Annotated in this window: 42 protein-coding genes and 3 pseudogenes; 25 read left to right on the forward strand and 20 right to left on the reverse strand. The window is 64.7% G+C overall.

Going from position 1 to position 49,145, the window contains the following annotated elements; genetic code table 11:
• Positions 1 to 107 precede the first annotated feature (107 nt).
• Positions 108 to 1,472 carry an alanine/glycine:cation symporter family protein gene (locus tag G559_RS0127030; protein ID WP_028631224.1) on the forward strand — a complete coding sequence of 455 codons (1,365 nt, stop codon included), beginning with the start codon at positions 108 to 110 and terminating at the stop codon, positions 1,470 to 1,472.
• Between the two features lie 81 nt (positions 1,473 to 1,553).
• Positions 1,554 to 2,051, forward strand: a complete 498-nt coding sequence (gene tpx / locus G559_RS0127035; RefSeq protein WP_028631225.1) for a thiol peroxidase — start codon at positions 1,554 to 1,556, stop codon at positions 2,049 to 2,051.
• Positions 2,052 to 2,209: 158 nt separating this feature from the next.
• On the opposite strand, the gene G559_RS0127040 is transcribed toward tpx, so the two are convergent.
• Both G559_RS0127040 and G559_RS0127045 read right to left on the reverse strand, forming a co-directional pair.
• Positions 2,210 to 3,538, reverse strand: coding sequence for a TldD/PmbA family protein (locus G559_RS0127040; RefSeq protein ID WP_028631226.1), 1,329 nt, complete (start codon positions 3,536 to 3,538; stop codon positions 2,210 to 2,212).
• Positions 3,538 to 4,971, reverse strand: a complete 1,434-nt coding sequence (locus tag G559_RS0127045; protein ID WP_028631227.1) for a TldD/PmbA family protein — start codon at positions 4,969 to 4,971, stop codon at positions 3,538 to 3,540. The genes G559_RS0127040 and G559_RS0127045 overlap by 1 nt, the downstream gene beginning before the upstream one ends.
• Positions 4,972 to 5,142: 171 nt before the next feature.
• Between G559_RS0127045 and G559_RS0127050 the strand changes: the two genes are divergently transcribed.
• The 14 genes from G559_RS0127050 to G559_RS0127115 all read left to right on the forward strand — a co-directional run bounded on the left by G559_RS0127050 (position 5,143) and on the right by G559_RS0127115 (position 23,786).
• On the forward strand, positions 5,143 to 6,411 hold the full coding sequence (locus tag G559_RS0127050) for an MdtA/MuxA family multidrug efflux RND transporter periplasmic adaptor subunit (RefSeq protein ID WP_028631228.1): 1,269 nt from the start codon (positions 5,143 to 5,145) through the stop codon (positions 6,409 to 6,411).
• Positions 6,408 to 9,500, forward strand: a complete 3,093-nt coding sequence (locus tag G559_RS0127055) for an MdtB/MuxB family multidrug efflux RND transporter permease subunit (RefSeq protein ID WP_028631229.1) — start codon at positions 6,408 to 6,410, stop codon at positions 9,498 to 9,500. Before G559_RS0127050 ends, G559_RS0127055 begins: the two co-directional genes overlap by 4 nt.
• A 76-nt stretch (positions 9,501 to 9,576) precedes the next feature.
• The gene (locus G559_RS0127060) at positions 9,577 to 12,684 is read left to right on the forward strand and encodes a multidrug efflux RND transporter permease subunit (protein WP_028631230.1); all 3,108 of its coding nucleotides are present in this window, start codon (positions 9,577 to 9,579) and stop codon (positions 12,682 to 12,684) included.
• Positions 12,681 to 14,180 carry an efflux transporter outer membrane subunit gene (locus G559_RS0127065; protein ID WP_051246930.1) on the forward strand — a complete coding sequence of 500 codons (1,500 nt, stop codon included), beginning with the start codon at positions 12,681 to 12,683 and terminating at the stop codon, positions 14,178 to 14,180. The genes G559_RS0127060 and G559_RS0127065 overlap by 4 nt, the downstream gene beginning before the upstream one ends.
• Positions 14,181 to 14,591: 411 nt before the next feature.
• Positions 14,592 to 15,335, forward strand: coding sequence for an SDR family oxidoreductase (locus G559_RS0127070; RefSeq protein ID WP_028631232.1), 744 nt, complete (start codon positions 14,592 to 14,594; stop codon positions 15,333 to 15,335).
• A gap of 16 nt (positions 15,336 to 15,351) precedes the next feature.
• Entirely contained in the window at positions 15,352 to 15,678 is a 327-nt protein-coding gene (locus tag G559_RS0127075; protein WP_028631233.1) for a DUF190 domain-containing protein, read from the forward strand.
• 48 nt (positions 15,679 to 15,726) lie between these two features.
• Positions 15,727 to 15,942, forward strand: a complete 216-nt coding sequence (locus G559_RS0127080; protein WP_028631234.1) for a DUF3820 family protein — start codon at positions 15,727 to 15,729, stop codon at positions 15,940 to 15,942.
• A 467-nt stretch (positions 15,943 to 16,409) separates the two neighbouring features.
• Entirely contained in the window at positions 16,410 to 17,759 is a 1,350-nt protein-coding gene (locus G559_RS0127085) for an outer membrane beta-barrel protein (protein WP_028631235.1), read from the forward strand.
• Between the two features lie 82 nt (positions 17,760 to 17,841).
• On the forward strand, positions 17,842 to 19,152 hold the full coding sequence (locus tag G559_RS0127090) for an ABC transporter substrate-binding protein (protein WP_028631236.1): 1,311 nt from the start codon (positions 17,842 to 17,844) through the stop codon (positions 19,150 to 19,152).
• Positions 19,153 to 19,259: 107 nt separating this feature from the next.
• Positions 19,260 to 19,982: an ABC transporter ATP-binding protein gene (locus tag G559_RS0127095; RefSeq protein ID WP_028631237.1), complete on the forward strand. Its 723-nt coding sequence runs from the start codon at positions 19,260 to 19,262 to the stop codon at positions 19,980 to 19,982.
• A gap of 4 nt (positions 19,983 to 19,986) precedes the next feature.
• Positions 19,987 to 20,691 carry an ABC transporter ATP-binding protein gene (locus tag G559_RS0127100; RefSeq protein ID WP_028631238.1) on the forward strand — a complete coding sequence of 235 codons (705 nt, stop codon included), beginning with the start codon at positions 19,987 to 19,989 and terminating at the stop codon, positions 20,689 to 20,691.
• Positions 20,691 to 21,554 carry a branched-chain amino acid ABC transporter permease gene (locus G559_RS0127105; RefSeq protein WP_028631239.1) on the forward strand — a complete coding sequence of 288 codons (864 nt, stop codon included), beginning with the start codon at positions 20,691 to 20,693 and terminating at the stop codon, positions 21,552 to 21,554. The genes G559_RS0127100 and G559_RS0127105 overlap by 1 nt, the downstream gene beginning before the upstream one ends.
• Positions 21,554 to 22,576, forward strand: a complete 1,023-nt coding sequence (locus G559_RS0127110; RefSeq protein ID WP_028631240.1) for a branched-chain amino acid ABC transporter permease — start codon at positions 21,554 to 21,556, stop codon at positions 22,574 to 22,576. The genes G559_RS0127105 and G559_RS0127110 overlap by 1 nt, the downstream gene beginning before the upstream one ends.
• A 280-nt stretch (positions 22,577 to 22,856) precedes the next feature.
• Entirely contained in the window at positions 22,857 to 23,786 is a 930-nt protein-coding gene (locus G559_RS0127115) for a LysR family transcriptional regulator (protein WP_028631241.1), read from the forward strand.
• Between the two features lie 37 nt (positions 23,787 to 23,823).
• On the opposite strand, the gene G559_RS29435 is transcribed toward G559_RS0127115, so the two are convergent.
• The 7 genes and pseudogenes from G559_RS29435 to G559_RS0127150 all read right to left on the reverse strand — a co-directional run bounded on the left by G559_RS29435 (position 23,824) and on the right by G559_RS0127150 (position 29,926).
• Positions 23,824 to 24,327 (reverse strand): sterol desaturase family protein, encoded by a 504-nt coding sequence (locus tag G559_RS29435; protein WP_051246934.1) that lies wholly within the window; start codon positions 24,325 to 24,327, stop codon positions 23,824 to 23,826.
• Positions 24,328 to 24,619: 292 nt separating this feature from the next.
• A complete protein-coding gene (locus tag G559_RS0127125) occupies positions 24,620 to 26,197 on the reverse strand; it encodes a malate:quinone oxidoreductase (protein ID WP_028631242.1) in 1,578 nt (525 codons plus the stop codon).
• A gap of 179 nt (positions 26,198 to 26,376) precedes the next feature.
• Complete coding sequence (locus G559_RS0127130) at positions 26,377 to 27,804, reverse strand: mechanosensitive ion channel family protein (RefSeq protein WP_028631243.1); 1,428 nt, start codon at positions 27,802 to 27,804, stop codon at positions 26,377 to 26,379.
• A gap of 176 nt (positions 27,805 to 27,980) precedes the next feature.
• Positions 27,981 to 28,419, reverse strand: a pseudogene (locus G559_RS29440) (N-acetyltransferase family protein); the annotation flags it as partial.
• Positions 28,420 to 28,468: 49 nt separating this feature from the next.
• A pseudogene (locus tag G559_RS29445) lies at positions 28,469 to 29,110 on the reverse strand (LysE family translocator).
• Between the two features lie 38 nt (positions 29,111 to 29,148).
• Positions 29,149 to 29,361 carry a helix-turn-helix domain-containing protein gene (locus G559_RS0127145; RefSeq protein ID WP_009050838.1) on the reverse strand — a complete coding sequence of 71 codons (213 nt, stop codon included), beginning with the start codon at positions 29,359 to 29,361 and terminating at the stop codon, positions 29,149 to 29,151.
• Between the two features lie 7 nt (positions 29,362 to 29,368).
• The gene (locus tag G559_RS0127150) at positions 29,369 to 29,926 is read right to left on the reverse strand and encodes a DUF2975 domain-containing protein (protein WP_028631245.1); all 558 of its coding nucleotides are present in this window, start codon (positions 29,924 to 29,926) and stop codon (positions 29,369 to 29,371) included.
• Positions 29,927 to 30,079: 153 nt separating this feature from the next.
• Here G559_RS0127150 and G559_RS0127155 point away from each other — a divergent pair, with 153 nt between their 5' ends.
• Positions 30,080 to 30,421 carry a DUF190 domain-containing protein gene (locus tag G559_RS0127155; RefSeq protein ID WP_028631246.1) on the forward strand — a complete coding sequence of 114 codons (342 nt, stop codon included), beginning with the start codon at positions 30,080 to 30,082 and terminating at the stop codon, positions 30,419 to 30,421.
• A gap of 140 nt (positions 30,422 to 30,561) precedes the next feature.
• Here the strand turns inward: G559_RS0127155 and G559_RS30170 are convergent.
• The 3 genes and pseudogenes from G559_RS30170 to G559_RS0127165 all read right to left on the reverse strand — a co-directional run.
• Positions 30,562 to 30,874 (reverse strand): annotated as a pseudogene (locus G559_RS30170) (glutathione S-transferase N-terminal domain-containing protein); the annotation flags it as partial.
• A gap of 70 nt (positions 30,875 to 30,944) precedes the next feature.
• The gene (locus G559_RS0127160) at positions 30,945 to 31,604 is read right to left on the reverse strand and encodes a glutathione S-transferase family protein (RefSeq protein WP_028631247.1); all 660 of its coding nucleotides are present in this window, start codon (positions 31,602 to 31,604) and stop codon (positions 30,945 to 30,947) included.
• A 276-nt stretch (positions 31,605 to 31,880) separates the two neighbouring features.
• Positions 31,881 to 32,222: an FKBP-type peptidyl-prolyl cis-trans isomerase gene (locus G559_RS0127165; protein WP_028631248.1), complete on the reverse strand. Its 342-nt coding sequence runs from the start codon at positions 32,220 to 32,222 to the stop codon at positions 31,881 to 31,883.
• A gap of 298 nt (positions 32,223 to 32,520) precedes the next feature.
• Here G559_RS0127165 and G559_RS0127170 point away from each other — a divergent pair, with 298 nt between their 5' ends.
• Positions 32,521 to 32,883 (forward strand): DUF3509 domain-containing protein, encoded by a 363-nt coding sequence (locus G559_RS0127170; protein ID WP_028631249.1) that lies wholly within the window; start codon positions 32,521 to 32,523, stop codon positions 32,881 to 32,883.
• 50 nt (positions 32,884 to 32,933) lie between these two features.
• Here the strand turns inward: G559_RS0127170 and G559_RS0127175 are convergent, their stop codons facing one another.
• The 5 genes from G559_RS0127175 to G559_RS0127195 all read right to left on the reverse strand — a co-directional run bounded on the left by G559_RS0127175 (position 32,934) and on the right by G559_RS0127195 (position 40,466).
• Positions 32,934 to 33,125, reverse strand: a complete 192-nt coding sequence (locus G559_RS0127175) for a hypothetical protein (RefSeq protein ID WP_028631250.1) — start codon at positions 33,123 to 33,125, stop codon at positions 32,934 to 32,936.
• A 217-nt stretch (positions 33,126 to 33,342) separates the two neighbouring features.
• Positions 33,343 to 34,737 (reverse strand): efflux transporter outer membrane subunit, encoded by a 1,395-nt coding sequence (locus tag G559_RS0127180; RefSeq protein WP_028631251.1) that lies wholly within the window; start codon positions 34,735 to 34,737, stop codon positions 33,343 to 33,345.
• On the reverse strand, positions 34,734 to 37,922 hold the full coding sequence (locus G559_RS0127185; protein ID WP_028631252.1) for an efflux RND transporter permease subunit: 3,189 nt from the start codon (positions 37,920 to 37,922) through the stop codon (positions 34,734 to 34,736). Before G559_RS0127185 ends, G559_RS0127180 begins: the two co-directional genes overlap by 4 nt.
• A gap of 11 nt (positions 37,923 to 37,933) precedes the next feature.
• Positions 37,934 to 39,175, reverse strand: coding sequence for a multidrug efflux RND transporter periplasmic adaptor subunit MexE (mexE, locus tag G559_RS0127190; protein WP_028631253.1), 1,242 nt, complete (start codon positions 39,173 to 39,175; stop codon positions 37,934 to 37,936).
• A 373-nt stretch (positions 39,176 to 39,548) separates the two neighbouring features.
• Positions 39,549 to 40,466, reverse strand: a complete 918-nt coding sequence (locus G559_RS0127195) for a LysR substrate-binding domain-containing protein (protein WP_028631254.1) — start codon at positions 40,464 to 40,466, stop codon at positions 39,549 to 39,551.
• A gap of 161 nt (positions 40,467 to 40,627) precedes the next feature.
• On the opposite strand from G559_RS0127195, the gene G559_RS0127200 reads away from it, so the two are divergent.
• The 4 genes from G559_RS0127200 (at position 40,628) to G559_RS0127215 (ending at position 45,594) form a co-directional block, all read left to right on the forward strand.
• Complete coding sequence (locus G559_RS0127200) at positions 40,628 to 41,650, forward strand: zinc-dependent alcohol dehydrogenase family protein (protein ID WP_028631255.1); 1,023 nt, start codon at positions 40,628 to 40,630, stop codon at positions 41,648 to 41,650.
• 197 nt (positions 41,651 to 41,847) lie between these two features.
• Positions 41,848 to 42,777 carry an AraC family transcriptional regulator gene (locus G559_RS0127205; protein WP_028631256.1) on the forward strand — a complete coding sequence of 310 codons (930 nt, stop codon included), beginning with the start codon at positions 41,848 to 41,850 and terminating at the stop codon, positions 42,775 to 42,777.
• A 103-nt stretch (positions 42,778 to 42,880) separates the two neighbouring features.
• Positions 42,881 to 43,339, forward strand: coding sequence for a (2Fe-2S)-binding protein (locus tag G559_RS0127210; protein WP_028631257.1), 459 nt, complete (start codon positions 42,881 to 42,883; stop codon positions 43,337 to 43,339).
• 11 nt (positions 43,340 to 43,350) lie between these two features.
• Positions 43,351 to 45,594, forward strand: a complete 2,244-nt coding sequence (locus G559_RS0127215) for a xanthine dehydrogenase family protein molybdopterin-binding subunit (protein WP_028631258.1) — start codon at positions 43,351 to 43,353, stop codon at positions 45,592 to 45,594.
• Between the two features lies 1 nt (position 45,595).
• On the opposite strand, the gene ptrC is transcribed toward G559_RS0127215, so the two are convergent.
• Together ptrC and G559_RS0127225 are read right to left on the reverse strand one after the other, a co-directional pair.
• Positions 45,596 to 45,790 carry a type III secretion system co-regulatory protein PtrC gene (gene ptrC / locus G559_RS0127220; RefSeq protein ID WP_028631259.1) on the reverse strand — a complete coding sequence of 65 codons (195 nt, stop codon included), beginning with the start codon at positions 45,788 to 45,790 and terminating at the stop codon, positions 45,596 to 45,598.
• A 194-nt stretch (positions 45,791 to 45,984) separates the two neighbouring features.
• Positions 45,985 to 46,896 carry a LysR family transcriptional regulator gene (locus tag G559_RS0127225; RefSeq protein WP_028631260.1) on the reverse strand — a complete coding sequence of 304 codons (912 nt, stop codon included), beginning with the start codon at positions 46,894 to 46,896 and terminating at the stop codon, positions 45,985 to 45,987.
• Between the two features lie 126 nt (positions 46,897 to 47,022).
• On the opposite strand from G559_RS0127225, the gene G559_RS0127230 reads away from it, so the two are divergent.
• Complete coding sequence (locus tag G559_RS0127230) at positions 47,023 to 47,766, forward strand: SDR family oxidoreductase (RefSeq protein ID WP_028631261.1); 744 nt, start codon at positions 47,023 to 47,025, stop codon at positions 47,764 to 47,766.
• Between the two features lie 53 nt (positions 47,767 to 47,819).
• Here G559_RS0127230 and G559_RS0127235 read toward each other — a convergent pair whose 3' ends face one another.
• Entirely contained in the window at positions 47,820 to 48,050 is a 231-nt protein-coding gene (locus G559_RS0127235) for a DUF2789 domain-containing protein (RefSeq protein ID WP_028631262.1), read from the reverse strand.
• Positions 48,051 to 48,239: 189 nt separating this feature from the next.
• Here G559_RS0127235 and G559_RS0127240 point away from each other — a divergent pair, with 189 nt between their 5' ends.
• Together G559_RS0127240 and G559_RS0127245 are read left to right on the forward strand one after the other, a co-directional pair.
• Positions 48,240 to 48,563 carry a hypothetical protein gene (locus G559_RS0127240; protein WP_137822773.1) on the forward strand — a complete coding sequence of 108 codons (324 nt, stop codon included), beginning with the start codon at positions 48,240 to 48,242 and terminating at the stop codon, positions 48,561 to 48,563.
• Positions 48,564 to 48,648: 85 nt separating this feature from the next.
• The gene (locus G559_RS0127245) at positions 48,649 to 48,939 is read left to right on the forward strand and encodes a hypothetical protein (RefSeq protein ID WP_028631264.1); all 291 of its coding nucleotides are present in this window, start codon (positions 48,649 to 48,651) and stop codon (positions 48,937 to 48,939) included.
• Positions 48,940 to 49,145: the final 206 nt, after the last annotated feature.

Genomic DNA, 49,145 nt, shown 5'->3' on the forward strand with positions numbered 1-49,145 from the left:
CCCGTTGCCACTGCGTCATGGAATGATCCCGATGCCTACCGGTAACGGGATTCCGAACCTGGAGCCGGCTACAGCCGCTCCTTCGAACAAGAAGAAAGGAGCCCTCTATGGAATCCATCCACAATCTGGTGAATCAGATCAACGGCCTCGTCTGGGGCCCACCCATGCTGGTGGCCATCCTCGGTACCGGCCTGTTCCTCATGGTTTTCCTGCGTTTCATGCCGCTGTTGCGGATCGGTACCGGTTTCCGCCTGCTGTGGCGGGGACGTGCCAAGGGTGACGACGAAAGCGGTGAGATCAGTCCGTTCCAGGCGCTGATGACCTGCCTGGCCGCCACGGTCGGTACCGGCAACATCGCCGGCGTCGCTACCGCCATCTTCCTCGGCGGGCCGGGTGCGCTGTTCTGGATGTGGTGCACCGCGCTGGTTGGCATGGCCACCAAGTATTCGGAAGTCGTACTGGCGGTGCACTACCGCGAGAAGGACGAGCGCAACGAGCATGTCGGCGGCCCGATGTACGCCATCAAGAATGGCCTGGGCAAGAAGTGGCTCTGGCTGGGCACCGCCTTCGCGATCTTCGGCGGCCTGGCCGGCTTCGGCATCGGCAACATGGTGCAGGTCAACAGCATGGCCCATGCGCTGGAAACCACCTTCGACATCCCGCTCTGGGCGACCGGCGTTGCCACCATGGTGATCACCGGCCTGGTGATCCTGGGCGGCATCCGCCGCATCGGTAAGGTGGCCGAGGCGCTGGTGCCCTTCATGTGCGTCACCTACATCATCGCTTCGCTGGTGGTGCTGGCGATCAATATCGACGCCATTCCCGGCGCCTTCTCGCTGATCTTCACCCATGCCTTCAGCCCGGCCGCAGCCACCGGTGGCTTTGCCGGCGCGGCAGTGATGGCGGCCATTCGCTTCGGTGTCGCCCGGGGCATCTTCTCCAACGAGGCGGGCCTCGGCACCGCCGGTATCGCCCAGGCCGCCGGCACCACCAACAGCCCGGTGCGTTCCGGCCTGATCGGCATGCTCGGTACCTTCATCGACACCCTGATCATCTGCACCATGACCGGCCTGGTGATCATCTGCTCCGGCGTCTGGACCAGCGGGCAGAGCGGTGCGGCCCTGTCCGCGGCGGCCTTCGAATCGGCGCTGCCCGGCTTCGGCGCGATCATCCTGAGCATCGCCCTGGTGATCTTCGCCTATACCACCATCCTGGGCTGGAGTTACTACGGCGAGCGTTGCTGGGAGTTCCTGGTCGGCACCAAGGCGATCCTGCCGTTCCGCATCCTCTGGGTGCTGGCGATTCCCTTCGGCGCCGTGGCGCAGCTGGATTTCGCATGGCTGGTGGCCGATACGCTGAACGGCCTGATGGCCCTGCCGAACCTGCTCTCGCTGCTCCTGCTGAGCCCCGTCGTGGTGAAGCTGACCCGTGAGTACTTCGCCAGGGATCGTCTGGTGGTGAATGCGTCCTGACTTCTGGGTCAGGACTTTTGCCGCGCGCCGTGCTTAACTTGGCGTCTTCGTACAACCACACCTGAAACAAGGATCCATGCAATGGCTCAAGTAACCCTCAAGGGCAATCCGATCACCGTCGACGGCCAGCTGCCGCAACAAGGCCAGCAAGCCCCGGCCTTCAGCCTGGTCGGCGGCGACCTGTCCGACGTGACCCTGGCCAGCCTGAGCGGCAAGCGCAAGGTGCTGAACATCTTCCCGAGCGTCGACACCCCGACCTGCGCCACCTCCGTGCGCAAGTTCAACGTCGAGGCCAGCAAGCTGGCCAACACCGTGGTGCTGTGCATCTCGGCTGACCTGCCGTTCGCCCAGAAGCGTTTCTGCGGTGCCGAAGGCCTGGACAACGTGATCAACCTGTCCACCATGCGCGGCGCCAACTTCCTCAAGGACTACGGCGTGGCCATCGCCAACGGCCCGCTGGCCGGCATCGCCGCCCGTGCTGTCGTGGTACTGGATGAGAACGACAAGGTGCTGCACAGCGAGCTGGTCGGCGAGATCGCCGATGAGCCGAACTACGCGGCTGCTATCGCTGCCCTGTAAGGGACGGTGATAGGAGGAAGGGAGGCCAATGGCCTCCCTTTTTTGTGCCCGGGCACCGAGTTTCTGCAGGTTGCGGCCAAGCGGAGCGCGGCCCAACGTTCGGTGCCGTGCCGGCGCGACGTGACGATGGGTTTCGTGCCTCTACCCATCCTACGGGCTTACAAGGTGAGCTTCAGCCGGTTGACCAACGCCCCCGGCAGCAGCGCCGACCAGGTCTGGCGCTCCCCGTAGGTGCTGCTGGACAGCCGTAGCTGGCGCTCCAGGGTCAGGTCTTCCAGTTGCTCGCCGAGCAGGCTGAACAGGCTGTCGTCGAAGCGCATGGTGTCCACCGGGGCCTGGATCTGGCCGTCTTCCACCCAGAAGGTGGCGAAGCGGGTCATACCGGTCATGCGTGCGGCGGGCAGGTCCGACCAGTTCAGGTACCAGAGATTGCCGATGTAAAGGCCTGTGCCCAGGCGTTCCAGCACGCGGTCCTGCGGCAGGTTGCCGGCGCCCATCACCAGCGACTGGGTGGCTTCGTTGGCGTCGGCGCAGTTCGCTTCCAGGCCGTATTCGCGGGCGCTGCGGGGGTAGACCAGTTGCCCGGGCATCTTCCCGTTGCGGATCAGGGCCACGTCGCTGCGTGGCGCACCTTCCGGGCCGAAAGCCGGGGCGAGGGCGCCGGCTACCTGCTCGTCCAGGTTCAGCAGCGGGCTGAAGCGGGCGCTGCCATCCTGCAGGCGTTGCAGAGGGCTTTCCTTGTTGGCCAGGGCGCGAGCGGAGAAGCCGGTCCAGGACAGCATGCCCAGGACTTCGTCGAGTGCTGCCGGGGCCAGGTAGGCGCGGTAGTCGCCGGGTTGCAGGTGGCGAACCGGCTTGCCCAGGTGCTCCAGTTGCTGGCGTGCATGGGCGAAGCGGCTGGCGAATTCGGCGCCCTCCCAGTGCGAGCCGGCGTAGTCGGCTTTCACCGCCTGGTGGTTGGCGTGGAACAGGCTCCAGTCGAAATTGAAACAGTGCGCAGCGTGCCAGCCGAAGGCGCCAAAGCTGTTGGCGAAGCCCCGGTACAGCGGGCCGGAGGCGTAGATGCCCACCAGGTCGAGGCCGTTGGCGACGGCGTCGATCTCGGCCAGCACGCTGGCGCAGTCGGGGAGGGCGGTTTCGTCTGTTGCACGCCGATGCCAGGCGGCGCGTTCCAGTTGCAGGTAAGGGTCCGGTGGCAACTGTCCGATGACCAGTCGCAGTTGCACCAGCCCCTCGGCCAGGTGCCGGCGGTCGCTTTCCAGGTCACCGCTGAGGGTGACGGCGATCTCCGCGCTGCGGTCGTCACGGATCAGCCGCACGCGCCCGATGGCCTGGGTCACGTGGCCGGCCTGGCGTACCTGGGCCTTGTTGAAACGAATGAACTCGGACTCCTCGGCGCTGTACCAGAGGCTGAAGTCCTCGCCTGCCTGCAGGCTGGCGCCCAGGCTTTCGGCCAGGGCGGTAAAGCGGGATTCTGCGTCGGCCATCACTGGGCTCCTCCAAAGACTTCCACCTGTCTGAAGACGCATGCGGGCGCGGCATGGCCCACGCGCACCACCTGGTTGGGTTCGCCCTTGCCGCAATAGGGCGTGCCATGGACCTCGAAGGTACTGGCGTCACCCACTGCGGCGAGGCTGCGCCAGAAGTGCGCCGACACACCCCGGTAATTGGGATTCTTCACCACGCCCTTGAGCTCGCCATTCTCGATCAGGCGGCCCCATTCGCAGCCGAACTGGAACTTGTTGCGGGCATCGTCGATGGACCAGGAGCGGTTGGTGCTCATCAGCACGCCGCGTTCGATGCCGCCGATCAGTTGCGCCAGGCTCTGGTCGCCAGGCTCCAGGTTGAGGTTCGCCATGCGATCGATGGGGGCACGGTTCCAGTTGCTCGCCCGGCTGTTGGCGACCCCGGGCAGGCCGCTGCGTTGCTGGGAAAGCGCACCGCCCAGGGGGCGCAGCAGGCGTCCGTCCTTGATGAGCATTTCCTTGCGGGCCGGCTGGCCGTCGTCATCAAAGCTGTAGCTGGCCAACTCTTCGGGAATGCCTGGGTCGAAACTGATGTTCAGCAACGCCGAGCCGTACTGGTAGCGGCCGAAATCGTCCAGGCCGATGAAGCTGGTGCCAGCATAGTTGCGCTCGTCACCGAGGATGCGGTCCAGCTCCAGCGGGTGGCCGATGGATTCGTGTATCTGCAGCATCATCTGGTCCGGCATCAGCAGCAGGTCGGTGATTGCGCCGGGGGTGTTGGGCGCCAGCAGGAGTTGCAGGGCTTCGTCCGCTACCCGTGCCGCGGCGCCACCGAAGCCCAGGCGCTGGAGCACTTCGCCACCGCCTTGCTGGCCGCTGCCATAGCCGCCGAAGCTGCGGGTCTGGCTGTCGCCGCCGTCGAAGGCGGTAACGCTGATACCGGGGTAGGTGAAGCGCAGGTCCTGCCATTGTTCGGCGCCGGCGCTGTTGAGGTAGAGCTGCTCGTGCCGCTGGCTGTCCAGATAGAGGTTCCAGTTGACCAGTCGCGGATCGTCGGGAATGCGCGCGGACTCCTCGGCCAGCAGCTCGAAGCGTTCGGCGAGGCTCGGGAAGGGCTGGTCCAGTCCCGGGGACTGATAACGGGCACTGGCTTGTGGAGGCTCCAGACGGCTCTGGTCGACCAGGGCGTAGCGGGCAATTTGCCTGGCGAGCGCCTCGGCCTTGTTCAGCGCCCGTTGCAGGCCGGCGGGACTGAGGTCGGCGGTGGCCGCATAAGCCTCTACGCCAGCCAGGCGCACGCTGAGCATGGCGCCCAGGTCCTGGCTCAGTGACGGTGGCTCGGCCACGCCACGGCGCAGCATGGCCTGTTCGGCGGTCTGCCGGACAATGCGCAGGGAATGGAACTCGGCGCGGGTGGTAAGGGCGGCGAAATGCTGCCTGAGATTTTCGAACACGGAACACTCCCTGGCCCGGTGAAGTCGATTCTGGCGCGGCCATCGCGTTGCGGTGGCAGGTCAGTAAGCATAGTAAGTGGCGTAAGCACTAGGTAAATAGCCGGTAAATAGACTTTGCCTTCTGCTTTCAACTGCTTATCGTTCACGCTCTCGCAGACTTCGACCTGAATCATGTCCCCGATTACTGACAAGACCCCGAAATCCCGTTCCCTTCGTCACTGGCTGACCATCGCCTTCGCGTTGCTCGCGCTTCTGATGCTGATCTGGTGGCTCTGGCCGGAAACCGCCGCCAAGCCCAGCGGCGAGGGCGGCCGGGGAGGGCCGGGCCGTCCGGGCTTTGGTGCCTTCTCAGGACCGGTACCGGTGCGCGTGGCGACCATCACCCAGGGCGACTTCCCGGTTTACCTCAAGGCGCTGGGCACGGTGACTGCGCTGAACACGGTGAACGTGCGTGGCCGTGTCGACGGCGAGCTGGTCAAGCTGCCGTTCGAGGAAGGCCAGCAAGTCAAGGCCGGTGACCTGCTGGCGGTGATCGATCCGCGTCCTTACCAGGTCGCCTTGCAACAAGCCGAAGGCACCCTGGCGCAGAACCGCGCGCAAATGAAGAACGCCGAGATCGACCTGGCCCGCTACAAGGGCCTCTACGCCGAAGACAGCATCGCCAAGCAGACCCTGGATACACAGGAAGCCCTGGTGGCGCAGTATCGCGGCACCATCAAGACCAACGAGGCCGCGGTGGCCGAGGCCAAGCTCAACCTTGGCTTCACACAGGTGCGCGCGCCCATCGCTGGCCGCCTTGGCCTGCGCCAGGTGGACCTGGGCAACCTGGTCAGCAGCGGTGACACCACGCCGCTGGTGGTCATTACCCAGACCAAACCCATCAGCGTCGCCTTCACCCTGCCCGAGGGGCAACTGCCGGCCGTGGTCGGCCCGTTCCGCGCCGGTCGATCCCTGGTGGTCGAAGCCTGGGATCGTGGTGACAAGGTCAAGCAGGCCGAAGGCGTGCTGCAGAGCCTGGACAACCAGATCGACACCACCACCGGCACCCTCAAGCTCAAGGCCCGTTTCGCCAACGAGGACGAAGCCCTCTTCCCCAACCAGTTCGTCAACATTCGCCTGCGTGCCGAGCTGTTGCCGCAGGCGGTGCTCATCCCCTCGGCTGCCGTGCAGTTCGGCAGCCAGGGCACCTTTGCCTACGTGATGGACGGCGAGAAGAAGGTCAAGGTCCGCAAGCTGGAAATCGGCCCGGACGACGGCGAACGCACGGTGGTCAAAAGCGGCCTGCAACCGGGCGAGCGCGTGGTGCTGGAAGGCACCGACCGCCTGCGCGACGGCAGCGACGTGGAAGTGGTGCATGACGCGGACGAGGTTCCCGTTCAGCCCTCCGAGCAACTCCAGGGCGCCAAGCCTGAAGGCCAGGACGCGAAAGGCGGCGTATGAACCTCTCTCGCCTGTTCATCCTGCGACCGGTCGCCACCACCCTGAGCATGCTGGCGATCCTGCTCGCCGGCCTGATCGCCTACCGCCTGCTGCCGGTTTCCGCGCTGCCGGAAGTGGACTACCCGACCATCCGCGTCCTCACGCTCTATCCGGGTGCCAGCCCGGACGTGATGACCAGTGCGGTCACCGCGCCGCTGGAGCGCCAGTTCGGGCAGATGCCCGGGCTGACCCAGATGTCCTCCACCAGCTCCGGCGGGGCGTCTGTCATCACCCTGCGCTTCAGCCTGGAAGTAAAGTTGGACGTCGCCGAGCAGGAGGTGCAGGCGGCCATCAATGCGGCCACCAACCTGTTGCCCAGCGACCTGCCGGCGCCGCCGGTCTACAACAAGGTCAACCCGGCGGATACCCCGGTGCTCACGCTGGCCATCAGCTCGAAGACCATGCCGCTGCCCAAGCTGCATACGCTGGTGGACACGCGCATGGCGCAGAAGCTGGCGCAGATCAACGGCGTCGGAATGGTCAGCATCGCCGGGGGCCAGCGCCAGGCCGTACGAATTCGCGTCAACCCTGAAGCCCTGGCGGCCAATGGCCTGAATCTGTCGGATGTACGCAGCCTGGTCGGCGCCTCCAACGTCAACCAGCCCAAGGGCAACTTCGACGGCCCGACCCGCGTGTCCATGCTGGACGCCAACGACCAGCTGAAGTCCGCCGAGGAGTACGCCAATCTCATCCTCGCCTACAACAACGGCGCGGCCCTGCGCCTGAAGGATGTGGCCGAGATCGTCGACGGCGCCGAGAACGAGCGCCTTGCTGCCTGGGCCAACCAGAATGAAGCGGTGCTGCTGAACATCCAGCGCCAGCCGGGCGCCAACGTCATTGACGTGGTGGACCGCATCCAGGCGCTGCTGCCAGCGATCAATGCCAACCTGCCGGCGGGCATCAGCGTCGTGGTGCTCACCGACCGCACCCAGACCATCCGCGCCGCCATCACCGACGTGCGCCACGAACTGTTCCTCGCCATCGCCCTGGTGGTGATGGTGACCTTCCTGTTCCTGCGCCGCATGAGTGCCACCATCATTCCGTCCATCGCCGTGCCACTGTCCCTGGTGGGCACCTTCGCGGTGATGTACCTGGCCGGCTTCTCCATCAACAACCTGACGCTGATGGCCCTGACCATCGCCACCGGATTCGTGGTGGACGATGCCATCGTCATGCTGGAGAACATCGCCCGCCACCTGGAAGAGGGCGAGACACCGCTCAATGCCGCGCTCAAGGGCGCCAGGCAGATCGGCTTCACCCTGATTTCCCTGACCTTCTCGCTGATCGCGGTGCTGATCCCGCTGCTGTTCATGGCCGATGTGGTGGGGCGGCTGTTCCGCGAGTTCGCCATCACCCTGGCGGTGGCCATCCTGATCTCGCTGGTGGTCTCCCTGACCCTGACGCCGATGATGTGCGCGCGCCTGCTCAAGCGCGAAAGCAAGGAAGAGGGGGGGGGCTTCTACAAGGCCAGCGGCGACTTCATCGACGGCATGATCAATTACTACGGCCGGGGCCTGACCTGGGTGCTCAAGCACCAGGGCCTGACCCTGCTGGTGGCCGTCGGCACCCTGGCGCTGACCGTGGTGCTCTACCTTGCCGTGCCCAAGGGCTTCTTCCCGGTGCAGGACACCGGCGTGATCCAGGGCATCACCGAAGCGCCGCAGTCGGTTTCGTTCCGCTCCATGAGCGAGCGCCAGCAGAAGGTCGCCGCGCTGATCCTCAAGGACCCGGCGGTAGCCAGCCTGACCTCCTACATCGGCGTCGATGGCGACAACGTCACCCTCAACAGCGGCCGCATGCTGATCAACCTCAAGCCCCACGGCGAGCGTGACGTGACCGCCAGTGAGGTGATCCAGCGCCTGCAGCCGGAACTGGACAAGCAGAGCGACATTCGCCTTTACCTGCAGCCGGTGCAGGACCTGACCATCGAGGACCGGGTCAGCCGTACCCAGTTCCAGTTCAGCATGGAATCCCCCGACGCCGACCTGCTCAACGAGTGGACCGGCAAGTTGGTGGACGCGCTGCGCCAGCAACCGGAGCTGTCCGATGTGGCCAGCGACCTGCAGGACAAGGGCCTGCAGGTCTACCTGAACATCGACCGCGACATGGCCGGTCGCCTGGGCGTGGAAATCTCCGCCATCACCGACGCCCTCTACGACGCGTTCGGCCAGCGGCAGATCTCCACCATCTTCACCCAGGCCAGCCAGTACCGCGTGGTGCTGGAGTCCGCCGCAGGCGAGGTGATCGGCCCGCAGGCACTGCAACAGATCCATGTGGTCACCAGTGGCGGCACCCAGGTACCGCTCTCCGCCCTGGCCAGGGTGGAAGAGCGCCAGGCGCAACTGGCGATCAACCATATCGGCCAGTTCCCGGCGGTGACCCTGTCCTTCAACCTGGCACCGGGCGTTGCCCTGGGCGAGGCGGTGGCGGTGATCGAGCGGGTACAGCACGACATCGGCCTGCCCGAAGGCATCCAGACCCGTTTCCAGGGCGCGGCGGCGGCCTTCCAGGCGTCGCTGTCGAGCACGCTGCTGCTGATCCTGGCGGCGGTGGTGACCATGTACATCGTGCTGGGCGTGCTCTACGAGAGCTACATCCACCCGGTGACCATTCTCTCCACGCTGCCGTCGGCGGGCGTCGGCGCCTTGCTGGCGCTGTTGCTGACCGGCAATGACCTCGGCCTGATTGCCATCATCGGCATCATCCTGCTGATCGGCATCGTGAAGAAGAACGCCATCATGATGATCGACTTCGCCCTGGAGGCGGAGCGGAACCAGGGCATGTCGCCCAAGGCCGCGATCTACCAGGCGGCGCTGCTGCGCTTCCGGCCGATCCTGATGACCACCCTGGCGGCCCTGTTCGGCGCCATCCCGCTGATGCTCGCCACCGGCTCCGGCGCCGAACTGCGCCAGCCGCTGGGCCTGGTGATGGTCGGCGGTCTGCTGCTCTCCCAGGTGCTGACCCTGTTCACCACGCCGGTGATCTACCTGGCCTTCGACCGCCTGGCCCGCCGCTTCACCGGCCGCAGCGCGGCGGGGGTGGCGGTATGAGTCGCTTCTGCTCCTTCTCCCGCTTGCGGGAGAGGGCTGGGGTGAGGGCAGTCGCGCGCCGCGCGGAGGTCAGTCGTTGAACCTCTCCGCCCCCTTCATCCACCGCCCGGTCGCCACCATGCTGCTGAGCCTGGCCATCCTGCTCCTGGGCAGCGTCAGCTTCGGCCTGCTGCCGGTGTCGCCGTTGCCGCAGATGGACTTTCCGGTGATCACGGTGCAGGCCAGCCTGCCCGGTGCCAGCCCGGAAATCATGGCGTCCAGCGTCACCACGCCGCTGGAGCGTTCGCTGGGTACCATCTCCGGCATCAACCAGATGACCAGCCGCACCAGCCAGGGCTCGACGCGGATCATCGTGCAGTTCGAGCTGGACCGGGACATCAACGGCGCCGCCCGCGATGTGCAGGCGGCCATCAACGCCTCGCGCAACCTGCTGCCCAGCGGCATGCGCAGCATGCCCACGTACAAGAAGGTCAACCCGTCCCAGGCGCCGATCATGGTGCTGTCGCTGACGTCCGACGTGCTGGAAAAGGGCCAGCTCTATGACCTGGCGTCCACCATCCTGGCCCAGAGCCTGTCCCAGGTTAAGGGCGTGGGCGAAGTGCAGATCGGTGGCAGTTCCTTGCCCGCCGTGCGGGTGGAACTGGAACCGCAACTGCTGAACCAGTACGGCATCGCCCTGGACGACGTGCGCACCACCATCGCTGCCGCCAACCAGCGTCGTCCGAAGGGCGCGGTGGAAGACGCCGGCCGCCACTGGCAGGTGGGTGCCAACGACCAGTTGGAGAAAGCTGCCGACTACGCGCCGCTCATCCTCCGCTACCAGGATGGCGCCGCCCTGCGCCTGGGCGACGTGGCCACCGTCCGCGACGCGGTGGAAGACCGCTACAACAGCGGCTTCTTCAATGACGACTCGGCTGTGCTGCTGGTGATCAACCGCCAGGCCGGCGCCAACATCATCGAGACCATCGAAAGCATCAAGCAGCAGTTGCCGGCGCTACAGGCGGTGCTGCCGGCCAGCGTCAAGTTGGACCTGGCCATGGACCGCTCGCCGGTGATTCGCGCCACCCTGCACGAAGCCGAGCGCACCCTGCTGATCGCCGTGGCCCTGGTAATCCTCGTCGTCTACCTGTTCCTGGGTAATCTGCGCGCTTCGTTGATCCCTGCACTGGCGGTGCCAGTCTCGCTGGTGGGCACCTTCGCCGTGATGTACCTGATGGGCTTCTCGCTCAACGTACTGTCGCTGATGGCGCTGATCCTCGCCGCCGGGCTGGTGGTGGACGACGCCATCGTGGTGCTGGAAAACATCTCGCGGCACATCAACAACGGCATGGCGCCCTTCAAGGCGGCGCTGCAGGGCACCCGTGAAGTGGGCTTCACCCTGCTGTCGATGAACCTCTCGCTGGTGGCGGTGTTCGTCTCCATCCTCTTCATGGGCGGCATCATCGACCGGTTGTTCCGCGAGTTCTCCCTGACCCTGGCGGTGGCCATCCTGGTCTCGCTGCTGGTGTCCCTGACGCTGACACCGATGCTTTGCGCACGCTGGCTGAAGCCCCACGTGCCCGACCAGGACAGCCGTCTGCAGCGCTGGAGCGAGGCACTGCACACGCGCATGGTCGGCGCCTACGACCGCACCCTGGGCATTGCCCTGCGTCACCCGCGCCTGACCCTGGTCAGCCTGTTGCTGACCATCGGCTGCAACATCGCCCTGTACGTGCTGGTGCCCAAGACCTTCCTGCCGCAGCAGGACACCGGCCAGTTGATCGGTTTCATCCGTGGCGACGACGGTCTGTCGTTCACTGTGATGCAGCCGAAGATGGAAATCTTCCGTCGCGCCGTGCTGGAAGACCCGGCCGTGGAGAGTGTCGCCGGCTTCATCGGCGGTGGTGGCGGCATCAACAATGCCTTCATGATCGTGCGCCTCAAGCCCATCGCCGAGCGCAAGGTGTCGGCGCAGAAAGTCATCGAACGGCTGCGCGCGAACCTGCCCAAGGTGCCCGGTGGCCGGCTGATGCTGATGGCCGACCAGGACCTGCAATTCGGTGGTGGTCGCGAGCAGCGCAGCTCGCAGTACGAGTACGTGCTACAGACCGGCGAGCTGTCGGACCTGCGCACCTGGCTGCCGAAGGTCACCGCCGCGCTCAAGTCGCTGCCTGAACTCACCGCCATCGACGCCAACGAAGGGGAGGGCGCCCAGCAGATCACCCTGCAGGTGGATCGCGACACGGCCAAGCGCCTTGGCATCGACATGGCCATGGTCAGCTCGGCGCTGAACAACGCCTACAGCCAGCGGCAGATCTCCACCATCTACGACAGCCTCAACCAGTACCAGGTGGTGATGGAGGTCAACCCGAAGTACGCCCAGGACCCGGAAACCCTCAAGCAGGTCCAGTTGATCACCGCCGACGGCCAGCGTGTGCCGCTGTCCAGCTTCGCCCGCTACGAGCGCAGCCTGGAAGAAGACCGGGTCAACCACGAGGGCCAGTTCGCCTCGGAGAGCATCTCCTTCGACCTGGCGCCTGGCATCAGCCTCGACCAGGCCACCGTGGCGATCGAGAAAGCGGTGGCCGCCATCGGCCTGCCCAGCTCAGTGATCGCGCGCATGGGCGGCAGCGCCGACGCCTTCCAGAGCACCCAGCAAAACCAGCCGTGGATGATCCTCGCCGCCCTGGTGTTGGTGTACCTGGTGCTGGGCATCCTCTACGAGAGCTACATCCATCCGCTGACCATTCTCTCCACACTGCCGTCGGCCGGTGTCGGCGCGCTGCTGGCGATCCTGCTCACCGGCGGGGAGTTCAGCCTGATTTCCCTGCTGGGGCTGTTCCTGCTGATCGGCGTGGTGAAGAAGAACGCCATCATGATGATCGACCTCGCCCTGCAGCTGGAGCGCCAGGAGGGCATGTCCCCGGACGAGTCCATCCGGCAGGCCTGCCTGCTGCGCCTGCGGCCGATCCTGATGACCACCATCGCCGCCATCCTCGGCGCCGTCCCGCTGCTGATTGGCGGCACCGAGGGCGCGGAGATGCGCCAGCCACTCGGCGTGGCCATCATCGGCGGCCTGGTGCTGAGCCAGTTGCTGACCCTCTATACGACCCCCGTGGTCTACCTCTACCTCGACCGTCTACGCCATCGCTTCAACCGCTGGCGTGGCGTGCGCACTGACGCCGCTCTGGAAACACCCCTATGAACACCGCCGCCACTTCCCTGAAACCCCTGCGTCGCGCCATGGCCCTGGCCCTTGCCGGCCTGCTGCTCGGCGGTTGCGCCATCGGCCCGGACTACAAGCGTCCGGAGCAGAGCGTGCCCGTGCAGTTCAAGCATGCCGAGGGCTGGTCCCTGGCCACCCCGGCCGACCTGGAGCACCGTGGCCGCTGGTGGGAGCTGTACGGCGATGCCACCCTCAACGACCTGCAGCAGCGTCTGGAAACCTCCAACCAGACCCTGGCGCAGTCCGTCGCCCAGTACCGCCAGGCCCAGGCGCTGGCCCGTGGTGCCCGCGCGTCCTTCTTCCCGTCGGTGACCGGCAATGCCGGCAAGACCCGCTCGGGCCAGGGTGGCGGCGACAGCACAGTGCGCCTGTCCGACGGCTCCACGGTCACCAGTTCCGGTGGCGGTGGCGTTTCCAAGAGCTATGACGCCAGCCTTGGCGTGAACTGGGAAATCGACCTCTGGGGCAAGCTGCGCCGCCAGCTGGAGTCCGACACCGCCAGCATGCAGGCCAGCGCCGCCGACCTCGCCGCTGCGCGCCTCAGCCTGCAATCGGAGCTGGCGCAGAACTACCTGCAACTGCGCGTACTGGATGCCCAGAAGCGCCTGCTGGATGCCACCGTCGCCGGCTACCAGCGTGCCCTGACCCTGACCCAGAACCAGTACAAGGCCGGCATCGTCACCCGTGTCGACGTGGCCCAGGCCACCACCCAGCTGAAGAGCACCCAGGCCCAGGCCATCGACCTCAAGTACCAGCGCGCGCAACTGGAAAACGCCATTGCTGTGCTGGTGGGCCTGACGCCCGCCGAATTCAGCCTGGCCGAAGTGGACAGCGTGCCGGCGCTGCCGACGGTACCGACGCTGCTGCCCTCGCAACTGTTGGAGCGCCGCCCGGACGTGGCCTCCGCCGAACGCAACGTGATGTCCGCGAACGCCCAGATCGGCGTGGCCAAGTCGGCTTACTTTCCCAGCCTCAGCCTGAGCGCCGCCGGTGGCTATCGCAGCGGCAGCCTGCACGACTGGATCACCACGCCGAACCGTTTCTGGTCCATCGGCCCGGAATTCGCCATGACCCTGTTCGACGGCGGCCTGATCCGCTCCCAGGTGGCGCAGGCCGAAGCCAGCTACGACCAGACCGTGGCCGTCTATCGGCAGACCGTGCTCGACAGCTTCCGTGAAGCCGAGGACTACATGGTCCAACTCGACGTGCTGGAAGAGGAGAGTGAGGTGCAGCAGGAAGCCCTCGACGCCGCCCGCGAAGCCCTGCGCCTGATCACCAACCAGTACAAGGCTGGCACCGTGGACTACAACAGCGTCGTCACCAACCAGGCCACGGCGCTGAGCAACGAACGCACGGTGCTGACCCTGATGGGCACCCGCCTGACCACCAGCGTCCGGCTCATCGCCGCCCTGGGCGGTGGCTGGGAGCAGGGGCAGCTGGAACAGGTGGACCCGGACTCCGAAGCGACGCCCTGACCTCTGCATCTCCCAGGGAGAAGGATTGCTGTGGGGGCGAATTCATTGGCTATGTCTGCGTTGGCTGTTGCTAGACGGCAACCGGTGAGCGTGGGCGCCTGTAGGAGCCAGCTTGCTGGCGAAAATGTCCGCGTTCGCTAGCAAGCTAGCTCCTACAAGGGATTCCAGGGCCTTCAACGTTTTACGCAGACAAAGCCAATTCATTCGCCAAGCGGGCCGAAGGTCCGCTCTACAGGCATCCTTTGGGGGCAGCTGCGCTGCCCTTGGCGAATGAATTCGCCCCTACAGGGGACGGCCTTCGTGCCTCGCTGATAGCCGGTTCCGCACGCGGCTCCAACTCCGGCTATACCACTGGAAAGGCCCCGCACGCGGCACCAGCCGCGGCCTCGAGAGCCTGGCGAGGAGAACTACATGCCTCAACCTGCCAGAACCGCCATTGTCACCGGGGCTTCCCGGGGAATCGGCGCCGCCATTGCGCGGCGCCTTGCCGCCGAAGGCATCCAGGTAGTGGTCAATTACGCCTCACGGCCGGAAGCTGCGGAGCAAGTGGTGCAAGACATCAGGCTGGCCGGTGGCCAGGCCTATCCGATACTGGCCGACATCAGCGACCCGGTGGCGGTGGCGGTGCTCTTCGACCAGACGGAGATGGAATTCGGCGGAATCGACATCCTGATCAACAATGCCGGTGTCATCCAGCCGGGGCTGGTATCCCTGGCCGATACCGACATGGCGCTCTACGACCGTCTGTTCGCCATCAATACCCGCGGCACGTTCAACACCCTCAAGCTGGCGGCGACGCGCCTGAACAGTGGCGGGCGAATCGTCAACCTGTCCAGCAGCGTAGTGAGCCTGAGCCTGCCGGGCTACGCCATCTACGCTGCTTCAAAGGCCGCGGTGGAAACCATGAGCGCGATCTTCGCCCGTGAGCTGCGCGGACGTAACATTTCGGTCAACTGCGTGGCACCGGGGCCGACGGCGACCAACCTGTTCCTTGACGGCAAGCCCCCTGAATTGGTGGAGCGCCTGACCAAACAGGCCCCGTTGGAGCGCCTTGGCAACCCGGAGGACATCGCCAACCTGGTGGCCTTCCTGGTCGGACCGGAAGGCGCCTGGGTCAATGGCCAGACGCTCAGGGTCAATGGCGGCATCGTGTAATCGGATGGAGGTTGACATGAAGGGTTACCAGCTCACGCTCTACACCCAGCAGAACCGGCGTCACCAAGGCAAGATGCTGGCCGACTGGGTTGTTGGCCTGGCCATGGACATGGGCCTGCGCGGTGCCACCCTGGTCTCCGGAATCGAAGGGTTTGGTCATACCAAACACCTCCATTCCCAGCACTTCTTCGAGATGGCCGACCAGCCGATGCTGATCGTCATGGCACTCAGCGATGCCGAATGCGACGCCTTGCTGCGGCGGTTGGAGGAGGAGGGCCTGACGCTGTTCTACGTCAAGGTGCCGGCCGAGTTCGGCCTGCTGGGCGCGCCGGTGGATGCCTGAGCCCGGGCTCTGCGACAATCGCCGCTTTCTTCCCCGCAAGGCCGCCCGATGAAGCCCGAAGACCTGTTGCTCCTGGTCACCCGCGAAATGCCCTATGGCAAGTACAAGGGCCGCCTGATCGCCGACCTGCCCGGGCACTACCTCAACTGGTTCGCCCGCGAGGGCTTCCCCAAGGGTGAGATCGGGCGGCTGCTGATGCTGATGCAGGAGATCGACCACAACGGCTTGAAGCCGTTGCTGGAGCCGCTGCGCAGGAAGCGTTGAACGCTTTCCCTGTGGGGCCTGCTCGGCGGATGAATTGGCCATGTCTGCGTTACGTGTTGCAGGTAGCTGCATTGCCCGTAGGAGCTGGCTTGCCAGCGAATGGCCCCGTTTCGCTGGCAAGCCAGCTCCTACAGGGCTCCTGGCCCGATGGTAAATCTCTCGCAACCGCTAACGCAGTCATAGCCAATGAATTCCCCCTACAAGGGAAAGGCGAATGCCGTCGCGCAGCGCTATCCCGCCAATTCCGTCCGATAACCGCCCACCCCGCGTGACCCCTTTTCCGCCCCGGCCGCTCTAGCTCAGGAGCGCGCGTCATTGTTCTCGATTCGCAAACACTCAAATCGCCGAAACCGGAATTGTTGGTGAGGAGGGCCGCTTGTAGCTTGCGACCCAACCGGACAGCCAGGCCCGCACTGCCAGCGGGGCGTGTCCGCATCAGGCTGACTAATAACAACAAGGTAGCTGCCATGATTCCTCGCAAGCATATTTCCGCGTCCACTCTGTTCGCCCCGGTCCTGGCGGCCGCAGCGCTGTTCCCCGTTCACACCCAGGCCGCCGAGCCGGGCCCGTCCGGTTCGCTGTTCCGCAGCGCCTTCGGCGACGGGCTGGAAAAGGACTACGGCATCAAGGTCCATGGCTGGGGCCAGGCCGGCTGGATCTACAACGACAACGGCAGTGACGACGTGAGCAAGCAGGCCTTCTTCAACAACGATGAAGGCTTCAACCTCAACCAGTTCGCCCTGGCCATCGAGAAAACCCCCAAGGGCAATGTGGTCGGTCGTGTCGGCCCGTTCCCTGGCCCTATGCCGCAGGAAGCCGACTGGGGCTTCAACGTCACCGCGCTGTACGGCAAGGATGCGCGCTTCTTCAAGACCTACGGCTTCGACGAAGACCTTGGCGTCAACCGTTCGGCCGACGCCAATGACGAGAACTTCAACATCGCCCAGGCCTACCTGGACTTCTACATCCCGGTGCTCGGCGGCTCCAACCTGATGCTCGGTGTGTTCCACACCCCACTGGAGAACGAGATCGGCTTCGCTCTGCCGAGCCCGGCGCCGACGGACTTCTACAGCCACACCTATTCCTTCATGCATGGCCCGGCCAAGCACACGGGCGCGCTCTACTCCTTCAAGCTGCCGCAGGAAGAGGGCGGCAGCATGCTCGGCTTCGAGCTGGGCGTGGTGCAGGGCTGGAACAACATGCAGGACCCCAACGGCGACCCGGATGTCATCGCCAACCTGCGCTGGCGTTCGGCGGACTTCCGCACCTGGGTCGACTGGGAAAACATCTACGGCAACGGCGCTGGCGACAGCTTCGCCGAGTGTGCCTGCGGCTCGCCCATTCCGGCGGGCAGCGACGACGACAACCTGACCCGATACGCCTCCTACCTGACCGTTTCCCATGTGCTCGATGAGCGCAACCGGGTGGCGGTGGAGTTCAACTACGGGCAGCAGGAAGACGCCGCCTTCGCCGCATTCGCCAACAAGGGCAACGCCCAGTGGTACGGCACCGACGTCAACTGGTACCACCGCCTGGGCGACAACCTGATGTGGAACAGCCGCGCCGAGTGGTTCTACACCGACGCGCCGGTGCATGTGGTGATGGCCAACATCGATCCGCACACCGGCATCCCCGATCCGAGCTGGGGCAGCTTCTACGGCTTCACCACCAACCTGGCCTGGACGCCGGTGCCCAACGTCCGCCTGCGCCCCGAACTGCGCTACGACATCCACAGTGGCAATGGTCGCGATGCCTTTGGCGGCGGCCGCGAAGACAGCCAACTGGTGGGCTCCTTCGACGTCACCGTCTTCTTCTGATCCGGCGCCAACCTACTGCCATCCCGGCCGGGCCCCTTTGCGCGCCCGCGCCGGGCCTCATCTTCCTGTCGAGGTATCCGTCATGGACAACAACAAGAAACTCCTCGGTGCCGGGCTGTCCCGGCGTGATTTCCTGCGGGCCAGCGGCGTCGTGGCTGGCGGCTCGCTGCTCGCAGGCTTTTCTTCCGGCCCCTTGTTCGCGGCTGAGAAGGTCATCCGTATCGGCTATGTCAGCCCCCAGACCGGGCCGCTGGCGCCTTTCGCCGCAGCGGATGCCTACATCATCGAAAGCCTCGCTTCGGTGTTGAAAAACAGCATCACCGTGGGCGGCCAGCGCTGCCGCCTGGAGGTGATCGTCAAAGACAGCCAGTCCAACCCTAACCGCGCCGCCGAAGTGGCCAACGAGTTGATCCTTTCCGACGGCGTCGACCTGATGCTGGTGTCGTCCACGCCCGAGACCACCAACCCGGTTTCGGACCAGTGCGAGATCAACGAAATCCCCTGCATCTCCACCGTCGCGCCCTGGCAGCCCTGGTTCTTCACCCGTGGCGGCAAGCCGGACGAAGGCTTTGAGTGGACCTACCACTTCTTCTGGGGCCTGGAAGACGTGATCGCCACCTACACCGCCATGTGGGGCGGCATGGGCAGCAACAAGGTGATCGGCGGGCTGTTCCCCAACGACGGTGACGGCAATGCCTGGGGCGACAGCAAGCTGGGCTTCCCGCCGGTGCTCTCGCAGAAGGGCTTCCAACTGGTGGACCCGGGCCGCTTCCAGAGCCTGACCGACGACTTCTCCGCGCAGATTTCCGCGTTCAAGAAGGCCGAGGCGGAGATCGTCACAGGCGTGGTCATCCCGCCGGACCTCACCACCTTCTGGACCCAAGCGCGCCAACAGGGCTTCCAGCCCAAGGCCATGTCGGTGGGCAAGGCGCTGCTGTTCCCCTCGGCTGTGGAAACCCTGGGCAAGGCCGGACACAACCTCTCCACGGAGATCTGGTGGAGCCCGAGCCACCCGTTCAGTTCCTCCCTCAACGGACTGACCGCCGGGCAACTGGCCGAGCGCTACACCAAGGCCACCGGCAAGCAGTGGACCCAGCCGCTGGGCTTCGTCCATGCGTTGTTCGAGCTGGCGGTGGACATCCTCCAGCGCACCGAGGAGGTCGGTAACCCCGAGGCGACCCGCGATGCGCTGCGCAAGACCGAGCTGAACACCGTGGTTGGCCCGGTGAGCTGGAAGCACGGCCCGGTGAAGAACGTCGCCAAGACCCCGCTGGTGTCCGGCCAGTGGCGCCTGGGTGGGCCCTTCACTTACGACCTGGTGATCACCAGCAACCAGACCGCGCCGCAGATTCCCCTGGGCGGGGAGATGCAGGCGATCACGTACGGCGGTTGAGTCCGAGCGCGGGCAGGTTCCCTCACCCCAACCCTCTCCCAGAGGGAGAGGGGGCTTTCCGTAGCCCGGATGAAATCCGGGCTACAGCTTCATACAGGTAACGACACATGCAACAACTCCTCGTACTGGAGCAGGTGCACAAGCACTACGGCTCGGTGAAAGTGACCGACGACTTCAGCCTGGCTCTGGCGCCGGGCGAGGCGCTGGGCATCATCGGGCCCAACGGCGCCGGCAAGAGCACGCTGTTCAACCTGATCGCCGGGGGCGTGGCGCCTGACAGCGGGCGCATCCACTTCCAGGGTGATGACGTCACCCGCGAGCCGGTGTTCAAACGCTGCCAGCGTGGCATCGGCCGCTCTCACCAGATCCCGCACCCCTTCGTGAAGATGACGGTGTTCGAGAACCTGCTGGTGGGTGCCACCTTCGGCGCCGGCCAGACGGAAAAGGACAGCTACGCCTGGTGCGCGCACATCCTCGAACTCACCGGCCTGATGAAGAAAGCCAACGCCTTGGCCGGGTCCCTGACCCTGCTGGAGCGCAAGCGCCTGGAAATGGCCCGCGCCCTGGCCACCCGGCCGCAACTGCTGCTGCTCGACGAGATCGCCGGCGGCCTCACCGAACCGGAGTGCCTGGAGCTGGTCGGCACCATCCAGGGCATCCACCGTTCCGGCACCGCGATCATCTGGATCGAGCACATCGTCCACGCGCTGCTGGCCGTGGTCGGTCGCCTGGCGGTGATCAACTTCGGCCGCAAGCTGGACGAAGGCGAGCCCAGCGCGGTGATGGCCAACCCCAAGGTTCAGGAAATCTACATGGGCATCGGGAGCTGAAGTCATGCTGACGATCCGCAAACTGCGCGCCGGCTACGGCGACTTCCAGGCGTTGTTCGGCATCGACCTGGACCTGGCCGAAGGGGAAACCCTGGCCATCATCGGCTCCAATGGCGCCGGCAAATCCACCTTCATGCGTTCGCTCGCCGGGCTGATCCGCAACGACCCCGGCGCCATTCGCTTCAAGGGCGAGTACATCGGCAGCCTGCCGGCCAACCAGGTGCTGGAGCGTGGCATCGCCCTGGTGCCGGAAGGCCGCAAGCTGTTCCCCTCGCTCAGCGTCGAGGAGAACCTGCTGATCGGGGGTTACAGCAAGCGCCAGGGCGCCTGGAACCTGGAGCGCATCTACAGCCTGTTCCCGGTACTGGCCAACCTGCGCAAGCGCCCCGGCACCGCGCTCTCCGGTGGCCAGCAGCAAATGGTCGCCATCGGCCGCGCGCTGATGTCCAGCCCAGGCCTGTTGCTTTGCGACGAGATCAGCCTCGGTCTGGCGCCGACCACCATCAAGGACATCTACGCCGCACTGCCGTCGATCAAGGCCGATGGCACCGCGGTGATCCTGGTGGAGCAGGACATCAATCAGGCCCTCAGCGTCGCCGACCGCTTCTATTGCTTCCAGGAAGGGCGCATCTCCCTTTCCGGCAAGCCGGGGGAGGTGAGCAAGGAACAGATCAAGGCGGCCTATTTCGGCCTGGCGGAGGCACGATGATGGAATGGCTCAATACCCTGGTGCAGGGCGTGCTGCTCGGCGGCCTCTACGCCATGTTCGCGGTCGGCCTGTCGCTGATGTTCGGCATCATGCGCCTGGTCAACATCGCCCATGGCGACTTCATCGTGCTGGCCTCCTACCTGGCCCTGGTGGTGGTCGAGGCACTCGGCCTGTCGCCGCTGGCGAGCCTGGTGCTGGTGGTGCCGGTGATGTTCGTGGTCGGTTACGGCCTGCAACGGCAACTGCTCAATCGCACCCTCGGCAATGACATCCTGCCGCCGCTGCTGGTGACCTTCGGCTTGTCGATCATCCTGCAGAACGTGCTGCTGGAGTTCTTCAGCGCCGACAGCCAGAAACTCTCCCAGGGCGATCTGGAAGTGGCCAGCGTGGCCGTGGGCGGCCTCAGCCTCGGCGTGATGCCGCTGATGGTGTTCGGCAGCGCGCTGCTGGTGATCGGCGGTTTGCAGCTGCTGTTCTACAAGACCAGCCTGGGTCGCGCTTTCCGCGCCACCTCTGACGACCAGCACACGGCCCAACTGATGGGCATCGACAACCGCCACATCTTCGGCCTGGCCATGGCGTTGGCGATGGCGGTGGTGTCCATCGCCGGCGTGTTCCTCGCGGTACGCACCAGCTTCGACCCCAGCGTCGGCCCGGCGCGCCTGCTCTACGGCTTCGAGGCGGTGATCATCGGCGGCCTCGGCAGCCTCTGGGGCACCCTGGCCGGTGGCGTGATCCTCGGCGTTGCCCAGGCGGTGGGGGCGCGTATCGATCCGGGCTGGCAGATCCTCGCCGGCCACCTGGTGTTCCTGCTGATCCTGGTTTTTCGCCCGCGTGGCCTGTTTCCCCGGAGTGTCGACTGATGAATGCGATGAACAATGCCTACCTCGTCCAGCGCGCCACCCGCAGCAGCCAGGTGGGCCTGGCGCTGCTGGGCGTGCTGGTGCTGGTGCTGGCGTCCCTGCCGTTCTGGGCCGACCGCGCGGTGCTGCGGTTGGTGGTGGAGTTCGCTTACTACCTGGCCCTGGCGCAGATGTGGAACCTGCTGGCGGGCTACGCCGGCATGGTTTCGGTGGGCCAGCAGGCCTTCGTCGGCCTGGGTGGCTACCTGCTGTTCGTGCTGGCGTCGCAGTTGGGTGTGCCGCCGCTGGCCGCGGTATTCCTCTCCGGCCTGGTGGTGGCGCTGCTCGCAGTACCCACGGCGCTGGTGCTGTTCCGCCTGCGCGGAGCCTATTTCGCCATTGGCACCTGGGTGGTGGCCGAGGTGTTCCGGCTCGGCCTGGCCCAGGTGGGCAGCCTGGGCGGTGGCTCCGGACAGAGCCTGCCGGCCTCCATCGTTCGGCAGATCGGCAGCAGCCGTGACAGCCGCGAGATGCTGCTGTACTTCAGCGCCCTGGGCATTGCCGTGGCGGCGGTGCTGGTGGTCTACCTGCTGCTGCGCTCGCGCCAGGGCCTGGCGCTGACGGCCATCCGCGACTCCGAGCCGGCATCCGGGAGCCTGGGCATCAACGTGTTCCGCACCAAGCTGCTGGTCTATGTGCTGGCTGCCGGCTGCACGGGCGTCGTCGGTGCGCTGATCTTCCTGCAGAAGCTGCGCATCTCCCCGGATGCCGCCTTCAGCGTGCAGGACTGGACGGCAGCAGTGATCTTCATCGTCATCATCGGCGGCATCGGCACCCTGGAAGGGCCGCTGATCGGCACCCTGATCTACTTCGCGCTGCGCAGTTGCTTCGCCGAATTCGGCGCGCTGTACATGATCATCCTCGGCAGCGTGGCGGTGGTGATGATGCTGAAGGCACCGCAGGGTGTCTGGGGGCTGGTGAGCGAACGCTTCGGCTGGCAGCTGTTCCCGATGCAGCGCAAGTTGGTGGGAGCTGGTCTGTAGGGGCGAAGTCATTGGCTATGTCTGCGTTGGCTGTTGCGAGAGATTTACCATCCGGCCAAGAGTCTTGTAGGAGCTGGCTTGCCAGCGAAACGGGGCCATTCGCTGGCAAGCCAGCTCCTACGGGCAATGCAGCTGCCTGCAACACGTAATGCAGACATAGCCAATTCATTCGCCAAGGGCGGCGCAGCAGCCCCGCTCGAATACGAAGGGCAGACCTTCGGCCTGCTTGGCGATTGAAATCGCCCCTACAGTTAGATCATCGCTGGAACTGGAAAACACCATGGACCGCCTGCTCAGCATCGAAGCCTTCGTCCGCGTCGCGGAAACCGGCAACTTCGCCAAGGCCGCCCAGCAACTGGGCGTGACCCGCTCGGTCATCAGCCATCGCATCCAGCAATTGGAGGAGTACATCAGCGCGCCGCTGTTCCACCGCAGCACCCGCCATGTGCGTTTGTCGGAGGTCGGGGAGACCTACTACAAGGAATGCGCCGACATGGTAGCGACCTTCAACAGCCTGACCGAGCAGATGCGCGACCTGCGTGCCAAACCCACCGGCAAGCTGCGCATCCAGATGCTGCCGGGCTTTGCCATCGGCCACTTCGGCAGCCTGCTGGCGGAATTCACCGAGCTCTACCCGGACATCGAGGTCGACGTGATCGTCAACGACCGGGTGGTGGACCCGATCGAGGAAGGCTTCGACGTGGCCTTCCAGATGTTCCCGCCGTTGGCCGAGAGCCTGATCGAGCGCAAGCTGTTTTCCGTCCGCCGGCTGTTCTGCGCCTCCCCCGACTACCTGGAGCGCCACGGCGCGCCCGCCGTGCCCGCAGACCTCCAGGCACACAAGGTGGCGCTCTACGAGGGCTACCCGTCGCGCAACAAATGGGTGTTCAACGGCAATGAACAAGTGGAACTCAACCTCACCGGTCAGGTGCGCTCCAACTCCGTCCACCTGCTGCGCGATTACGCCATCACCGGTACCTGCGTAGTCTGCCTGCCGACCCTGGTGGCCAGCGACGACCTGCTGGCCGGGCGGCTGGTCCCCGTGCTCACCGACTATTCGCTGACGGCCTTCAACTTTTCCGCCGTCTACCCGGCCACCCAACGCCGGGCGCTGAAGGTGCGCACCCTGATCGAGTTCCTGGTGGAGCGAATCAGCGATGAACCGGCGTGGGACCGGGCACTGTTGGAGCAGGGTTGGATCAAGGCATAAAGCCACAGGCACGGCAGGTGTCTGTCCCCGACTCCGGTCAGGCCCGCGCCTCTCGTTCGGTCCCCACGAAATGTTCGCGCGTACCGAACACCCAATCAAACCACGGCTTGGTTACGCACCAGTTGGCCTGCGGGTTGGGACCCATATGGTGGTCGTAGTGCCAGGGCAGGTGCCGGCGGGCCCAGTCGGGGTTGTCGTGGGCCTTCTTGTGAGTGAAGTAGTAGTTGCCGGCGCAGTACCAGAGCGTCAGGCACAGCCAGGGCGCCCAGAGGATCAGGGGCGCCACCAGGGCGCTGGCAGCGATCAGTGCCCAGGCTTCCTTGCCCTGCGCATGCCAGCCCAGCGGAGGGCGGCGGTAGCAGGGGTCGTAGAAGTCGTGCTGGCGGGCATTGCGGTGGTGTTCGTGGAAATGGAAGCTCCAGAAAGTACCGCGCTTGCGGCCCATGCCGTGCAGCACGATGCGGTGGAACCACCATTCGGTGAAATTGCCGAGCAGCAGGCCGGCGGAGATGCTGATCAGCGCTTCGAGGTGCCAGGGCATTTTCTTCTCCTTGTTGTTGTCCCATGGAACCCGGAACAGGACAGCTCTCCGGGCTACGGAACCAAGGTTCGCGCGGGTGTACGAAGGGAACAGCCTGACTTTCGATTAGCGTCGACGCAGGGCAAGCAGGACCCGCGTCGACACTATCGTTCAGAGCAAAGGAACGCGTCCCGACAGCCATGCTGAGGGACAAGCCTCGCAGGTGGGTGCTGAGCCTGCGAAGCCCAAGATTTCCCGGTACCGTGGCCAGTGCTGTCGGGTTTCGTCGAACTCGCTCCAACCTATGATTCGTTTACTGCGCAGCCACCTCGGGCAGTACCGGTACGTAGTCCAGCTGCAGGCGCTCGCTGCTCCAGGCGCGGACCTGGTTGGTCAGCTCCAGGTCGTTGTTCAGCTTGCGGCCGTAGGAGGGGATGATTTCCTTCAGGCGAGCCTGCCATTCCGGCGTCTGCACCTTGTCCTTGAAGGTCTTCTCCAGCACGGTGAGCATGATCGGCGCCGCGGTGGAGGCGCCCGGCGAGGCGCCCAGCAGGGCGGCGATGCTGCCGTCGGCGGAGCTGACGACTTCGGTACCGAACTGCAGGACGCCGCCTTTCTCGGCGTCCTTCTTGATCACCTGCACGCGCTGGCCGGCGGTCAGCAGTTCCCAGTCTTCGTCCTTCGCCTGCGGGAAGTATTCACGCAGCTCGTGCATGCGGTCGGCCTGGCTGAGCATCAGCTGGCCCATGAGGTAGGTGCTGAGCGGTAGGTTGTCCAGGCCGGCATTGGTCATCGGGCCGATGTTGTCGGTGGTCAGGGCGCTGAACATGTCCAGCAGCGAGCCGTTCTTCAGGAACTTGGTGGAGAAGGTGGCGAAGGGCCCGAACAGCAGCACCTTCTGGCCATCGATCACGCGGGTGTCCAGGTGCGGCACGGACATCGGTGGCGAGCCGACCGAGGCCTTGCCATAGAGCTTGGCCTGGTGCTGGGCGACGACCTCGGGGTTGCGGGTAACCAGGAACTGGCCGCCCACCGGGAAGCCGGCATAGCCTTCGGCTTCCGGGATGCCGGACTTCTGCAGCAGCTTGAGGGCGCCACCGCCAGCGCCGATGAAGACGAATCTGGCCTTGACGCTGGTTTGCGCCTCGTTGTTGCCGAGGTCGGCCGCGGTAACGGTCCAGGTGCCGTCATCGTTGCGCTTGATGTCGCGTACTTCGTGCTTGAGGTTCAGCTTGACCTTGTCGCTTTGGGTCAGGGAGCCGATCAGCTGGCGGGTGATCTCACCGAAGTTCACGTCGGTGCCGATGGCCATGCGGGTGGCGGCGACCTTCTGGTCGGCTGGGCGGCCTTCCATCGCCAGGGGTACCCACTGTTTGATCTGATCGAAGTCTTCGGAGTACTCCATGCCACGGAACAGCGAGCTGTGCTGCAGGGCGGCGTGGCGCTTCTTGAGGAAGGCGATGTTGTCATCACCCCAGACGAAGCTCATGTGCGGCACGCCGTTGATGAAGGACTTCGGGTTGCTCAGCACGTTGCGTTCGACCTGGTAGGCCCAGAACTGCTTGGAGATCTCGAAGGATTCGTTGATCGCCACGGCCTTGCTGATGTCGATGCCGCCGTCTGCGGTTTCCGGCGTGTAGTTCAGCTCGCAGAAGGCGGAGTGGCCGGTGCCTGCGTTGTTCCAGGGGTTGGAGCTTTCCGCCGCGACCTGGTCCAGGCGCTCGTAGATGTCGATGGTCCAGCCCGGCTCCAGTTCGTGGAGATAGGTGCCGAGGCTGGCACTCATGATGCCGGCGCCGATCAGCAGCACGTCGACGGACTTCTCCGGCTCGGGTTGCTTGGCACAGCCGAGCACCGTGAGGCACAGGAGTCCTAGGAGGAGTTTTTTCATGGGACTGTCCCTTTCTGTTTCTCGAAAGGGGCGGTGCGCAGGCAAATGTCGTGCCGGAATCGGGGGATGGCCCTGAATCGTTTCACTTGGCGGGATTCAAGGGCCTGGAAGCACGCGAGTGTGGCGGGAATCCGCCCTTTTGGGGGCGGTGAGGGTGCCGGGCGGGCGGTTTTCCGCCCTCAGCCCTTCTTGTGCAGCCAACTGAGAAAGCCGCCTTTCCTGATTGCCTGGGGCTTCTGCAACAGCAGGTTGCGACTGGCCTGCTCACGGAAGGAGCGTAGACGGGTGAGGGCGGCACGGACTTCGATGCGCTCCTCCAGGCAGCTACGGATTGCGTCCCGCTCGACGCGGTAGAGCACGCAGGAGGTGAGCGCGGTGAATCGCGCCTGGGACGGTGCATCGTTGGCGATGCCTTCTTCGCCGAGAATTTCGCCCGGCCCCATGCGGCCGGCCTCGATCATGCCGGCGCCGTCGGGTACCGCCGCCGAGATGACGCCGGTGCCGATCACCAGCAGGCCATCGGAAACCTCGCCGACATCCAGCACCACCTGGCCGGCGGAGAAGGCCAGGGGCGCCATGACCTGGCTGAGTTCGTCTTTCTCCTCGCTGCTCAGGGCACGGAAAATCTTCACGTCCTCCAGCAGTAGACGCGGCCGCGACCAGGGCTGGGGCACGCTATCGCTGCTGAAGGCTATGCCGGCGGCTTCGAGATGGCGGTGCGCCAGGTCGTACATCAGGTTGCGGACTTCGGTCTTGTTCTCGCCGGTACGGATGAAGCCGCTGGCTTCGTACTCCACGGACTCCAGGTCCGAGCCCTTGATCGCGACCTTGGGCTTGGGGCTGGTGAGCAGCACGCTGATGCCCTGCACCGTCTTTTCCAGGGCATCCAGCACCCGGCGCGGTCGCACCTGGGTGGGGACCCTGAGGCTGATGGACACGCCCGTCAGCTCATAGGGGCGGCTGAAGTTGTGGACCTTGGTCTTGGCCGCAACCGAGTTCGGAATCACCACCGTGCTGCCCTGGCTGGTGAGCAGGTGGGTGGCGCGCCAGTCGATTTCCACCACCTTGCCTTCGGTACCGTCGATGGAAATCCAGTCATCCAGTTGGTAAGGCTTGGTGGTGTTCAGGACGATGCCGGAGAACACATCGCTCAGGGTGCTCTGCAGGGCCAGGCCGATGACGATGGCCATGACCCCGGAGGTGGCCAGCAGGCCTTTCACCGGCAACTGCATCACATAGGCCGCCGCCGCCACCACCGCCACCAGGAAGATCACCGCGCCCAGCAGGTCCTGCAGCAGTCGCCCGGCATGGCCGATACGCGGCATCAGCAGGCCCAGCACCACGGTCAAGGTGCGAGCGCAGAACAGCCACCAGACGATTTCCAGGGCAGTGGCCACCAGGTTGAGTGTGGTGTCCGTCCAGGGCGGCGGCTGCAGTGGGTTCAACCCGGCATCGATGATCAGGGCGCTGAACAGCAGGAAGAGCACGACGCGGCAGAGCACCCGCCAGGTGCGTTGCTCGACGGGAATGCTGCGCCAGACCAGCAGGTCGAGCAGCAACAGGGCGACGCCGAAAACCAGCGGGTGGTTCTGAATGAATGCGAGCATGAAATCCCTTCCGCGAGTGAGTGCGCATCACGTTAGCAGAGCTCACCATCAGGCTGAATTGTCCTGTGGGGACGATTCAATTGGCTGGGGCTGCATTCCGTGCTGTAGGCAGCTGCATTGCCCGTAGGAGCTGGCTGGCCAGCGAATGGCGGCGTTTCGCTGGCCAGCCAGCTCCTACTCTGTTTGTTCCGGCGCTCTTCGATGGCGAACGGCACGAACCCGAGCTTCGGATACAGCAGCAGGCCCGCCACGTTGTCATTGAAGCAGGACAGGGTCACCTGTGCGGCCTGGTGTTTGTCCCGGGCGATGCGCAGCATCTCGCCGATCGACTGCCCGGCGACGCCCGCGCCGCGGGCCCTCGGGATCGACGATGAGATTGCCGAGGGTGCAGGTGCCGTGGGCTTCCCACCGGTAGAAGTTGGCGAAACCCAGTACCTGGCCGTCTCGCTCGATCACTGTCGAATCGCAGCGTTGGGCAATGGAGTCGCGCAGTTGCTCATGAGTCAGCGGCCAGCTGGCCGCCGGGAAAAAGAAAAACAGCTCCTCGGGATTACCGGCAAAACCGCAGATCCGTGGAATATCCCGATCCTGCACGGGGCGAAAAGTGAAGCTCATGTCCTGTCTCCTGACCCTGAAAATCCATGGCGTGCGCCCGGCCCCGGTTTCAGCGATTGGCCACCAGATGGGCGCCGAACAGCAGGTAGCAACTGCCGGCAAAGCGGTCCAGCCATTTGCGCGAACGACTATAGACGGCAGTCATGCGGTTGCTGGCGAAGAACAGCGCGACGCAGCAGTACCAGGTGAACGACAGCGAGGCCATGGTGAGCACGGCCAGGCCCAGCAGCAACGGCGGTGGTGACGCCGGCATCGAGGTGGCGAAGATGGTGGCGACGAACAGCGCCGACTTGGGGTTGGTCATGTTGCCGAGAAAGCCCAGGCGATAGGCCGAGAACAGGCTGCGGCCCGACTCACCAGGCAAACCGTTGCCCGCCCCGGTCGGCGCCGGCTTGCGCCTGAACTGCTTCAGGCCCAGGTAGATCAGGTAGCAGCCACCGGCGATCTTGAAGGCCAGTTACAGGGCCGGGGCGGCGCTGAACAGCGACTTGATCCCCAGGCCGCCGGCCAGCCCCCAGAGCACCGTGCCGGTGGCGACACCCAGCGCGGCGATCATGCCATGGCGACGCGAACAGCTGGCGGCCAATTGCGCCGTGGTAAAGAAGTTCGGCCCCGGCGTGACCACGACCACGGTCCAGAGCAGCGCCAGCGACAGCAGCGGGCCGGCATACAGCAAATGTTCGAGCGCTATGACACAGACCGCCTTTATCGCGTTAAGGGAGGCCGACGCTACTCCACCTCGGGCTCATGGATCAACAGGTCGCCCGGCTGACACTCCAGGTATTGGCAGATCGCGTCCAGGGTCGCGAGCCGCAGGCCCTTGACCTTGCCCTGCTTGAGCAGGGACAGGTTGGCCTCGGTGATGCCGATCGCCGCCGCGAGGTCCTTGGATTTGACCTTGCGTCGGGCCAGCATCACGTCCAGTTGAATGACAATTGACATACTGATCTCACACGAAGGCGCGGTTTTCCGAAGCCACTTCACTGGCCTGCCAGAGGATACGCGCGATGATGGAAATACACGCAGCCAAAAACAGCGCGACAAAGGTCGGGGCGGTGATGCTGAGACTGATCAGGCGCTCGCCCACCGGCGCGTTCAGGGTGACCCAGATGCTGAGTAGCGGCTCGCAGAGAAAGTCCAGCAACACCCACAACGCCACGCCCCGCCCGACCTTGCCCAAATGCACCGCCGCCGCGCTGGAAAAGTACTCGCCGCGGGCATAGCTCTGGAACAACTGGCGCAGATGGCTCAAGCCAAAGGCCAGCGCCAGCAGGGGGATGCTCGACAGCAGAATGCCGCCCAGGGTTTGCCACCAGGGAAAGACAGCACCGGCAGCCAGATGGCTCGACAGGCTATTGCTCAGGCCAAAACCGAACCCGTAGCCACTTTCCGCGCTCAACTGCGGAAACAGCCACAGCGCCGCGTTGAGCAGCAACATGGCAATGATCAATAACAGGGTGACAGCCGACATGCGCTGGCTGAACCGGGCAATATCTTGGGACGTCATGGGAAGGCTCCAGAGGAAGGAATGTGGAGAAATCATAAAGAACTAATTATCGTAAAACAATAATTAATTTCTGCGTTTCGATCATTTAATTCATAAGCCCAGCAATACCCCCGGGGCTATGCTGAAAGCAATGGAGGCCATTGGAGAACGCTCATGAACGGTTTCCTGGTGATTTTCTTCACCCAGCAAAATCGCCGCTATCACGGCAAGATGGTCGGTGACTGGCTCGTCGACCTGGCCAACGAGCTGGGCCTGCGCGGCGCGACCATGAGCACCGCCATCGAAGGTTTCGGCCACACCGGCCGGCTGCACTCCGCACACTTTTTCGAACTCGCCGACCAACCCATCGAGGTCCGCCTGGCACTCACCGAAGAGGAGTCAGCCCGGCTGTTCGAACGCCTGGAGGACGAGGACATTGCGCTGTTCTATATCAAGACGCAGATCGAGTTCGGCACCCTTGGCAAAGAGGCCAAGAAAGCGGACGCGGGCGGATGACGCGCTGAAGACAGTCGCACGCGCCTGGGTTACCGTACGGGCCTGACGTTGTGTCGAGGACAGCTCCATGGGCAAGCCCGCCCCCCGTAAAGACTGGGTCCACCGCGCGCCTCCCACGCGGCCGGCAGCGTCCTCTGGAATCAACTGGTCGGTCTTGTCGGCCAGGTAGATGAGGATGGCGCCAGACTCGAACAGTGGCAGCGGACGACCATCCGGGCCGTTGGGGTCGATGATGGCGGGAATCTTGTTGTTCGGATTGAGGGAGAGGAACTCCGGCGACATCTGGTCGTTGCGCTCGAAGCTCACCAGGTGCGGCTCGTAGGGCAGGCCGGTCTCCTCCAGCATGATCGAGACCTTGACGCCATTGGGCGTCGGCAGGGACTAAAGCTGCAGCCGGTCCGGCTGGGTCGCGGGCCACTTGCGAGCGATGGGGAAAGCCGACAGTTCACGCATGGGGACTTCCTGTTCGAGATTGAAGGGCGAATGGGCAACCTTACCTGTCGACTGCCGAAGAGTGGAAGGCTCAGTCGCGATCCGGCGCCCCCAGCGGGAACAGCGGTCGATACATGCGCGCTTCGTCCACCGCGCGGGCGAACGAGGGACGAGCCAGCAAGCGCTGCCGATAGGCCCGGACGTTGCCGAACGACCCGGCAATCGGGTGTACCCAGTCGGCATAGAACAGCGCCGGCGCGGCTGCGCAGTCGGCCAGGCTGAAGGTTTCGCCGGCCGCCCAGGCTCGGCCCGCGAGCTTCTCTTCGAGCCAGGCGTAACTGCGCTCCAGCAGGCCTTTCGCTTCCGCCACGCCAAGCGCGTCGCGCTGCTCTGCCGGGCGCAGGCTATCGAACACCGGCTTCTGCATCGGCGTCATCACATACAGGTCGAAGAAGCGATCCAGCATGCGCACCTCAAGCGCGGCTTCCGGCCCCTCGGGGATCAGCGTTACCGGCCCGGCATGATGTTGCTGCAGGTATTCGATGATGATGCTCGACTCCATCACCGGCCGCTCGCCGTCCAGCAGCAACGGAAACCGCTGGAGCGGCCAGAGGGTCTGGAACTCGTCGGCGGTGGTCGGGTCATCCGGTGACAGCAAGCGCATGCGGAAGGGTGTGTCGTTCTCGTAGAGCGCGATCAGCACCTTCTGGCAGTAAGACGAGAAGGGATGGGCGAACAGTTGCAGGGACATGGGCGACTCCTGTTGAAGTTGGGATTCGCTAGCTGGTCGATTGCCATTCGGGGAAATCGACAGGTTTTGGCTGTTGTAGGAAGACGACTTTGTCCCTGCAAAGGGTAGGCGCCTATGGCGCTGAGGGACCGCTGTCAGCGTGCTGAAAGAGTCGTCCGGTATCCTGCCTGTCGCCGGCGACACGATTGCCTGGTGTTATCTCCCCTCTATTGCGCGGTTCCAGCGGCAGCCCAGGCCACAAGCCTGCGGCCTGTCGCTGTGCAGCACCGGGGTGAATCAATCGTCCCGCGTCAGCACTTCCAGCAATTCGATCTCGAACAGCAGGTTGGAGTTGGGCTTGATATGGGCGCCGACCTGGCGTTCGCCGTAGGCCAGGTGCGCCGGGACGAAGAGCTTGCGCTTGCCGCCCACTTTCATGCCCATCAGGCCGATGTCCCAGCCCTTGATGACACGCCCGGTGCCGATCACGCACTGGAAGGGCTTGCCACGGCTGTAGGACGAATCGAACTCGGTGCCGTCTTCCAGGGTGCCGCGGTACTGGGTGGTGATCAGGGCGCCCTTGACCACTTCCTTGCCGTTGCCCAGCTGGATATCGGTTATCTGCAGTTCGTCACTCATGGGATGTGCTCCTTGGTTCGTCGGTCGGGTCCGGCCATTTGCGCGCAGCCTTTTCGCAGGATCGCGCGCGCCGGTCAAGCCACGACGTAATTCGTCGACGACAGGAACGCCCGGCTTCATCGGGGCTTCGTGCAATTTGCATGAGAGCTGGACGGGGAATCGTGCAAGTCACCCACAGGTTGCAGGGCGCTCCCGCTCCATATGGCTGATTTGCAAGGAAATTACCTGAAGCAGCAAACGGGCACGACGACTGCAGGGAACAAGGTTCGAAAACCCAGGACCCGACAGGAGTTTCCGAATGAAGCTGCCATTTACTGCCTTCTATGATGCCTTTGCGCAGTACCAGGTAGTCGTGAAGCCCCGGCCCGATGGGTCATTGTTGCTCACGCTGACCGGACAAGACGGCGAATCGCTCTGCAAGGCCGTCGACAACGAAGCCTTCTACAGCGACGCGCGCGTGCGCCAGGTGATCCGGGAACTGCAGCGGGACATGAAGCTGGACGCGGGCGAAGTGCACTGGCACGACAAGGGCATCGACTGGGTATCGCGCGATCTGCCTACCTATCAGGGTGGGCCCATTCACATGACGGCGGCCAAGACGCTTGTGGCGCGGCGCAAGCTGGAGCCCAGGCAACAGGCTCGTCGAACCCCCGTAGCCTGAACACCGCTGACGGATGAAAGGAGCGGGGCGACCCGCTCCTTTTTTGTGGCTTAGCCACGCTTCGCTTTTTCGGCGAGTTCCTTCTGGGCGACCGCTTCGTTTGCCTCGTGTTGCTGTTTTTCGATCTGCGCAAGGCGCTTCTCGTAGCGGGAGATGGTGCGGTCGCCGCCGCCGGATGCCATCGCCGAACCAGCGGAAAGGGCGACGGCCAGCAAGGTTGCGGAAGTGATGAGCTTTTTCATGGAATGTCTCCTATCGAGATCAAGGGGTGGGGTATCCAGAGCAATCTCCGAATTCGTTACAGCCGTCCTTGACGCAGGCAGTGGGCTTCCCGGTGGCCGGTCGCGCCGGTCGTTCGCGGGAATCCATCGCGACTTGAATAAAAGGCCCCGCGGCGAGGAGCTCGTACCCGCGGGGTGAAAATGCCGGCCGGGGCAGGCCGGGCAAGGGAAGAGAGGGTCACGCCTGGGGTTGCCAGCCGCCGCCAAGGGCCTTGTAGATGGCGACGATGCCGCGATAGACCTCGACTTCGGCCTGGGCCTGGGCGTCTTCGGCGGCCAGTCGCTCGCGTTCGGCGTCCAGCAGCACGAGGAAGTCCACAGTGCCTTCGCGATAGCGGGTTGCGGCCTGTTCGGCGGCGGCACGGGTGGCTTCCGACTGGCGTACCAGGGAAACCAGGCGCTGCTGGCGCTTGCCGTAGTCGCTGAAGGCGTTCTCGGACTCCTCCAGGGCCAGCAGCACCTGTTGCTCGTAGCTGGCCAGGGCACCTTCGGCGTCCGCTTCGGCACCCCGCAGGCGGGCGCGGACGCTGCCCAGGTCGAAGGCCGCCCAGGAGATGGTCGGGGCCACGGCCCAGGCTCGTGCAGCGGAGGAACCGATCTGCGAACCGCGCCCAGCGGTGAAACCGAGGAAGCCGGAAAGGCTCACACGGGGGAACAGATCAGCCGTGGCCACGCCCACGCCGGCGGTGGCGGCGGCCAGTTGGCGTTCGGCGGATCGCACGTCCGGGCGGCGGCGCAGCAGTTCGGCGGGATCGCCAATGGGCAGGGCCTTGGCGATCACCGGCAACGGTTTGGGCGACAGGTCCACGGTCAGCTGTTCCGGGCGCTGGCCGAGCAGCGTGGCGATGCGGTTGCGGGCACGCGCTTCTTCGGCCTGCAGTTGCGGCAGGCTGGCTTCGGTGGCGGCCAGACGCCCGTCAGCGCGCAGCACATCCAGCTCGCTGCCGACGCCCGCGTCGCGCAGTTGTTCGGTCAGGCCACGGGACTCCTGCTGGTTCTCCAGGTTTTCGCGGGCAATCCGCTCCCTGAGCTGCGCGCCACGCAGGTTGCCGTAGGCGTCCACGAGTTCGGCGATCAGGCTGACCTGCAATTGCTGCAGGTCAGCCTGGGCCGCGTCGGTTTCCGCTTCGCTGGCTTCGATCTGGCGTTGGATGCGGCCGAACAGGTCCAGCTCCCAGGCCATGTTCAGGCCGAGGTCGTAACGCTCGCTGTTGGCGCGCTCTTCGGTGACGCCGGGCTGCTGGCCCTTGCCGATTTCGGCGCTGGCGCCAGCGGTGACCACCGGAAACTGGTCGTTGCCGACATCGTCGCGGAAGGCACGGGCCGCCTTGAGGCGGGCGAAGGCGATGCGCAACTCACGGTTTTCCTTGAGCGACTGCTGCACCAGCTGATTCAGGGTCGGGTCGTCGAACTGTTGCCACCAGACGCTCTCGAAACGGCCGCGATCGGCCTTCACGGCGTCCGCCGAGGCGAGCCGCGCGGGCTCGGTGTCGGGGGCTTTGTAGTCCGGGCCCACGGCACAGGCGGAAAGGGCCAGTGCCAGCAGGGCGGGGGCGAAAGCCTTGTGCATCATGCGTGTGCTTCCTTCAGTTGCGGGGCGCGGGCGGCCTTGCGCGCTTCGCGCTTTTCGACGAATCCGCGGATCAGGACGTAGAACACCGGGGTCAGCAGCAGGCCGAAGAAGGTCACGCCGATCATCCCGCTGAACACCGCGACACCCATGGCGTGGCGCATTTCGGCGCCGGCACCGGAGGACAGCACCAGGGGCACCACGCCCATGATGAAGGCGATGGAGGTCATCAGGATCGGGCGCAGACGCAGGCGGCAGGCTTCCAGGACGGCGGCGACGCGGTCCAGGCCTTCTTCCTGTTTCTCCTTGGCGAACTCGACGATGAGGATGGCGTTCTTGCACGCCAGGCCCACCAGTACGATCAAGCCGATCTGGGTGAAGATGTTGTTGTCGCTACCAGCCAGGATCACCCCGGTGATGGCGGAGAACAGCACGGTCGGCACGATCAGGATCACCGCCAGCGGCAGGCTCCAGCTCTCGTATTGGGCGGCCAGCACCAGGAAGGCCAGGAGTACGCAGAGCGGGAAGATGAAGATCGCGGTATTGCCGGCGAGGATCTGCTGGTAGGTCAGGTCCGTCCATTCGTAGGTCATGCCGTTGGGCAGCTCTTCGTCCAGCAGCTTGGCGATGGCCGCCTCGGCCTGGCCGGAGCTGTAGCCGGGCGCGGCTGCGCCGTTGATCTCGGCGGTGATGAAGCCGTTGTAGTGCATGACGCGATCGGGGCCAGCGCTGTTTTCCACCTTGACGAAGGTGGACAGCGGGATCATCTCGCCACGGTTGTTGCGCACCTTCAACTGGCCGATCTGCTCGGGCTCCAGGCGGAATTGCTGGTCGGCCTGGACGTTGACCTGGTAGGTGCGGCCAAAGCGGTTGAAGTCGTTGGCGTACAGCGAACCCAGGTACACCTGCATGGTGTCGAAGATGTCGCTGATGGCCACGCCGTGGGTCTTGGCCTTTTCGCGGTCGATGGCGGCATCCACCTGCGGCACGTTGACCTGGTAGCTGGTGAACACCGACATGGGGTTCAGCTCCGGCAGCTGGCGCGCCTTGGCGATGATGTTCTGGGTCTGCTTGTACAGCTCCTCGTAGCCCAGGTTGCCGCGGTCCTCGACCTGCAGGCGGAAGCCGCCGATGGTGCCGAGGCCCTGAACCGGGGGCGGCGGGAAGATCGCGATGTAGGCATCCTGGATATCCGCGAACTGCTTGTTCAGCTCGGCGGCGATGGCGCCAGCCGACATGGACGGGTCCTTGCGCTCATCGAAGGGCTTGAGCGGGGTGAACACGATGCCGCTGTTCGGGCTGTTGGTGAAACCGTTGATGGACAGGCCCGGGAAGGCCACGGTGTTTTCCACACCCGGGTGCTTGGAGGCGATCTCGGACATGCGCTTGATCACCGCTTCGGTGCGGTCGAGGGTGGCGGCATCCGGCAGTTGCGCGAAGGCCACCAGGTACTGCTTGTCCTGTTGCGGCACGAAGCCGGCCGGGGTGCTGGAGAAGCCCAGGTAGCCGAGTCCCAGCAGGCCGGCATAGATGAACATGGCGATGCTGCTGCCCCGCAGGACGCGGCGCACGGTACGGACGTAGCCGCCGCCAGCGCGTTCGAACATGCGGTTGAACGGGTTGAACAACCAGCGGCCGAACAGCGTGTCGAGCACGCGGGAGAAGCGGTCCTTCGGTGCGTGGTGGTCCCTCAGCAGCACAGCGGCCAGGGCCGGCGACAGGGTCAGCGAGTTGAAGGCCGAGATCACCGTGGAAATGGCGATGGTCAGGGCGAACTGCTGGTAGAACTGCCCGGTGAGGCCAGAGATGAAGGCGGTGGGCACGAATACGGCGCATAGCACGAGGGCAGTGGCGATGATCGGGCCGGTCACTTCCTTCATGGCCTGGCGGGTGGCTTCCACCGGCGACTTGCCGAGTCCGATGTTCCGTTCGACGTTTTCCACGACGACGATCGCATCGTCCACCACGATGCCGATGGCCAGCACCAGGCCGAACAGCGACAGGGCATTGAGCGAGAAGCCGAACAGGTGCATCACCGCGAAGGTGCCGATCAGCGACACCGGCACGGCGGCCAGCGGGATGATCGAGGCGCGCCAGGTCTGCAGGAACAGGATCACCACCAGGACCACGAGCACGATGGCTTCGAGCAGGGTGTGAACCACCGCCTCGATGGAACCGCGCACGAAGATGGTCGGGTCATAGACGATTTCGTAGTCCATGCCCTGGGGGAAGCTCTGCTTCAGTTCGGCCATGCGCTCACGAACGGCGTCGGAGATTTCGATGGCGTTGGAGCCGGGACGCTGGAACACCGGAATCGCCACGGCCGGCTGATTGTTCAGCAGCGAGCGCAGGGCGTACTGGTTGGACCCCAGCTCGACGCGGGCGATGTCCTTCAGGCGAGTGATCTCGCCGTCGTCACCGGCCCGGATGATGATGTTCTCGAACTCTTCCTCGGTGACCAGGCGGCCCTGGGTGTTGATCGACAGCTGGAAGCTGTTGCCGGCATCGGACGGCGGCGCGCCGAGGGCACCTGCGGCGACCTGGCGGTTCTGCTCGCGAATGGCGTTGACCACATCGGTGGCGGTCAGGTTGCGCGAAGCCACCTTGTTCGGGTCGAGCCAGACACGCAGGGAGTAGTTGCCCATGCCGAACAGCTGTACGTCGCCCACGCCATCCAGCCGCGCCAGCTCGTCCTTGACGTTGAGCGCCGCGTAGTTGGACAGGTAGAGCATGTCGTAGCGGTTATCCGGTGAGGTCAGGTGCACCACCATGGTCAGGTCCGGAGAGGCCTTGTCCACGGTTACGCCAAGCCGCTGCACCTCAGTGGGCAGGGTGGGCATGGTGCGGGTCACGCGGTTCTGCACCTGCACCTGGGCGTTATCCAGGTCGGTGCCCAGGGCAAAGGTGATGGTCAGGGTCAGCTTGCCGTCGTTGGTCGCCTGGGAGGACATGTAGAGCATGCCTTCCACGCCGACGATGGCTTGCTCCAGCGGCGAGGCGACGGTTTCACCGATCACCTTGGGGTTGGCGCCGGGGAAGTTGGCGCGCACCACCACCGTCGGCGGTACCACTTCCGGGTATTCGCTGATAGGTAGCTGGAACAGCGAGATGGCGCCGCCGATCAGGATCAGCAGCGACAGCACGGCGGCGAAGATCGGCCGCAGGATGAAGAACTGGGAAAAATTCATGGCGTGCTACCTCAGCCGCGCGGGCCGACGGACGTTTTGGCGTTCTGCTCGGCCACTCGCGGAGCGTTGCTGCTATCCACGGATTGGCGCAGGCGGGCCAACTGTTCGAGGGTGGATTCGTCGGCCATGGGCACGGCTTGCGGTTCCACAGGTGCGCCGGGCATGGCGCGCTGCAGGCCGTTGACCACAATGGTCTCGCCCTTGACCAGGCCGTTGCGCACGATGCGCAGGCCTTCCAGCTTTGGCCCCAGTTCGATGGAGCGGTAGTTCACCTTGTTGTCTTCACCCAGCACCAGGACGAACTTCTTGCCCAGGTCGGTGCCGATGGCCTCGTCCTTGATCAGCGCGGCCGGGTAGGTCTCGCTGCCCACCAGCTTGATGCGGGCGTAAAGACCGGGGGTGAAGCGGCCGTCCTTGTTGTCGAACACGGCGCGGCCACGGATGGTGCCGGTGCGCGGATTGACCTGGTTGTCGAGGAAGTCCAACTGGCCCAGGTGCGGGTTGCCGGTTTCGCTGGACAGGCCCATGTACACGGGGCTGGCGGCGCGGGTGTCGGAGCCGGTCTTGCGGGCCAGTTCCACGTACTTGAGGAAGGCGCGCTCGTCGGCGTCGAAGTAGGCGTAGACCTTGTCGGTGGAGACCACCGAGGTCAGCAGCGACTGGCTGGCGTTGACCAGGTTGCCTTCGGTGATTTCGGCACGGCTGACGCGACCGTCGATGGGGGCGGTCACGCGGGTGAAGCTGAGGTTGAGCTTGGCGTTGTCCAGTTCGGCCTGGGTGGCGGCGACCGCGGCTTGGGCCTCGGTGGCAGCGCTGGCGCGAGCGTCGGCCAATTCGGCGGAGATGGCATTGCTCTGGCGCAGGCGCTCACCACGGCGGGCTTCGTTGGCGGCACGGTTCTGGTTGGCGCGGGCTTGCTGCAGCTGGGCCTCCAGGCGCTTGACCTCGGCCTCGAAGGGGCGCGGGTCGATCTGGAACAGCAGGTCGCCTTTCTTCACCAGGCTGCCTTCATCGAAAGCCACCCGGTCGATGTAGCCGGAGACGCGCGGGCGGATTTCCACGGACTCCGGAGCTTCCAGGCGACCGGTGAATTCGTCCCATTCGTTGAGGGGCTGTTCGATCACTTCGGCGACGCTGACCTTGGGGGCCGCTTGGTTGAGCGTGGCTTCCGGTGCCTTGCCGCAGGCTACCAGTACCACCGCCGCCGCGAGGGTAAGAGGGTAACGCCAGAGATTCTTCTGTATTGCTTCCATGGGACAGCTCCGCCAATTGGTTTTATGAATGGGCGGAGTCTGCGTGCGGATATTCGACCAGACGAATCGAACACCCTGAAGATGACTATTACTGGAAGTGATTGATCAGGGCGGGGTTATGGCGTTGTTGATGGTTTGGAATCTGTAGGGGCGATTTCAATCGCCAAGGGATGCGCAGCGTCCCCTGAGAGTCTGGTGGGCAGACCTTCGGCCTGCTTGGCGAATGAATTGGCGATGCCTGCATTGCGTGTTGCAGGCAGCTGCATTGCCCGTAGGAGCTGGCTCTTGGCCCGTTGGTAAATCTCTCGCAACAACAAACGCAGACATAGCGAATGAATTCGCCCCCCACATAAGAAGGGGCGTCGCCTGGCCGCTATTCCAGGCTGTCCGGGTCCCCGCAATACATTTGAATGCGTGAACGCAGCCAGCGCTCGGCGGGGTCGTTGTCCTGGGCGCCGCGCCAGGCCATGGACAGCTCGAACGACTGGACCGGCAGGGGTGGGTCTTCGGCACGCAGGCCACCGGCGGCGGTGAGGGCGGCGGCGGTGTAGTCCGGCACCATGGCCACCAGGTCGGTGCCCGCGAGCAGGGTGCCGAGGCCGTTGAACTGCGGCACCGCCAGCACGACCTTGCGCGTTTTGCCGACCTTGGCCAGCTCCTCATCCACGAAGCCTCCCAGGTCGCCGGCGAAGGACACCAGGGCATGGGGCCTGGCGGAGTAATCATCCAGGCTCAGCGCGCCGGGCACCGAGTCGGCGCGCAGGAGCTTGGGCCTGGAGCGCCGCAGGGTCTTGCGCTTGGCGTTGGCCGGCAGTTCCTCGGTGTAGGCGACGCCCACGGAGATTTCGCCGGAGGCCAGCAGGTTGGGCATCAATAGATAGTTGGTGCGTCGCACCACCAGCACCACGCCGGGGGCTTCGGCGCGCAGGCGGCGGAGCAGGGCGGGGAGCAGGGCGAACTCCACGTCGTCCGACAGGCCGATGCGGAACACGGCGCTGCTGGTGGCCGGATCGAAGTCGGCAGCACGGCTGACGGCCGTGGAGATGGAGTCCAGCGCCGGGGAGAGCAGGGCGAAGATCTCCATGGCCCGGGCCGAGGGTTCCATGCTGCGGCCAGTACGCACGAACAGCGGATCGTCGAACAGGGTCCGCAGGCGGGCCAGTGCCGCACTGATGGCCGGCTGACCGAGGAACAGCTTTTCTGCCGCGCGCGTCACGCTACGCTCGTGCATGAGCGTCTCGAACACGATAAGAAGGTTGAGGTCAACTCTTCGCAGGTCGTTCCGGTTCATGGAATCATCCGTAATTAATGTGTGAAAGGTGCAGTTCCCACGGCCGGTCGTCAAGGCTCACATCATCGCCGTTTATGACAACTATCAATGGCCGCGGGTGGTTTTGTAGATAAAGCCCGGATAGAGTCCGTGGCTATGAAGAGTCACAGGCGAGGTATGTGATGTCCCGCATGATCCGTTTTCACCAGTTCGGGGGCCCCGAGGTCCTTACGCTCGAAGAGTTGCCGACACCCGTTCCGGGCCCGGGCGAAGTCCTGGTGCGCACCCAGGCTCTGGGTGTGGGCTGGAGGGACGTGCTCTGGCGGCAGAACCTGGCGGCTGAGCAACCGGCCCAGTTACCTTCCGGTCTCGGTTCCGAGATGGCCGGTATCGTGGAAGCCGTGGGCGAAGGCGTCGATGACCTGAAGCCCGGCACCCCCGTGGCCAGCTTCCCGGCCAGTACGCCGAGCCAACATCCGGCCTGGGGTGACCTGGTGCTGATGCCGCGCAATGGCCTGGTGGCCTATCCCGACGTCCTGACGCCGGAGGAAGCCTGCATCCATTACACGCCGCTGCTGATGGCCTATTTCGCCCTGGTTGACCTGGGCGGCCTGAAGCCGGGTCAGCATGTGCTGGTCACCGAGGCCGGGCATTGCCTGGCGCCGCAGACGGTGCAGTTGGCCAAGGCGTTGGGTGCCAAGGTCATCGCATCGACCAGCTACCCGGAAAGCCGTGCCTTTATCAAAGGACTGGGTGCCGACAAGATCATCGTCACCGAAGAGCAGGACCTGGTCCTGGAGGCCGAGCGCTTCACCCAGGGCAAGGGCGTCGAGGTGGTTCTGGATCAGTGCGCCGGTCAGCAGATGAAGCTCCTGGGCGACGTGGCCGCGCAGCGCGGCAAGCTGGTTGTCTATGGCTGCAACGGCGGCAACGACACTGCGTTCCCGGCTTGCGCCGCGTTCAAGAAACATCTGCAGTTCTATCGGCATTGTGTACTCGACTTCACCGGTTCTCCGGAGCTGGGCATCGAGGCCAATGAGGCTTCGGTTCAGCGTGCGCTGGACCATATCAACCAGATGACCCGTGATCATCTGCTGAAGCCTCCGGTTGATCGCGTCTTCGCGTTCGAGGACTTCGTCGAGGCGAACCGTCACATGGAAACCTGCCCGGCAGGTGGGCGTGTCGTGATCAAGGTTGCCGACTGAGGAAGGCGGGGCGGGCCGTTGGGTCCGCCCCGAATCTGTCTTGTTGTGGAATGTTGGGCAGTGTGCCGCGCGAGGCGGCCGGGCTGATAGCCGAATCCTGCTGGATTATTGCCTGATCCTCCTGAACCGCTTCCGGGTGCGAGACTAGCCTGCACGCCATGGGTAGAGTTGGCCCATCTTCTCCGAGGGTCCAAACCATGAATGCACATACGCTCCTTGCCGCGCAGGAATCCGGGGCGGCTGCGCGCCAGCAGCAGGAGCTGGTGCAGTTCATTGAACGATTCACCGAACAGGACGGTGCGCAGGTTACGGCCATTCCCGGCCTGACCCTGTTCCGCACTGCGCAGCCCAGCGAACCCCTGCACTGCCTCTATGAGCCGGCTCTCGGCCTGGTGGTGCAAGGGCGCAAGAAGGTGCTGCTGGGCGAAGAAACCTACTACTACGGGCCGTCGCAGTTCCTGGTGGTGTCGGTGGACCTACCGGTGATCGGCCAGGTCATCGATGCCAGTCCTGAAGTGCCTTTTCTCAGTCTGCGCCTGGACCTCGATCCCAAGGAAATCAGTGCCCTGCTGATGGAGCTGCCATCTCCCGCTCCCTCTCCACAAGCCTGTCCACGCTGCCTGTCGGTGAGCGGCCTGGGTGATTCGCTGCAGGATGCGGTGCTGCGCCTGCTGCGTCTGCTGGATACCCCCGAAGACATTCCCGTGCTGGCGCCTCTGGTGCGCCGGGAAATCCTCTATCGCCTGCTGCGCGGCGAGCAATGCGCTCAACTGCGCCAGATTGCCAGCAGCGGCACCCAGGGCCATCGCATCGGCCGCGCCGTGAACTGGCTGCGGCAGAACTTCCATCAGCCATTGCAGATCGAACGCCTGGCCAGCGAGGTGAACATGAGCACCTCGGCCCTGCATCATCACTTCAAGGCGATGACGGCCATGAGCCCGCTGCAGTTCCAGAAGCAACTGCGCCTCCAGGAAGCCCGCCGGCTGATGCTGGTGGAGGCCCTGGACGCCGCCAGTGCCGGAGGCCGGGTGGGCTACGAGAGCCCGTCGCAATTCAGCCGCGAGTACAGCCGGCTGTTCGGTGCTCCGCCATTGCGGGACATCGCGCGCCTGCGCCAGTCGGCGTGAAGGTGCCCCGCAAGGGGCCCCCTGAACCATCATTACCCTGAATGCCCGTTCGGCGTTGCCGATCGGTTTCTCCCGAACCATCCAGACAGAGGTGGTAAGCCTGATGATTACCCTGAACCTGAACGGCAACGACGTTGAACTCGATGTGCCTGCGGACATGCCCTTGCTCTGGGCATTGCGCGACGTTGTAAACCTGACTGGCACCAAGTACGGCTGCGGCATGGCCCTGTGCGGTGCCTGTACCGTGCATATCGATGGCCAGGCGACCCGGTCCTGCGTCACCCCGGTTTCCGCGGTGGTGGGCAAGAAGGTCACCACCGTCGAAGCGGTCGCCGAAGACCCGGTAGGCAAGGCCGTGCAGACGGCCTGGCGCAAGCTCGACGTGGTGCAGTGCGGCTACTGCCAGTCTGGGCAGATCATGTCCGCCACGGCGCTGCTGCGCGGCAACCCGAAACCGAGCGATGCCGATATCGATGCGGCCATGAGCGGCAACATCTGCCGCTGCGCCACCTACGTGCGCATTCGCGCCGCCATCCATGAAGCGGCCGGCACCCTGGCCTGAGGAGAGTCGACATGGGCACGTTCGAAACCAATACCCGGGCCTCCAGCGGCATCCTCAATGTCAGCCGGCGTACCTTCCTCAAGGGCAGTGGCGGTCTCGCGCTGGGCATCGCCTTCGCGCCGCTGCTGCGAAGTGGCGAAGCCCTGGCTGCTGCAGCCGGGCCTTTCATGCCTAATGCCTTCGTCCGAATCGCGGATGACGGCAGCGTGACCGTCCTGGCCAAGCACGTGGAAATGGGGCAGGGCAGCTATACCGGCCTGGCTACCTTGCTGGCCGAGGAACTGGATGCCGATTGGAGCCAGGTGAGGGTCGAGGGCGCACCGGCCAACGCCACGCTCTACAACAATCTGGCGTTTGGTCCGATGCAGGGCACCGGTGGCAGCTCCGCCATCGCCAACTCCTACGAGCAGATGCGCAAGGCCGGTGCCAGCGCCCGCGCCATGCTGGTGGCGGCCGCCGCCGAACAGTGGAAGGTACCGGCGGCGGAAATTACCGTGAGCAAGGGGGTGGTCAGCCACGCCGCTTCGGGCAAGCAGGCGGGCTTCGGCGAACTGGCCGCGGCAGCGGCGCGCCAGCCAGTGCCGGCCGAGGTACAGCTCAAGTCGCCGAAGGATTTCACCCTGATCGGTCAGGAGCGTCTTTCCCGCAAGGACAGCGCCGACAAGACCGACGGCAGCGCCACCTTCACCCAGGACTTCAAGCTGCCCGGCATGCTGGTGGCGGTAGTCGCCTACCCGCCGCGCTTTGGCGGTGTGCCGAAATCGGTGGATGCGAGCAAGGCCAAGGCCGTGCCCGGTGTGGTGGAGGTCGTGGAGTTCACCGACACGCCCCATGGTCGCGCCGGCGTCGCGGTTCTGGCGAAGAACACCTGGGCGGCGCGCCAGGGCCGAGACGCCCTGGTGGTGGAGTGGGACGAAACAAAGGCATTCAAACTCGGCAGCGAGGCGATCTTCGCCCGCTATCGTGAGGCCGCCGGCAAGGAAGGCCGGATCGCCGGCAAGCAGGGCGATATCGCCACGGCCATGGCCCAGCCCGCCAGGCTGATCGAGGCCGACTTCGAGTTCCCCTATCTGGCCCATGCCGCCATGGAGCCGATGAACTGCCTGGTGAAGATATCCGCCGGCCAGTGCGATGTCTGGAACGGTGAGCAGTTCCAGACGGTGGATCAGTTGGCTATCGCCAAGTACCTGGGCATCCCGGTGGAGAAGGTCAGCCTGACCCAGCTCTACGCGGGTGGCAGTTTCGGTCGTCGTGCCAACCCGCAGTCGGACTACCTGCTGGAGGCGGTGGCCATCGCCAAGGCGGCCCGGGCCAAAGGTCAGGACGTACCGGTGAAACTGGTCTGGACCCGCGAGGATGATACCCACGGCGGCTACTTCCGCCCGGCCTACCTGCATCGCGCGCGCCTGGCGCTGGATGACGAGGGCAAGCTGCAGGGCTGGCACCAGCGCGTGGTGGGGCAGTCCATCCTCAAGGGCACGGCCTTCGAGGGGGCGATGGTGAAGGAAGGCATTGATCACACCTCGGTGGAGGGCGCGTCCAACCTGGCCTACGCGGTGCCCAACCTGCAGGTGGAATTGCATACGCCGGACGACATTGGCGTACCGGTGCAGTGGTGGCGCTCGGTGGGGCACACCCATACCGCCTATGCGGTTGAATCCCTGATCGACCAGGCCGCCACTACTGCCGGCAAGGACCCTTATGCATATCGCCACGAGCTGCTCGGCAAGAAACCACGCCATCTTGGGGCGCTGGAGCTGGTCGCGCAGAAAGCGGGCTGGAACCAGCCAATGCAGCCGGGCGCGGAAGGCGAGAAGCGCGGGCGTGGCATTGCCGTGCATGAGTCCTTCGGCTCCTTCGTCGCCCAGGTGGCGGAAGTGACGGTAAAGGCCGATGGCAGCTACAAGGTGGATCGTGTGGTCTGCGCTGTGGATTGTGGCGTGGCGATCAATCCGGACGTGATCAGGGCGCAGATGGAAGGCGGCATCGGCTACGGCCTGGCCGCCGCGCTGCATGGTGCGATCACCCTGAAGGATGGGGCGGTGGAGCAGTCGAACTTCCACGACTTCCAGGTGTTGCGGATCAACGAGATGCCGGTGGTGGAGGTGCACATCGTGCCGTCGGCGCAAGCGCCTACCGGTGTTGGCGAGCCCGGCGTTCCACCTATTGCCCCGGCCGTGGCCAATGCGCTTTACGCGGCAGTGGGGCAGCGCTTCTACAAGCTGCCGTTGCCAAGACAGGTGAAGCCGGCCTGATTCAGGCCGCCTGGGCGGCGCAGATCAGCTCACGCAGGGCTTTGCGCTCGGCCACCGGAGTGGGGGCCTTGCGCACGGCCAGGCTGCCGTCTTCCAGGCTCACCACGACTTCGGTCTCGAAGTGCAGGCGCAGGTCATCCAGGGTCACGTGGGTGACTTGATAGAGGTTGTCGCTGATACGAGGGTCGGCTGACATGGCATTGGTCTCGTTCCGGTTGGCCGCAGGGCCGATGGAGCGATAGTGACGCCCGGGCATCCAGCGCGGAATTGAAAGGAGGTGATGGTGAACATCATTCCTGTCGATGGCATGGCGTGGCCCCTATAGGGGCACCTTGAGTCAGGCTACGTAGCTGCAGAACCCTACAGAGGCTTCGACTTCGTGCTGTCCAGTCAGCCCTGCGGAACGAAGGCGGGGTCGGAAAGGTGCTCGACCAGCAAATCGTGGACCAGCCTTACCCGCGGCGATACGGGGCCTTGCTGGGGGCGGTAGATGAACATTTCCCAGGGCGCTGGCGCCTGGTCCTGAAGCACTGCCAGCAAGCGGCCGGCACGGATGTGCGAGTCGACCAGGTAGCTGGGTAGCTGGCCGAAGCCGATTCCGGCCAGTACAGCGTCCAGTTCGTTCTCCGGGTCGTCGGTGCAGAACGCTGCATTTGCCGGCTGGATCTGCCGACCCTCGGCGAACATCCAGGGCCAGACGCGTCCGGTGTTGCTGTCGATCAATGCGGTGGTTGGGGTCTGGTGCAGGGCGTCCACCGTCCCGGGTGTGCCCTGGCGTTGCAGCAGCTCCGGGGTCCCGACCACCCGCATGGGGATCTGCGCCACGGCCCGGGCGATATAGCGACGGTCACGAATGAAGCCGATGCGTACGCCGAGGTCGATCTGTTGTTCCACGGAGTCAGTGAGCTGGTCGGAGAGGCGCATGTCGAAGTGGATGCCTGGGTGTTCCCGGGCAATGTCCGCGAGTACGGGAAGCAGAAAACGTCGCCCGACCGAGCGCGGTGCGGCAATGCCTACGCGCCCGGCCAACGCCTCTTCGCGCTTGCCGCCATGCTCCTGGAACAACTGGTCCAGTCCGGCCAGGGCCTCGCGGGCCTGGCTGGCGAGGCGCTCGCCGAAGGCGGTGATCTGCACGTGACGGGTGCTGCGATGGAACAGCGGTTCACCGAACTGATCTTCCAGGTCCTTGATGGCGCGGGTCACGGTTTGCGGCGAAGCGCCGAGGCGGGTTGCGGCTTCGCGGAAGCTTGGGGTTTCGGCGGCAACACAGAGGATGCGTAGCAGTTCGATGCGATTGAACATGGTCAGTGTTCCATTAATTGGAATTGCTAAATCCTAACTATTCCATTTATTGACGGTAAAACCTTTCCGATACTGGCGCTCAGTCACCGGATTCATCCCGATTCCGGGCTTCCTGGGAGTGCCTTCATGAGCAACAACATCTCCAACAAGGTCGTGGTCATTACCGGTGCCAGCAGTGGGCTGGGCGAAGCTACCGCCCGGCACCTGGCGTCCCTGGGCGCCAAGGTCGTGCTCGGCGCGCGTCGGGTCGAGCGCCTGCAAAGCCTGGTGGCGGAGATCGAGGCGGCTGGCGGTGAGGCCTTGGCCATCGCCACCGATGTCACCTCTGCCAGCCAGGTGGCCGCCCTGATCGACGGCGCGGTGCAGCGCTTCGGCCGTGTCGATGTGCTGCTGAACAACGCCGGGCTGATGGCCATCGCGCCCATGGATGAAGTCAAGGTCGACGAGTGGTCGCGCATGTTCGACATCAATGTCATGGGTGTCCTCCACGGCGTAGCAGCAGCGCTGCCGCTGTTCCGCAAGCAGGGCAGCGGGCATTTCATCAATGTCGCGTCAGTCGCCGGCATCAAGGTGTTCAGCCCAGGTGGCACCGTCTATAGCGCCACCAAGTTCGCGGTGCGTGCCATCAGCGAGGGTCTGCGCCATGAGGTCGGTGGCGCCATCCGCACCACGGTGATTTCCCCCGGCGCAGTCGATTCCGAACTGAAGCACGGGAGCTCCCACCAGGAAAGCACCCAGACCCTGGGCGAGTTCTACAAGATGGCCATACCCGCCGACTCGGTGGCGCGGGCCATTGCCTATGCCATCGAACAACCGGCTGATGTGGACATCAGCGAAGTGGTGCTGCGTCCTACGGTGCAGGACTTCTGAACGCTGACGTAATGCAAGGCGGCCCTGGTGGCCGCCTTTTTCGTTCTGGCGATCTACTTGCTCAGTAGCACCGCCAGCTCGTCGGCTTCCTCGCACCAGTCGGAATCCTCCGTCAAGGCGTCACGCAGGAAGGCGGACTGAGCCTGGTTCCAGAATGGTGCATCAGGCAGGGCCTGGCCTACCGCGAGTCGATTGCCGGTGACGAAGCGTTCTATTCCGGCCTTGTCGGAGGGCAGGCCGAGCTGGTCGAAGAGGGCACTGAGGGAGTGATGGCTGGTGTCCATGTGCGAGGCCTCCGGTGGGGGTGGGCGATGGGGAAATGACCTCCATCGACTATAGACCCTGCGCCGGCCAGGACCGCTGGACGACAGCATGTCGGCCAAGGCTGGTGCCGGCTTGCGCTGCGGGCTGGCTTGGCTAGCCTCACAAAAAGCGCGGTTATCCAATCGCGAGCCACCTGCACAGGGGGCGAAATGGGCATCCAGTGCGAGCAAAAATACTCATTGCGGGACCCGGTGGAGGCCATGCTGCTGGTCGCGCCTGTCTGGACGCCGGTGCTCTTCATCTTCCTTGCCCAGTTGCTCCATGAGTTCTTCCAGATCTACTGGCTGTTCAATTCCAGCCTGAGCACCTTCGGCATGTTCCTGGTGCCGGCCGTTTCAGCGCTCCCCCTGATCCACGATTCGCCTCGTCCGCTGGTCATCAGGCTATTGATGGCGGGCGGCTACTACCTGGTTGGGTTAGCGGCGATCTTCCTGATGTCCTGGGGGATGCTGCTCTATACCGGCTATACCTGATCCGTCCGCGGAACCTGACGCGGGGCTGTGGATCAAAGGCCCCGGGTCCGCACATTCGGCGGATCGTCCCACTACGGAGCCTTTCATGTCGCCTTTGAAGAAACTCGCACTCATCGGACTCGTGGCCCTGCCGCTGGCTGGTTGCCTGAAAGAGGAGCCCATCGACCAGGCGGTGCTCTGCACCTACAGCACCGATGCCGAGGCCAAGCTGTGCAAGCCCGGGCAGATGTCCTGGTTCAAGGCGGGCAAGGCGATCAACCAGTCCCTGCCGTTGAGCGTGGCGGCGGCGTATTGCGACTTCAACTATCAGGTGATGTACAACGAGGCGGGAGTGATCTGCGTGTTCACCGACAAGCGCCTGAGCCTGGTGAAGTAGGGAGCGGCGCGGAGTCTGCACGTACCGAGCGGCGCCGGGCGGTCTGCCCGTATTTTTCAGCCCCAAATAGAAAGAAGGCGCCACATGTGGCGCCTTCTGCCTTTCGAGGATTTGCATACATCGTGATTGCCTGCCTTTGAACGGCTCCGGGATCAGCTGATGCGGTTGGCACCAGTGCGGTCAGCGCCGCCTTCAGCGACATCGAA

Origin of the sequence: Metapseudomonas resinovorans DSM 21078 (assembly GCF_000423545.1) — a bacterium.
Classification (GTDB): Bacteria; Pseudomonadota; Gammaproteobacteria; order Pseudomonadales; family Pseudomonadaceae; genus Metapseudomonas; species Metapseudomonas resinovorans.

Coding starts and splice junctions, on each gene's coding strand:
- G559_RS0127195 (WP_028631254.1), bottom strand. CDS start 40,466: ATGAACCGGAACGACCTGCGAAGAGTTGACCTCAACCTTCTTATCGTG.
- G559_RS0127145 (WP_009050838.1), bottom strand. CDS start 29,361: ATGTCAATTGTCATTCAACTGGACGTGATGCTGGCCCGACGCAAGGTC.
- G559_RS0127225 (WP_028631260.1), bottom strand. CDS start 46,896: ATGTTCAATCGCATCGAACTGCTACGCATCCTCTGTGTTGCCGCCGAA.
- G559_RS0127215 (WP_028631258.1), top strand. CDS start 43,351: ATGGGCACGTTCGAAACCAATACCCGGGCCTCCAGCGGCATCCTCAAT.
- tpx (WP_028631225.1), top strand. CDS start 1,554: ATGGCTCAAGTAACCCTCAAGGGCAATCCGATCACCGTCGACGGCCAG.
- G559_RS0127185 (WP_028631252.1), bottom strand. CDS start 37,922: ATGAATTTTTCCCAGTTCTTCATCCTGCGGCCGATCTTCGCCGCCGTG.
- G559_RS0127055 (WP_028631229.1), top strand. CDS start 6,408: ATGAACCTCTCTCGCCTGTTCATCCTGCGACCGGTCGCCACCACCCTG.
- mexE (WP_028631253.1), bottom strand. CDS start 39,175: ATGGAAGCAATACAGAAGAATCTCTGGCGTTACCCTCTTACCCTCGCG.
- G559_RS0127080 (WP_028631234.1), top strand. CDS start 15,727: ATGAAGCCCGAAGACCTGTTGCTCCTGGTCACCCGCGAAATGCCCTAT.
- G559_RS0127130 (WP_028631243.1), bottom strand. CDS start 27,804: ATGCTCGCATTCATTCAGAACCACCCGCTGGTTTTCGGCGTCGCCCTG.
- G559_RS0127030 (WP_028631224.1), top strand. CDS start 108: ATGGAATCCATCCACAATCTGGTGAATCAGATCAACGGCCTCGTCTGG.
- G559_RS0127165 (WP_028631248.1), bottom strand. CDS start 32,222: ATGAGTGACGAACTGCAGATAACCGATATCCAGCTGGGCAACGGCAAG.
- G559_RS0127230 (WP_028631261.1), top strand. CDS start 47,023: ATGAGCAACAACATCTCCAACAAGGTCGTGGTCATTACCGGTGCCAGC.
- G559_RS0127110 (WP_028631240.1), top strand. CDS start 21,554: ATGAATGCGATGAACAATGCCTACCTCGTCCAGCGCGCCACCCGCAGC.
- G559_RS0127040 (WP_028631226.1), bottom strand. CDS start 3,538: ATGGCCGACGCAGAATCCCGCTTTACCGCCCTGGCCGAAAGCCTGGGC.
- G559_RS0127155 (WP_028631246.1), top strand. CDS start 30,080: ATGAACGGTTTCCTGGTGATTTTCTTCACCCAGCAAAATCGCCGCTAT.
- G559_RS0127180 (WP_028631251.1), bottom strand. CDS start 34,737: ATGATGCACAAGGCTTTCGCCCCCGCCCTGCTGGCACTGGCCCTTTCC.
- G559_RS0127235 (WP_028631262.1), bottom strand. CDS start 48,050: ATGGACACCAGCCATCACTCCCTCAGTGCCCTCTTCGACCAGCTCGGC.
- G559_RS0127115 (WP_028631241.1), top strand. CDS start 22,857: ATGGACCGCCTGCTCAGCATCGAAGCCTTCGTCCGCGTCGCGGAAACC.
- G559_RS0127160 (WP_028631247.1), bottom strand. CDS start 31,604: ATGTCCCTGCAACTGTTCGCCCATCCCTTCTCGTCTTACTGCCAGAAG.
- G559_RS0127240 (WP_137822773.1), top strand. CDS start 48,240: ATGGGCATCCAGTGCGAGCAAAAATACTCATTGCGGGACCCGGTGGAG.
- G559_RS0127150 (WP_028631245.1), bottom strand. CDS start 29,926: ATGACGTCCCAAGATATTGCCCGGTTCAGCCAGCGCATGTCGGCTGTC.
- G559_RS0127095 (WP_028631237.1), top strand. CDS start 19,260: ATGCAACAACTCCTCGTACTGGAGCAGGTGCACAAGCACTACGGCTCG.
- G559_RS0127105 (WP_028631239.1), top strand. CDS start 20,691: ATGGAATGGCTCAATACCCTGGTGCAGGGCGTGCTGCTCGGCGGCCTC.
- ptrC (WP_028631259.1), bottom strand. CDS start 45,790: ATGTCAGCCGACCCTCGTATCAGCGACAACCTCTATCAAGTCACCCAC.
- G559_RS0127070 (WP_028631232.1), top strand. CDS start 14,592: ATGCCTCAACCTGCCAGAACCGCCATTGTCACCGGGGCTTCCCGGGGA.
- G559_RS29435 (WP_051246934.1), bottom strand. CDS start 24,327: ATGCCCTGGCACCTCGAAGCGCTGATCAGCATCTCCGCCGGCCTGCTG.
- G559_RS0127075 (WP_028631233.1), top strand. CDS start 15,352: ATGAAGGGTTACCAGCTCACGCTCTACACCCAGCAGAACCGGCGTCAC.
- G559_RS0127100 (WP_028631238.1), top strand. CDS start 19,987: ATGCTGACGATCCGCAAACTGCGCGCCGGCTACGGCGACTTCCAGGCG.
- G559_RS0127050 (WP_028631228.1), top strand. CDS start 5,143: ATGTCCCCGATTACTGACAAGACCCCGAAATCCCGTTCCCTTCGTCAC.
- G559_RS0127245 (WP_028631264.1), top strand. CDS start 48,649: ATGTCGCCTTTGAAGAAACTCGCACTCATCGGACTCGTGGCCCTGCCG.
- G559_RS0127090 (WP_028631236.1), top strand. CDS start 17,842: ATGGACAACAACAAGAAACTCCTCGGTGCCGGGCTGTCCCGGCGTGAT.
- G559_RS0127210 (WP_028631257.1), top strand. CDS start 42,881: ATGATTACCCTGAACCTGAACGGCAACGACGTTGAACTCGATGTGCCT.
- G559_RS0127170 (WP_028631249.1), top strand. CDS start 32,521: ATGAAGCTGCCATTTACTGCCTTCTATGATGCCTTTGCGCAGTACCAG.
- G559_RS0127175 (WP_028631250.1), bottom strand. CDS start 33,125: ATGAAAAAGCTCATCACTTCCGCAACCTTGCTGGCCGTCGCCCTTTCC.
- G559_RS0127085 (WP_028631235.1), top strand. CDS start 16,410: ATGATTCCTCGCAAGCATATTTCCGCGTCCACTCTGTTCGCCCCGGTC.
- G559_RS0127200 (WP_028631255.1), top strand. CDS start 40,628: ATGTCCCGCATGATCCGTTTTCACCAGTTCGGGGGCCCCGAGGTCCTT.
- G559_RS0127205 (WP_028631256.1), top strand. CDS start 41,848: ATGAATGCACATACGCTCCTTGCCGCGCAGGAATCCGGGGCGGCTGCG.
- G559_RS0127065 (WP_051246930.1), top strand. CDS start 12,681: ATGAACACCGCCGCCACTTCCCTGAAACCCCTGCGTCGCGCCATGGCC.
- G559_RS0127125 (WP_028631242.1), bottom strand. CDS start 26,197: ATGAAAAAACTCCTCCTAGGACTCCTGTGCCTCACGGTGCTCGGCTGT.